Here is a 49,738-nt window from a genome sequence, read left to right as displayed (position 1 = left end):
GTCAGCGGATCGTCGTAGCCGTACGCACGACGCTCTCACCGACCCGGCCACCCTCCCCAGCCGACCGCGCCGAGCCGGGCAGGGACCGGCTCGCCACAGACACCGCGAACCGGCGATCAGCGTGTCAGCGGATCGTCGTAGCCGTACGCACGACGCTCTCACCGACCCGGCCACCCTCCCCAGCCGACCGCGCCGAGCCGGGCAGGGACCGGCTCGCCACAGACACCGCGAACCGGCGATCCGCGTGCGAGCGGATCGCCGTAGCCGTACGCAGGACGCTCTTGAGAACCCGGCCACCCTCCCCAGCCGACCGCGCCGAGCCGGGCAGGGACCGGCTCGCCACAGACACCGCGAACCGGCGATCAGCGTGTCAGCGGATCGTCGTAGCCGTACGCACGACGCTCTCACCGACCCGGCCACCCTCCCCAGCCGACCGCGCCGAGCCGGGCAGGGACCGGCTCGCCACAGGCACGGCGAACCGGCGATCCGCGTGCCAGCGGATCGTCGTAGCCGGACGCATGACGCGCTCACGAACCCGGCCACCCTCCCCAGCCGACCGCGCCGAGCCGGTCGGGGACCGGCTCGGAATTCAATACAGACAGTTCGGCCCCAGCAGGCTCTTCAGCTCGCCGAAGAGGTCCGGGGTGATGCGCACGGGGAACGGCACCTCGAACACGCGGGCCGTGTCGCCCTTGATGAGCTTCAGCCGCACCTCGGTCTGGCCGGAGTGGCGGATGAGCACGTCGCTGAGCTGCGAGACCGTGTCGGTGGTCGCGCGCGACTCGGGCATCGAGACGGTGAGCGGTCCCGAGTCGCCGTCCTGGCTCATCTCGGGGGCGAACAGGCTGAACGCGTGCAGGTTCATCCCGTCGTCGCGCATGCTGACGCGGCCTCTGACGACGACGATGGAGTCGTTCGTGAGCGCCGGGGCGAACTCCTGGTACGCCTTCCCCATGAACATGCAGGTGATCTCGCCGCCGAAGTCCTCGACCTGGATCATCCCGTACTGGTTGCCGGAGGCCTTGGCCATGCGGTGCTGGACGCTCGTGACGAGGCCCGCGACGACCACGGTCTCGCCGTCGGCGATCGTCTCCGAGATCAGCAGGTCGGCGATCGTGGTGCTGTAGTGCTTGGCGAGCTCGGTCTCGAGTCCGGCGAGCGGATGGTCGGACACGTAGAGCCCGAGCATGTCGCGCTCGAAGGCGAGCTTGTCGCGCTTGGCCCATTCGGGCCGCTCGGGCACCTGGATCGCGGCCTGCGGCTCGTCCCAGAGGCTGTCGAAGTCGAAGCCGACCTGGCCGTTCGCCTCGTTGCGCTTCTCCCCCACCGCCGCCTCGACGGCGTCCTCGTGCACCTCGACCAGGGCGCGGCGGGTCGAGCCGAGCGAGTCGAAGGCGCCGGCCTTGATCAGCGACTCGATGGTGCGCTTGTTGGTCACCTGCAGCGGCACTTTGCGGAGGAAGTCGTGGAACGTCTCGAAGCGCCCCTTCTCCTCGCGGGCGGCCCGGATGCCCTCGACGACGTTCATGCCGACGTTGCGGACGGCGCCGAGGCCGAAGCGGATGTCGGTGCCGACTGCGGTGAAGAAGCCGATCGACTCGTTGACGTCCGGCGGGAGCACCTTGATCCCCATCCGCCGGCACTCGTTGAGGTAGGCGGCCATCTTGTCCTTGGAGTCGCCGACGCTGGTGAGCAGCGCGGCCATGTACTCCGCGGGGTAGTGCGCCTTGAGGTACGCCGTCCAGTAGGAGACGACGCCGTACGCCGCCGAGTGCGCCTTGTTGAAGGCGTAGTCGGAGAAGGGCAGCAGGATGTCCCAGAGGGTCTTGACGGCCTCCATCGAGTAGCCGTTGGCGATCATGCCGCCCGAGAAGCCCTCGAACTGCTTGTCCAGCTCGGATTTCTTCTTCTTGCCCATCGCGCGCCGCAGCAGGTCGGCCTGTGCGAGCGTGAAGCCCGCGAGCTTCTGCGCGATCGACATGACCTGCTCCTGGTACACGATCAGGCCGTAGGTCCCTCCGAGCACCTCCGAGAGCGGCTCCTCGAGCTCCGGGTGGATCGGGGTGATCTCCTGCACGCCGTTCTTCCGCAGCGCGTAGTTGGTGTGGGAGTCGGCGCCCATCGGGCCCGGCCGGTAGAGCGCGAGGACCGCGGAGATGTCCTCGAAGTTGTCGGGCTTCATCAGTCGGAGAAGGCCGCGCATCGGGCCGCCGTCGAGCTGGAACACGCCGAGCGTGTCGCCGCGGGCGAGGAGGTCGTAGGCGGCCTGGTCGTCGAGCTCGAGGTCCTCGAGCACGAGGTCCTGTCCGCGGTTGGCGCGGATGTTGTCGAGGGCGTCGTCGATGATCGTGAGGTTCCGCAGCCCCAGGAAGTCCATCTTGATCAGCCCGAGCGACTCGCACGCGGGGTAGTCGAACTGCGTGACGATCTGGCCGTCCTGCTCCCGCTTCATGATCGGGATGATGTCCAGCAGCGGATCGCTGGACATGATGACGCCGGCCGCGTGCACGCCCCACTGGCGCTTGAGGTTCTCGAGTCCGAGCGCGGTGTCGAAGACCAGCTTGGCCTGCGGGTCCTCGGCGATGACGTTGCGCACGTCGAGCGCTTCCTTGTAGCGCGCGTGGGCGGGGTCGTTGATGCCGCTGAGCGGGATGTCCTTGCCCATGATCGCGGGCGGCATGGCCTTCGTCAGCTTCTCGCCCATCCCGAACGGGAAGCCGAGGACGCGCGAGGCGTCCTTGAGAGCCTGCTTCGCCTTGATGGTGCCGTAGGTGACGATCTGCGCGACGCGCTCGTCGCCGTACTTCTCGGTGACGTAGCGGATGACCTCGCCGCGGCGACGGTCGTCGAAGTCGACGTCGAAGTCGGGCATGGAGACGCGGTCGGGGTTGAGGAAGCGCTCGAAGATCAGGCCGTGGCGCAGCGGATCGAGGTCGGTGATCTTCATGGCGTAGGCCGCCATCGAGCCGGCACCGGAGCCGCGGCCGGGACCGACGCGGATCCCGTTGCGCTTGGACCAGTTGATGAAGTCGGCGACGACGAGGAAGTAGCCGGGGAAGCCCATCTGCAGGATGACGCGGGTCTCGTAGTCCGCCCGGTCGCGCACCTCCTGGGAGATGCCGTCCGGGTAGCGCTCGCGCAGTCCGGCCTCGACCTCCTTCACGAACCAGGTGTCCTCCGTCTCGCCCTCCGGCACCGGGAAGCGGGGCATGTAGTTCGCCGAGGTGTCGAACTGGACGTCGCAGCGCTCCGCGATGAGGAGCGTGTTGTCGCAGGCCTCGGGGTGGTCGCGGAAGACCTGGCGCATCTCGCGCGGCGACTTGAGGTAGAACTCGTCCGCGTCGAACTTGAAGCGCTTGGGGTCGTCGAGGGTGGTCCCGGACTGCACGCAGAGCAGCGCCGCGTGCGAGGTCGCGTCGTGCGCGTGCGTGTAGTGCAGGTCGTTGGTGGCGACCAGCGGGAGGTCGAGGTCCTTCGCGAGCCGGATGACGTCGCCGATCACCCGCCGCTCGATGTCGAGGCCGTGATCCATGATCTCGGCGAAGAAGTTCTCCTTGCCGAAGATGTCGCGATAGTCGGCGGCCGCCTGGCGGGCCTCCTTGTACTGGCCGAGGCGCAGGCGCGTCTGGACCTCGCCGCTCGGGCAGCCCGTGGTGCCGATCAGGCCCTCGGAGTACTGCGAGAGGATCTCGCGGTCCATGCGCGGCTTGAAGTAGTAGCCCTCGATCGACGCGCGCGAGGAGAGGCGGAAGAGGTTGTGCATGCCCGTCGTGGTCGAGCTGAGCAGCGTCATGTGGGTGTACGCGCCGGAGCCGGACACGTCGTCCCCTCCGCCGTCGCCCCAGCGGATGCGGGTCTTGTCGGAGCGGTGCGTCCCCGGGGTGAGGTAGGCCTCGGTGCCGATGATCGGCTTGATCCCCGCCGCCGTCGCGGTGCGCCAGAAGTCGAAGGCGCCGAACACGTTCCCGTGGTCGGTCACGGCGATGGCCGGCATGCCCTCCTCGACCGCCGCGTCGATCAGCGGCTTCACTCGCGCTGCACCGTCGAGCATCGAGTACTCGCTGTGCACGTGGAGGTGGACGAAGGAATCGTTACTCGGCAAGGATGCGCCTCCGGCGGACTGCGGGCAGGGGAGGGATGGCCGGCGACCCGGGAGGGCCCGTGGACACGGCGGGAAGAAGTCTAACCGCGCTGGACGCGGGTCCGGCCGGGAGAGCGCGGATCACTCCCCGCGCAGCACCTCGAGGGCGTGCACCAGGTCGTCGGGGTAGGACGCCTCGAACTGCACCCACTCCCCCGAGCCCGGGTGGGTGAAGCCGAGCCGGACCGCGTCGAGCCACTGGCGGGTGAGGCCGAGCCGCTTCGAGAGGGTCGGATCGGCGCCGTACATGGCGTCGCCGACACACGGGTGGCGCTGGGCGGCCATGTGCACGCGGATCTGGTGGGTGCGGCCGGTCTCGAGGTGGATCTCGAGGAGGGAGGCGAACGGGAAGGCCTCGATCGTCTCGTAGTGGGTCACCGAGGGCTTGCCGTCGGCGCGGACCGCGAACTTCCAGTCCGAGGACGGGTGGCGGCCGAGCGGGGCGTCGATCGTCCCGGCGAGCGGGTCGGGGTGGCCCTGCACGACCGCGTGGTAGACCTTCTCGACCGTGCGGTCGTGGAACGCGCGCTTGAGGTGCGTGTAGGCGCGCTCGGACTTCGCGACGACCATGAGGCCGCTCGTGCCGGCGTCGAGCCGGTGCACGATGCCCGCGCGCTCGGCCGCACCGGAGGTCGACACGGTGAAGCCCGCGGCGGCGAGGGCGCCGAGCACCGTCGGTCCCTCCCAGCCCACGGCGGGGTGCGCGGCCACTCCGACGGGCTTGTCGATCACCACGATGTCGTCGTCGTCGTGCACGATGCCGAGGCCGGGGACCGCCATCGGCACGATCCGCGGCTCCTCGCGCGGGCTCCACTCGACGCTCAGCCAGGTGCCTGCGTGCACGCGGTCGCTCTTGTCGAGGACCCGTCCGTCGGCGCTCACTCCGCCCGCCTCGGCGACCTCGGCCGCGAAGGTGCGCGAGAAGCCGAGCAGCTTCGCGACGGCCGCGTCCACGCGGAGGCCGTCGAGCCCGTCCGGGACCGGCAGCTCTCGGGACTGCGCCATCAGCGTCCGCCGGGGCGGTCGGCGTCGCGGGCCGCCTCCTCGACGGAGGAGGCCGCTGCGGGGGCGCCCGCTCCGGGGGCGGCGGGAGCGCCGTTCTCGGACACGACCTGGTCCTGCTCGTCGCGGCCCGCGCGCTCACGGGTGCCGTCGAGGCCTACGCCCCGCACGCTCAGGAGGACGAACAGCGCCATCGCCGTGCAGATCGCGATGTCGGCGACGTTGTAGATCGCCGGGAGCAGCCACGGCGTGAAGAGGAAGTCGACGACGTGTCCGAGCCCGAAGGAGGGCTCTCGGAACAGCCGGTCGAAGAGGTTGCCGAGGGTGCCGCCGAGCAGCAGGCCGAAGAAGACGCCCCACGCGGTGGAGCGGATCCGGCGCGAGAACCAGATCACGGCGACGACGACGCACGCCGCGATGATCGAGAAGATCCAGGTCGACCCGCTCGCGAGGGAGAAGGCGGCACCCGGGTTCTTCACGTAGTGCAGGATCAGGACGTCGCCGAGGACATGGACGTCCTCGCCCAGGGTCAGGTTCGTCGTGACCAGGAGCTTCGCGGTCTGATCGATCGCGAAGACCGCGAGCGCGACGAGGCCGAGGGTGACGAGCACCCTCGGCCTGACGTCCGCTGCGGCGGGACTACGCCCCAAAGCCCGACAGCGAGGACTCCGTCGACGCCGGCTGGGTGTCGAGGTCGCGGAGCTGGCCCTCGATGTAGCTCTTCAGCTTCTGGCGGTACTCGCGCTCGAAGGTGCGGAGCTCGTCGATGCGGTGCTCGACCGTCGCGCGCTCCTCCTCGAGCTTCGCGACCTGCTGGCGCTGCTTGGCCTCGGCCTCGGCGACGATGCGGGCGGCCGTGGCACGGCCCTCGGCGACGAGAGCGTCGCGCTTCTCGGCACCCTCGCGCACGTGCTCCTCGTGGAGGCGGCGGGCGAGCTGCAGGAGTCCGCTGGAGCTCTCGGCCTCGTCGACCGGAGCCGACTGCGAGGAGCTGACGGGAGCGACGACCGGTGCGGGAGCCGGGGTGGGCTCGGGCTCGGGCTCGGGCTGCGGCTCCGGCTCGGGTGCCTCGTCGACCACCGGGGCGGGAGCAGGAGTGCTCTCGCGCGGGGCGTCGGGGACTCGGGCGTCCGACGGGCGGCTGTCGCCGGAGGAGAGGCGCTGACGAAGCTCCTCGTTCTCCTGGTTCAGGCGGCGGAGCTCCACGACGACCTCGTCGAGGAAGTCGTCGACCTCGTCCTGGTCGTATCCCTCACGGAACTTGGTCGGCTGGAACCGCTTGTTGACAACGTCTTCGGGAGTGAGCGCCATGGCTTTCCACCTTCGATTTCAAGTAGGTACACGTTTAACAACGCGCGACTAAAGCTAGCAACTTCAGGCGCACGGCGCAGTGCTGACACCGCGGGGAACGTCCGGACGTGCCAACGATACAGGGACGGTCAGGCGCGCTGGAGCCACGTGGCGATGTACATGCCCACGATGACGCAGAGCATGGTGAGGCTCCAGCCGAAATCGAGCGCGATCGGACCGATCGAGACCGGCTTGATCAGGCGTCGGAAGAAGCCGATCGGCGGGTCCGTGACGGTGTAGACGCCCTCCGCGGCGACGAGGCCGGCACCGCGGGGGCGCCAGTCGCGTCGGATCACGCGGACGAGGTCGAGCACGAACCGCGCCCACATCGCGAAGAAGTAGAGCAGCAGCACGAAGTACAGGACGCTCCCGAGGAGCGAGACGACGGAGGTCACCGGGGGCCAGGGCTCCCCGGGATCAGGACTTCGCGAAGAACGACGCGTCGGCGTCGCTCTCGGCGGAGGCGGAGTCGCCGGCGACGGTGATGTGCGACGGCGAGAGCAGGAAGACCTTGCTCGTCACGCGCTCGATGCGGCCGTAGAGGCCCTGCGAGAGTCCGCTCGCGAAGTCGATGAGGCGGCGGGCGTCCGCATCGCTCATCTGCGAGAGGTTGATGATCACGGGGATGCCGTCGCGGAAGTTCTCCGCGATGACCTGCGCGTCGCGGTACTGCTTCGGGTGGACGGTGAGGATCTCGTTCATCTCGGCGGGTGCCGTCGCCTTCGGGGTCTGGGGGGTGGGCTTGCGGAGCGGGGTGACCGTCGCGCGGGGCTGCTGCACCGGCTCGACGGGAGGGACGGGCTGCACCGGGGAGACCGGTGCGCGGTGGACCGTCGCCGGGGCCGCCTCGACGGGCTCTGCGCGCTCGTACTCGACCTCTTCGTCGGCGAGTCCGAGGTAGACCATCGTCTTCTTCAGCGGGTTGGCCATGGGGTGTCCTCCGTGTCGTGTGTGCTCCCACAGGTGGGTCACCACGAGGTTAGGTGCGGGCGGGGCGTTCTCCGGTGATTGCCGATCCGATTCGCAGGTGTGTCGCACCCTCCGCGATCGCCTCGGCGAAGTCGTTCGACATGCCCGCCGAGATCGCCGTGGCGGAGGGCTCGACGGCGCGCACGCGGTCGGAGATCGACCGGAGCCGGGCGAAAGCCGGACGGGGCTCCTCGTCCAGCGGAGCGACCGCCATCACGCCGCGCAGCGTGAGGCCGGGCGCCCCGGCGAGAGCCTCGGCGAGGGGCTCGACGTCGGCGGGCGACGCTCCCCCGCGGTCGGGATCCTCGGTGAGGTTGACCTGCAGGAACACGTCGAGCGGCTCCTCCCCCGCCTCCAGCAGCGGGACGAGCGCGAGCCGGTCGACGGAGTGGACCGCGTCGGCGTAGCGGCGCACCTGGCGCGCCTTCTTGCTCTGGAGCTGCCCGATGAAGTGCCAGCGCGCAGCGGTCCCCGCCAGCTCGGCCGACTTCTCCTGCGCCTCCTGGTGCCGGTTCTCGCCGAAGTCGACGACGCCCAGCTCGAGGAGGTCGCGGAGCAGCGACACGGGGTGGAACTTGGTCACCACGATGGTCGTGACCGAGGACGCCTCGCGACCGGCCGAGCGGGTCGCGTCGGCGACCCGCTCGGAGACCTCGGCCCAGCGCGCGGCCAGCTCCGGATCCGGCACGACTACTTGAGGAAGTCGGGGATGTCCAGGTCGCTGTCGTCGTCGTCGAAGGACGGGTCGGCGACAGGGGCCGGGGCGGCGACGGGGGTGCTCGACCAGATCGAGCCGGCCGCAGGCGCCGCGGCGGGAGCCGGGACGGGCTCAACGGCCGACTCGCTCGCCGAGCTCTGCTGCTGGCGCGGCTGGGCGATCGCGGCCTGAGCGGTCCCGCCCGGCTCTCCGCCGTCGAAGCCCGCGGCGATGACGGTGACGCGCACCTCGTCGCCGAGCGTGTCGTCGATCACGGCACCGAAGATGATGTTCGCCTCGGCGTGCACCGCCTCCTGGACGAGGCGCGCCGCGTCGTTGATCTCGAAGATGCCGAGGTTCGAGCCGCCCTGGATCGAGAGGAGCACGCCGTGCGCGCCGTCGATGCTGGCCTCGAGCAGCGGTGAGGCGACGGCCAGCTCGGCCGCCTTGATCGCGCGATCGGCGCCGCGCGACGAGCCGATGCCCATCAGCGCCGAGCCCGCGCCCTGCATGACCGACTTCACGTCGGCGAAGTCGAGGTTGATCAGGCCGGGCGTGGTGATCAGGTCGGTGATGCCCTGGACGCCGGCGAGGAGCACCTGGTCGGCGGTCGCGAAGGCCTCGAGCATCGAGATGCCGCGGTCGCTGATCTCGAGCAGGCGGTCGTTCGGAACGACGATGAGCGTGTCGACCTCGTTCTTCAGCGTCGCGACGCCGGCCTCGGCCTGCGTCTGCCGACGGCGTCCCTCGAACCCGAAGGGCTTGGTCACGACGCCGATGGTGAGGGCGCCGATCGACTTGGCGATCCGCGCCACGACGGGCGCGCCGCCGGTGCCGGTGCCGCCGCCCTCGCCCGCGGTGACGAAGACCATGTCGGCCCCCGCGAGGACCTCCTCGATCTCCTCGGCGTGGTCCTCGGCGGCGCGGCGGCCGACCTCGGGGTCGGCGCCGGCGCCGAGTCCGCGGGTCAGCTCGCGGCCCACGTCGAGCTTGACATCGGCGTCGCTGAGCAGGAGCGCCTGGGCGTCCGTGTTGATCGCGATGAATTCGACACCGCGCAGGCCGAGCTCGATCATGCGGTTGACGGCGTTGACGCCGCCTCCGCCGATGCCGACGACCTTGATCACGGCGAGGTAGTTCTGGTTTGAAGTCACGTCTCCGGCCTCCGGGCTGAACCTTAAACCTGTAGTTGAGGCTTAAAGTTATGCTGAGTATGCATTTGGGGTTCGGCTCCGACGGTAGGCGGAGTCCGGTCGCGCTCCCAGCAGACACGCCCGCAACGCTCGAAAGAACGCGCGGATCCGCCGCCGGTCAAGGCCGGGGCGCCACGACGGCGGCCTGGGGCGAGGACACGTCGTAGGTGCCGACGACGGCGGGGTCGGTCGCGGCCATCAGCTTCTCGAGCACGACGGCCTTGAGCGCCGACTCGTCCGACCCGCCCCAGACGACTTCCGTGCCGTTCTGCAGGGTGAGCGAGACGTCGTCGCCGGTCGTGGCCGTGGCGGCCGTCACCTGCGGAGCGAGCGACGCGGGCAGGGAGCGCAGCACCCGCGCGGTCGCGCGGAAGCCGGCTCCCGAGGCGTCGCCGGACGCGGTGGTGAGGACCGGGTAGCCGGGCTGCGCCGAGTCCGCCGTCTCGATGACGACTCCGGCCGCGTCCACGAGCTCGAAGCGGCCCCCCGCCGCGATCACGCCGAGGGGCGTGCGCTCGACGATCGACACCACGAGGGTGCTCGGCGGCCGGGTCTGCACCGAGTAGCTCTGGATGAGCGGGGACGCGCCCAGCACGCGGCCGACCTCGTCCCGGTCCACCAGGGTGAGCGGGACGCCGAGCTGGTCGTCGAGCTCGCTCTGCAGGGCGGCGGCGTCGACGCGCTGGGTGCCCGAGATCTCGATCGTGCGCACGGCCATGAGCGGCGAGAAGGCCGCGACTCCGACGATGAGGGCGAGGGCGACGAGCGACCCGGCCACGACCAGGGCGATCAGGCGGCGCCGACGCGCGCGCTTCGTGAAGCGGCGGACCTCCCCCCGCTCGTAGCGCCTCCGCTCGCGGGCGGCCCGGGAGACGGCCCGGTTCTCGGCTCCGGGCAGGCGCAGGCCCGAGAGGGTGCGGCGGACCGCGCCCGCGCGCGACGGAGTGCGCTCGGCCGGCTCCGGGTCCACGCGGATCGCGGAGACGATCCGGATCGGCTCGGTGTCCGGCTCCGGCTCGCCGCCGCGCGTGGGGACGCTCCGACCGGGCGCCGGAGGGCGTCCGCCGTCGGGCCGCTTCACGGCCGCTCCCCCGCTTCGGGCGCGAGGACCGCGGTCATCGTGCGACCGGCGCGGCCTCGCTCGCGCCGAGCGACTCGAGCACCTGCGGGATGATCCGGTAGACGTCGCCGCAGCCGAGGGTGATGACGAAGTCGCCCTCGCGCGCGATGCCGGCCGTGAGGCGGGCCGCCTCCGCCCAGTCCGGGACGAACGAGACGTGCGACGGGTCGGCGAACTTCTCGCTGACCAGCGCTCCGGTCACTCCGGGCTCCGGATCCTCGCGCGCCCCGTAGACGTCGAGGACGATCGTCTCGTCGGCGTAGCGCTCGAGCGTCTCGGCGAACTCGCGGGCGAAGAGGCGGGTGCGGCTGTAGAGGTGCGGCTGGTGCACGGCGATGATGCGGCCCTCGCCGACCACGGTGCGCGCGGCGGAAAGGGCGGCGGCCACCTCGGTGGGGTGGTGGGCGTAGTCGTCGTAGACGCTGACTCCGCGGACCGCTCCGTGCAGCTCGAAACGGCGCTCCGTGCCTCCGAACGCCGACACGGCCTCGAGCGAGGCGGCCGGATCGAAGCCCAGGCCCACCAGCACTGCGAACGCGCCGGCCGCGTTGATCGCGTTGTGACGGCCGGGGATGCGGAGGCGGGCCGAGTAGCGCCTGCCCTCGTACTCGACCGAGAAGCCGACGGGGCCGACGAGGTCGAGGTCGACGACGCGGACGTCCGCCCCCTCGGCCTCGCCGAAGGTCAGCACCCGTCCGCCGACCAGCCACTCGGTGACGCGGACGGCGCCGGGGTCGTCGGAGGAGATGACGACGAGCTCGCTCGCGGAGGAGGCGAAGGTGACGAAGGCCTCCTCGAACGCCTCCAGCGATCCGTAGTGGTCGAGGTGGTCCGGGTCGACGTTCGTGATGAGGGCGACCGCGGTGTCGTAGAGGAGGAAGCTGCCGTCCGACTCGTCGGCCTCGACGACGAAGACCTCGCCGGAGCCGGCGGCGGAGGAGGTGCCGAGGCTCTCGATGATGCCGCCGTTGACGAAGCTGGGGTCGGCGTCGACGCCGAGCAGGCCGGTGACGATCATGCCGGTCGACGTGGTCTTGCCGTGCGCTCCGGCCACCGCGACCAGGCGCCTGCCGCGCACCAGCCAGGCGAGGGCCTGCGAGCGGTGCAGCACGGGCAGGCCGCGCTCCTTCGCGAGCAGGTACTCGGGATTGTCGGGCCACAGGGCGGAGGTGACGACGACCGCCTCGGCGTCCCCGAGGTTCGCCGCGTCGTGGCCGATGGCGACCGGGACGCCGAGCTCCCGCAGCTGCTCGATGGGGTGGGACTCGCGGACGTCGGACCCGGTGACCCGGTGCCCGGCGTGGTGGAACAGCCGGGCGATCCCGCTCATCCCGGAGCCGCCGATGCCGATGAAGTGGACCGAGCCGAGCTCGTCGGGGACGGTGATGCCGAGGTCGGGCTTGATCACGGGGCTCTCGCTTTCGGGTGGGTCGCGGCGGGCGGGAGGGGCCTCCCGCGGTGCGCCGGATCAGTGTAGACGGTGGGCGGGAGTGCTCTCCCGAGCCGCGCGGAGCGGGCTCAGCGCGGCTCGGAGAGGGTCGACTCGATCAGGTCGACGAGCCGCCCGGAGCCGTCGCGGACTCCCACGCGGGCGGCCCGGCGCGCCATCTCGTCGCGACGGGCGGTGTCGCCCAGGAGCGGTACGAGCTCCCGCTGGACCCAGCCGGGGAGGAAGGCGGCGTCCTCGACGAGGACCGCTCCCCCGGCGTCGACGACGCCGCGCGCGTTGTAGCGCTGCTCGCCGTTGCCGACCGGGTACGGGACGTAGACCGCAGGCAGACCGAGGGCTGTCAGCTCGCTGACCGTCGCTGCCCCCGCGCGGGAGACGGCCACGTCCGCGGCGGACAGCGCGAGGTCCATCCGGTCGCAGTAGGCGAGGAGGTGGTAGCCGGCCACCCCCGGGTCCGTGATCTCGGCGCGGTCGCCCGTGATGTGGAGGACCTGGAAGCCGGTGGCGACGAGATCCCGGGCGGTGGCGTGCACCGTCGCGTTGATCCGTCGAGCGCCGAGGGAGCCGCCGGTGACCAGGAGGGTCTGCCGGGACGGGTCGAGGCCCAGCGCCGCCATCGCCTCGTCGCGGCGCGCGGCCCGGTCGAGCTCGGCGATCTCGCGGCGCAGCGGCATGCCGACGACCCGCGCGTGCGGCAGGGGCGTGCCCTCGAAGGCCACGCCGACCGAGCGGGTCGCGCGCGCGCCGAGACGGTTGGCGAGCCCGGGGCGCGCGTTGGCCTCGTGGACGGTGAAGGGGACGCCGGCGCGGCGCGCCGCCAGGTAGGCGGGTGCTGCCGCGTACCCGCCGAAGCCGACCACCGCGTCGATCCGCCGGTCGCGGATCGTCCGGACGATGCCGGCGATGGTCGCACGGAAGGCTCCGGGGAACCGCAGCGCCGCCGCGTTCGGGCGGCGCGGGAACGGCAGCCGCGGGATCACCGAGAGCTCGTAGCCGCGGAGGGGGACGAGGCGGGCCTCGAGCCCCTCGGCGGTGCCGAGCACGAGCACCTCGTCGTCCGGGTTCCGCCTGCGGATCTCGTCGGCCGTCGCGAGCAGCGGATTGACGTGGCCGGCGGTGCCGCCGCCGGCGAGGAGGTAGCGGGTCACTCCGCCGCCGCCTTCCTGCGGCGCAGCACGCCCGCGCCGGGCAGGGGCGCGGTCTGAGTGCGGGCGAAGGAGAGGACGACGCCGATGGCGAGGAGCGAGCTGAGCAGGGCGGTGCCTCCGGAGGAGATCAGCGGCAGCGGGACCCCCAGCACCGGGAGCACCCCCAGGACGACGCCGATGTTGACGAACGCCTGGCCGATCAGCCAGACCATGATCGCGCCGGTGCTGATCCGCACGAACGGATCGGAGGACGCGTGGATGACGCGGAAGAAGGCGACCGCGAGGACCACGAACAGCGCCAGGACGACGATCGCTCCGATCAGCCCGAGCTCCTCGCCGATGATGGCGAAGATGTAGTCGTTGTCCGCGGCGGGCAGCCAGGACCACTTGGCCTTCGAGTTGCCGAGGCCCACGCCGAAGATCCCGCCGGAGGCCATCGCCCAGGTGCCGTGCACCGGCTGCCAGCACGAGTTCTGGTACTCCTCGACGTTGGAGCAGTCGCCGAGGAAGGACATGATCCGGGTGAGGCGGTTGTCGCTGGAGACGGCGAACAGCACCGCTCCGATCGCACCGACCACCACGATCGGCACGAGGACCTTCATCTGGACGTTCGCGTAGAAGAGCGCGGCGAGGACGATGCCCGCCATGATCACGACCGTGCCCAGGTCGCCTCCGATGAGGACCAGTCCGATCGCTGCGCCGCCGACGATCAGGACGGGGATGAGCGCGTCCTTCCAGTCCTTCGGCGACCGGTAGCGGCGGGCGAGCAGGAGCCCCAGCCAGAGGGCGAGCGCGAGCTTGATGATCTCGGAGGGCTGCATGCTGAAGGCGCCGAGTCGGATCCAGTTGCGGTTCCCGCCGACGGAGTCGCCGAGCGGCGTGAAGAGCACGAGGCACTGGAGGACGCAGCCGGCGATGAGCAGGATCGGCGTCACGCGCTTCCACACGCCGAGGGGCAGCCGCGAGACCACCAGCATCATCGGGATCCCGAGGAGGGCGAATCCGCCCTGGCGCAGGAAGCCGCCGAAGGAGTCGTCGCTCGACACGTAGGAGGTGACCGACGAGGAGGAGAGCACCATCGTCAGTCCGAACAGCACAAGGAAGAGCGTGGTGCCGAAGAGGAGGTAGAAGTTCGGCGAGTGGGAGGCGAAGACTTTCGACAGGACGATCCGCGCGGAGCGGGCCCCGGTCCGGTCCTTCCCGCGCGGCTCAGTGCGCGAGCGGCCCGCGGGGCGGCTCGTCGTCGGAGCGGTCATCGGCTCCCCCTCCCAGGTGTGTCGCCACGGCGGCCGCGAAGGAGCGGCCCCGAGCCGCGTAGTCGAGGAACTGGTCCATCGAGGCCGCGGCGGGTGCGAGCAGGACGACGTCCCCCGAGCGGGCGAGCGTCGCGGCGGCCTCGACGGCCGCCTGCATCACCGCACCAGTGTCGTCCGGCACCGCCTCGCTCACGGGGAGGGCGGGCGCGTGTCGCCGGAATGCCGCGAGCAGCGCCGAGCGGTCGACGCCGATCACCACGGCGCCCCGCAGGCGGCCGACGTGCGCGGCCACGAGGGCGTCCACGTCGACGCCCTTGAGCAGCCCGCCGACGACCCAGACGACCGACGGGTACGCCCGCAGCGAGGCGTCGGCGGCGTGCGGGTTCGTGGCCTTGGAGTCGTTCACCCAGGTCACCCCGTCGCGCTCGGCGACGACCTGGATGCGGTGGGCGTCGAGCTCGAAGGACGCCAGCGCGGTGCGGACGGCCGCGACCTCGATCCCGCACGCTCGGGAGAGCGCTGCCGCGGCGAGCACGTTCTGGACGATGTGCGGAGCGGCGAGGTTCCGTGCGGCGAGCTCGTCCACGGTGGTGATCTCGAGGGCACTGGTGCGGCGGTCCTCGAGGAAGGCGCGGTCGCAGAGGATGCCGTCGACGATCCCGAAGTCGCTCGGGCCGGGCACGCCGAGGCCGAATCCGATCGCCCGGGCGCCCTCCACCACCTCGGCGTCGAGGACCATCTGCTCGGTCGCCGCGTCGGCGCGGTTGTACACGCAGGCGACGCGGGTGCCGGCGTAGACCTTGCCCTTGGCCGCGCGGTAGGCGTCGAACGAGCCGTGCCAGTCGAGGTGGTCGTCGGCGATGTTGAGGCACGCGCTCGCGATCGGCTCGATCGCGCCCAGGTAGTGCAGCTGGTAGCTCGAGAGCTCCACGACGAGGACGTCGAAGCCCTGCGGGTCGCGGACCGCGTCGAGCACGGGCACGCCGATGTTGCCGCAGGGGGCGGCGCGGAGGCCGCCGGCCACGAGCATCGTCGCCGTGAGCTGGACGGTCGTGGTCTTCCCGTTGGTGCCGGTGACGGCCACCCAGTCGGCCGGAGTGCCGTCGGCGCGCACGACCTTGTCGCGGACACGCCAGGCGAGCTCGACGTCGCCCCACACGGGGATCCCGGACTCCGCCGCCCACACGAGGATCGGGTGCGTCGGCCGGAAGCCGGGCGACACCACGACCAGCTCCGGTGAGAACGCGTGCAGCTCCTCCGGAGCGGAGTCGAGGCGGTCGGCCCGGTGCAAGCGGGCGCCGATCACCTCGAGCAGGCGCTCGCGCTCCTCATCGGCGCGGTCGGCGAGGACCAGCACCTCGGAGCCGAGCTCGGTCAGGGTGTCGGCCACCGAGAACCCGGTGACGCCCAGGCCCAGCACGGCGACGCGCAGGCCGCGCCAGTCCGAGTGCCAGCTGCGGAGGGAGTCGGGACGGGCGGGATCGGTCATGCCAGCGACAGCCATTCCAGGTAGAAGAGCCCGACTCCGGCGGCGACGAAGATGCCGGCGATGATCCAGAACCGGACCACGACCGTGATCTCGGCCCAGCCCTTGAGCTCGAAGTGGTGGTGGAGCGGGCTCATCAGGAAGATGCGCTTGCCCCGGGTCAGCTTGAAGTAGATCCGCTGGAGGATGACCGAGCCGGTCACGATGACGAACAGGCCGCCGATGAGGATGACCAGCAGCTCGGTGCGAGTGAGGATCGCCAGGGCCGCGAGCGCGCCGCCGAGGCCGAGCGAGCCGGTGTCGCCCATGAAGATCTGCGCCGGCGAGGTGTTCCACCAGAGGAAGCCCACCAGGGCACCGGAGACGGCCGCCGCGATGATGGCCAGGTCGAACGGGTCGCTCACCTGGTAGCACTTGTCGACGACCTCGGGGTTGAGGTGCTGGTCGAAGCACCACTGGTTCGACTGCCAGAACCCGATGATGACGTAGGAGCCGATCGCGAGGATCGAGGACCCGGTGGCGAGTCCGTCGAGCCCGTCGGCGACGTTCACGCCGTTCGACGTGCTGGTGACGATGATGCAGATCCACAGCACGAACAGGCCGATGCCGATCCAGCCGAGGGAGGCGAAGTCGAACGGCAGGTCGCGGATGAACGAGATCGAGGTGGACGCGGGGGTGAGCCCGTTGGAGTCGCGGACCATGATCGCGATCACCGCGAAGGCCGCGGCGACGATGACCTGGCCGGCGATCTTCGCCCAGCCGCCGAGGCCGAGGCTGCGCTGGTTGCGGGTCTTCAGGAAGTCGTCGACGAAGCCGACGAGTCCGAGCCCGACCATCATGAAGAGCACCAGCAGGGCCGACGGCGCGATCGCCCGGTTGCCGAACAGCATCCCGAGGAAGTAGCCGACCACGGTGCCGATGATGATGACGATGCCGCCCATCGTCGCCGTGCCGTGCTTGACGTGGTGCGACTTCGGTCCGTCCTCGCGGATGAACTGGCCCCACTGCAGGCGGTGGAAGAGGCGGATGAACAGGGGCGTCATCAGGAGCGTGAAGGCTCCCGAGAACGCGCCGGACAGGAGGAGTGCCCTCATCGGTGACGCTCCCCGAGACGGTCGGCGAGGAAGCGCAGCCCCGCGGAGTTGGACGACTTGACCAGCACGGTGTCGCCGGGTCGCAGGTAGTCCTCGAGGAGGTCGAACGCCTCGTCGGAGGTCTCCGCGAAGACGGACTCGCCGCTCCACGACCCCTCGCGCTCGGCCGCGACGTGGATCCGGCGGGCGCCTCGGCCCACCACCACGATCTGGGAGATGTTGAGGCGGACGGCCAGCAGGCCCACGCGCTCGTGCTCCTCGTCGGCCCACTCGCCGAGCTCGCTCATCTCTCCCAGGACGGCGACGGTGCGCCCCCCGGGCTTCGCGATCTGGGCGAGGGTGCGCAGGGCGGCCGCGGTGGAGTCGGGACTCGCGTTGTACGCGTCGTTGATGACGCGGACGTCCTCGCCGCCCAGGACCTCCATGCGGCCGCGCTCGGCGAGGGTGACGGTCGCGAGCGCCTCGACGATCGCGGGCAGCGCCACTCCGACCGAGAGCGCGGCGGCGGTCGCCGCGAGGGCGTTCATCACGTGGTGCTCGCCGAGGACGCGCAGCAGGAGCTCGGCGCGGGCGGCCTCGCGGCCCTCCCCGGCCGAGACCTCGATGGCGAAGCGGGTGCCGTCGGCGGTCGCGTCGATGTCGACGGCGCGCACGTCCGCGCTCTCGCCGCGGCCGAACCAGAGGACCCGGGCGGCGGTGCGGCCCGCCATCGAGGCGACCCGGCCGTCGTCGGCGTTCAGCACGGCGACGTCGTCGGCGGTGAGGTCGGCGACCATCTCTGTCTTGGCCTCGAGCGTGCGCTCGATTCCGCCGAACTCGCCGGCGTGCGCGAGGCCCACGGCGAGGACGACGCCGACGTCGGGCCTGGCCATCCGGACGAGGCGGCGGATCTCGCCGACCGCGCTCGCGCCCATCTCGGCGACGAGGAAGCGCGTCGACTCGGACACCTGGAGCATCGTGATCGGCGCGCCGACCTCGTTGTTGAAGGATCCGCGCGGAGCGACCGTCTCGCCGACCCGCTCGAGGACGGTGCGGAGGAGGTTCTTGGTCGTCGTCTTGCCGTTCGAGCCGGTGACGCCGATGACGGTGAGCCCGCCCTTCGCGCGGACGCGCCGGACGACCTCGGTCGCCAGCGCGCCGAGCGCCTCGACGGAGTCGTCGACGAGGACCTGCGGCACGTCGAGGTCGAGGGGGCGCTCCACGATGAGGAGCGCGGCACCGCGCTCGAGAGCGGCGGGAGCGAAGAGGTGGCCGTCGGTGTGCTCGCCGCGCTTGGCGACGAAGATGCCGCCGGGCGCGATCTCGCGGGAGTCGGTCTCGGTCGCTCCATCGATCACGGTGGCGGCCGTTGCGGACGAGCCGGCCAGGTGGAGGCGTCCGGAGACGGCCTCGGCGATCTCGGTGAGGGTGAGGGCGATCATCTACAGCCAGCCCGCCTCGCGCAGCGCGTGACGGACGTCGTCTCTGGCCGAATACGGCATGTGCACTCCTGCGATCTCCTGGTGGTCCTCGTGGCCGGGCCCGGCGTAGAGGATCGAGTCCCCTTCGCGCGCGAGGGCGACGGCGGCGCGCACGGCGGCGCGCGGGTCGGCGATCTCGTGGATCTCCCGGTCGGGCACGGCGGCCCGGGCGCCCTGGAGGAGCGCGGCGCGGATGGCGGCCGGATCCTCCCAGCGCGGGTGGAAGTCGGTGACGACCACGACGTCGGCGAGGCGGGCGGCGATGGCGCCCATGTCGCTCCGCTTGGTCGTGTCGCGGTCCCCGTCCGCCCCGAACACCATGAACAGGCGGCCGGGCGTGATGGACCGCAGCGCCTCGAGCGCGTTCTGGAACGCGTCGGGGGTGTGGCCGTAGTCGACGTAGACGCGCGGTCCGCGCTCCCCCGAGACGAGCTCGGCGCGGCCCGGGATGTAGACGTCGAGACGGCTGTCCTCGAGCGCGTGCGCGACGGCGTCCAGGTCGAAGCCCGACTCCACCAGCATCACGATCGCCAGCGCGGCGTTGGACGCCATGTACCAGCCGATCAGCGAGACGGTGACGACGACGGAGCGGTTCTCGGGCCCCTCCAGGCGGAAGGTGGTGCTGTCGGGCGTCGCGTCCAGCACCGTCATCGACCAGTCGGCGGGCGTCGTCGGGGCGACTCCGACGACCGGCGAGCCGGCGAGCGTCGCGACGGGGATGCGGCTGCGCTCGGCGAGCTCGCGCCCCCAGGCGCTGTCGACCGTGACGACGCCGCGGCGTGCGCGCTCCGGCTCGAAGAGGTCGGCCTTGGCCTCGAAGTACTCGCGCAGATCGGAGTAGTCGTCGAGGTGGTCGTGGCTGAGGTTCGTGAAGCCGACGACGTCGAAGACGAGGCCGTCGATCCGGTGCCGCGTGAGCGCCTGCGCCGAGACCTCGATGGAGACCGCGCGGACGGCGGACTCGCGCATCCGCGCGAGCAGGCCGTGCAGCTCGCTCGCCTCGGGAGTGGTCAGCGAGCTGACCACGGCGACGTCGCCGATCCGGCGCTCGGCGGTGGAGCTGAGGCCGGAGACGACTCCGAGCCGGCGCAGCAGCGCGTCGAGGATGTAGACGACGCTCGTCTTGCCGTTGGTCCCCGTCACGCCGAAGAGCGTCGGGACGTCCTCGCGGGTGCGGTGGATCCACGCGGCGACGTCGCCGAGGGCGGCCCGCGGGTCGGGGGTCACCAGCACGGGCAGGCCGCTGTCGGCGGCGAGCTCCGCTCCGGCCGGGTCGGTCAGCACGGCGACGGCTCCGGACGCCGCGGCGGCCGACGCGAAGGCCGCGCCATGGGCACGGCGTCCTGCGACACCGACGTAGAGGTCTCCGGACTCGACCTGGTTCGAGTCCAGCGTGACTCCGCTCACCTCGACGCCCTCGAGGCCGCGGACCGGGCCGAGGGAGAACTCGGCCACGAGCTGCGAGAGGCTCCGCGGCACGGGGTGCTCGGGGCGGAGGGAGGACTGCGGGCGAGGGTCGTGCACTGCCCGCTCTTTCTCTCGTTCTGGTGCTTGGATCGTGGTCCCGGCGGGGCTCACCACGTCGTCGGGTACTCGACGGGCGGCACCGTGGACGGCTCCACCCGGTTGGTCTTGAGCACCTGGGTCATGACCTGCTGGAAGACGGGAGCCGTCGCCTGGGACGTGTTCATCTTAACCGGATCGGCGATGGTGACCGTCACGACGTACTCCGGGTCCTCCGCCGGCGCGAGCCCGGCGAGCGAGACGGTGTAGCTCTTCGAGTAGCCGCCCTTCCCGTCGGGCTGCTGCGCGGTACCGGTCTTGGTGGCGATGTTGTAGCCGTCGACATGGATGTCGTTCGCCAGCCAGCCCTCGTTGTAGTGGGTCTGCAGCATGTCGACGACCTGCTTCGCGGCCGAGCTCGACACCACCTGGGTGCCCGTCGCATCGGGGACGTCCACGACGGAGCCGTCGGCCGTGGTGCAGCCGTCGATCAGCTGCGACGGGAGCCGCACTCCGCCGTTGCCGAGCGTCTGGTAGATGCTCGCGACCTGCACCGCGGTCGCCGAGACGCCCTGGCCGAACATCGTCGTGTAGTTCGTCTGGTTGTCCCAGTCCTGGTAGTCGGCGAGCAGGCCGCCCTCCTCGCCGGGGAAGCCGCTCGTGGTGGGCGTGCCGAGACCGAACTTCTGCAGGTAGTCGTAGCGGGTCTGGGCCGACAGGCGGGAGCCGAGCATCGAGATGCCGACGTTCGACGAGTCCTTGAGGATGCCGGTCAGCGTGTAGTTCGTCGGGGTGTGCGCGAAGTCGTCGCTGAACGAGGCGCCGTCCTTCTCGAAGGAGTCCGGGACGACGACCTGGGTCGTCGGGCCCGCCTGGCCCTGGTCGATCAGCATCGCGGCCGTCATCGGCTTGAAGGTCGAGCCCGGCTCGAACGGCGCGCGGAAGGCGCGCGAGCTGCGGTCTGCGGAGGCGCTCGCCTCGACGTTGTTGGGGTCGACGGTCGGCGTCTCGGCCACGGCGAGCAGCTTGCCGGTCTTGACCTCCTGCACGACGACGATCCCGTAGCTGCCGCCGACCTCGGCGACGCGCTGCGAGAGGACCTGCTGGGAGTAGTACTGGAGGTCGGAGTCGATGGTGAGCTTCAGCGTCCCGCCGTCGACGGCCGGGGTCTCCGAGACGGTGCTGCCCGGGATCCGGACGTAGTCGGCGCTGCGCTCGTAGCTCTCGGACCCGTTCTGCCCCGCGAGGCAGGTGTTCTCCGCGTACTCCATGCCCTCCTGGGCCGCTCCGTCCGCCCCGACGTAGCCGACGAGGTTGCCGGCCACCGCGCCGTTGGGGTAGCTGCGTCCCTGCTGGGTCTCGAAGTAGGTCCACGGGATGTCGAGCGCGACGAGCTTCTGGTAGGCCTCGAGGTCGAGCCCCTCCGAGAGGATCAGGTAGTTGGCCTTCGCGTCCTTCGCGAGCGCGGCGTCCACCGCTCCGGTGATCTGCTCGACCGACTGCCCGGTGATCGCGCCGATCTCGGAGGCGGCCTGCTGCACGCTGACCATGACCTTCTGGTCCTCGCCCAGCTCGCGCGGGAACTCGGCCACGTTCTTCGGCGAGGTCGTCAGCCGGTAGCGCGTGGTGGTGTCCGCGAGCACCGTCCCGGAGCGGTCCACGATGGGGCCGCGCTGACCGTAGGTGACGACGCTGTTCGACTGGTTCTGGGCGGCCGCATCGGTGAGCTCGTTCGCCCGCACGATCTGGATGTCCACCAGCTTGCCGATGAAGAGTCCGACGACGGCGACGATGATGACGAACGTGACGGCCGTGCGGCGTCTGCTAGAGCGGTGGTGTCTCACTGCGGCGGTGTCCTTCTTGCTCCGGGCGGGCGGGCCGCCGTTCGTCGGGTCCGGATGGTCGTCGTGCGCCCCGCGGGGCGGGTGCCCGCGCGGAGGCGGACCGCGACGCCGCGCGTCAGTGCGTGATGGGCGCGGGCAGCTCGCCCTGCAACGGTACGGCCGCACCGTCGACAGCCGGGGAGGACGCGCTCGCGCCGGGCTGGAGAGCCGGGACGAGGGCGTTGGGCACGAGCGGCGCGGAGGCGGTGCCCGCGACTTCGCTCGACGCGGCGGAGGAGGGGTCGCCCAGCACGGCGCCGTCCGAGAGGCGGAGGTAGACCGGCGCGGTGTTGGCGACCATGCCCAGGCCCTGAGCGGCGGTGGCGAGGTTCTGCGGCGAGCTCAGCGTGTCGACGGCGTCCTGCTTCTCCGCGTTGCTGCGGGTGAGCGACTTCTGCTCGGTCTGCAGCGCCGAGATCTGGTAGGCCCCCTGCGAGAGGCCGACGCTCACCAGGAGCTGGACGACGATGATCGCGAAGAGGCCGGCGACGGCGACGATCCCGTAGACGAGCTTCGGGCGCGACTGCGCCTGACCGGCCGGGACGGCCTCGATTCGGGGGCGGGGCGCCTCCTCCTCGGGGCGTGCTCGGCGGGCGGGGTCGATGACGGCGGTAGCGCTCATGCGGTGCTCCTGATCCTCTCGGCCGCGCGCAGACGCACGGGTGTCGCTCGGGGGTTGCGGGCCTTCTCGTCGTCGGAGGCGAGCTCGGCTCCGCGGATGACGAGTCGGAACTCGGGTCGATGCTCCGGCAGCTCCATCGGGAGGCCGGCCGGGGCGGTGGAGGAGGACGCGGCCTGGAGCGCGCGCTTGACGATCCGGTCCTCGAGCGACTGGTACGCCTCGACGACGATCCGCCCGCCCTCGTTGATCCGGCCCAGGGCGGCGGGGATCGCCCGCTCGAGGACGGACAGCTCCTGGTTGACCTCGATCCGCAGCGCCTGGAAGACGCGCTTGGCGGGGTGGCCGTTCCGCTGGATCGCGACCGGGGTCGCCGCCTGGATGATCTCGACGAGACGGCCGGAGCGCTCCAGCGGAGCCTCGCGACGGGCCTCCACGATCTTCTTGGCGTAGCGCGCGGCGAGGCGCTCCTCGCCGTACTCGTGGAAGATGCGGCGCAGGGCGGTCTCGTCGTAGTCGGCGAGGATGCTCGCCGCCGTGAGCGGGGCGGTCGAGTCCATCCGCATGTCGAGCGGCGCGTCCTTGGAGTAGGAGAACCCGCGCTCGGTCTCGTCGAGCTGGAGCGAGGAGACGCCGAGGTCGAAGAGCGCACCGTCGATCGTGTCGATGCCCAGCTCGTCGAGCACGTCTGGCAGCTCGTCGTAGACGGCGTGCACGAGGTCGATCCTGGAGGCGTGGGCGGAGAGCCGCTCCCCCGCGAGCTGCAGCGCCTCGGGGTCGCGGTCCAGGCCCACGAGGTGCAGGCCGGGGAAGCGCTCGAGCAGCGCGAGCGAGTGCCCGCCCATGCCGAGCGTCGCGTCGACGACGACCGCCCCGTCGCGCTCCAGCGCCGGAGCCAGGAGCTCGACGCAGCGCTCGAGCAGCACCGGGAGGTGCCGCTCCTCGGTCGGGCGCGGAGCGCCCTTCGGAGTGTTCTCTGCCATGGCGGTCCCGCCGTTCCCGTTCCTGTCGTCCGATCCCCATCCACCTCGCGTCCGGACACCGGGGAAGGTGCGTCCGGGCGCCGAGTGGCTGGGAGTCGCGCGACAGGACCTAGAACAGGCCGGGGATCACCTCCTCCTGGGTGTCGGAGAACACGGACTCCTGCTCCTGCAGGTAGGTCTCCCAGGCGCCCTGCGCCCAGATCTCGGCGCGGTTGCCCGCTCCGATGACGGTGAGGTCGCGGTCGAGGCCGGCGTAGGCGCGCAACGGAGCCGGGAGGGTCACGCGGTTCTGCTTGTCCGGCGTCTCGGCGCTCGCGCCCGAGAGGAACACCCGGAGGAAGTCCCGCGCCTGCTTGCTGGTCACCGGCGCCTGCCGGATCTTCTCGTGCATCACCTCGAACTCGGCCTGGCTGAACACGTACAGGCACCGCTCCTGGCCGCGCGTGACGACGACTCCGGAGGAGAACTCGTCGCGGAACTTGGCGGGGAGGATCACGCGGCCCTTCTCGTCGAGCTTGGGGGAATAGGTGCCGAGGAACACGGACTGCCCCCCACTTCTTCCGGCCAAGGATGGTGTGTCCTCCACAGTACTCCACTTCCCCCCACTCACAACCCCGGCGCGGCGCGGGGCGCGCCGGAGAGGCCCCGGTCATCCGCGTGTTTCCGCGGAATCGCGACAGTGGGGCGAAGTGGAGGGGGAATGCCGCGGGAGGGAGGCCGCGGGCACGAAAAAAGGGCCGATCCGTGAGGATCGACCCTGTGGTGGAGCGGAGGGGAGGCTAGCCGCGCCCGTCTCCGCGGTTGTCCCACCTGTCGTTCAGACGGTCCATGAAGCCGGACCCCTGGCGGTTGCCCGAGCGGGGCTTCGACGGACGGCCGACGTCGGGCAGGCCGGGCTCGGAGGAGCCGCCGGCGGCCGGGCGCATGGCCACGATCACGCCGCCGAGCATGAAGGCGAACCCGAGGATGCCGACGAGGGGCTGGCGCACGACCACTCCCGCGACGAGCACGGCGAGACCGAGGATGCCGAGGAGGATGCCGAGCACGAGGGCCCGGTAGTTGGTGCCGCCGCGTCCCTTGCCGACCGCCGCCACGAAATCGGCGTCGTTCTGGTAGAGGTTCCGCTCCATCTCATCGAGGAGCCGTTGCTCGTGTTCCGAAAGCGGCATCGTGACCCCTTCAGGGTGCGGCGTCGACCCTTTCGGGGATCGGCACCGGAATAGGCGGCGTCTGGGCTCGACCGGTCGGGCGGCGCTTCAGTGTAGACCGAGCCCGACGCAGGCACCAGGCACCTTCGGTGCATAGGCTGGTCGGGTGAACCACAGCTCTCGACTGGTCGATCGCGTCCAGCTCCGAATCGATGAATTCCTCACCGGGCGCACGCCAATTCTGCGCTCCATAGGAGAGGACGTCTCCGCCCTCGGCGACCTTTCGCGGGACTTTCTCAGCGGGGGCAAGCGGTTCCGCGCGCGCTTCTGCGAGGCGGGCTGGAACGCGGTGTCGAGCACCTCGAGCGAGGCCCATCCGAGCGGCTCCGATCCGATCGCGAGGGTGGGCGCCGGGCTGGAGCTGTTCCACGCCGCCGCCCTCGTCCACGACGACGTGATCGACAACTCCGACACCCGCCGCGGCGCTCCCGCGGCCCACCGGCGCTTCTCCTCCTTCCACGCCGACGGCGGTTGGACCGGCGACCGCGACGAGTTCGGCCGCTCCTCCGCGATCCTCCTCGGCGACCTCCTCCTGGTCTGGTCGGACGAGATCTTCGCCGCGGCGGAGTGGTCGCTCGGGGATCGAGTCGCAGCCGAGCGCGCGCGCGCGGAGTTCAACCTGATGCGCACCGAGGTCACGCTGGGCCAGTACCTCGACATCCTCGAGGAGAGCGCATGGGTGCAGCACCCCGAGCACGAGCACCTGCAGCGGGCGGAGCGGGTGGTGGTCTACAAGAGCGCGAAGTACAGCATCGAGGCGCCGCTGGTGATCGGCGGCTCCCTCGCCGGCGGCGACGACGCGCAGCTGGACGCCCTGCGCCGCTTCGGGCTCCCGGTCGGGATCGCCTTCCAGCTGCGCGACGACGTCCTCGGGGTCTTCGGCGACCCGGCGGTGACGGGCAAGCCGGCCGGCGACGATCTGCGGGAGGGCAAGCGCACCGTGCTGCTCGGCCTCGCCCGAAGCGCGTGCTCGCCGGACGAGCGGGCCGAGCTCGACGCGGTCGTGGGCCGGAGCGACGCCGGCGCGGCGTCCATCGCGCGGGCGCAGGACATCATCGCGGGCAGCGGCGCCCTCGAGCGGCTCGAGGAGCGCATCGACCAGGAGGTGGCCGCGGCGATCGCGGTCCTCCCCGACGCGCCGCTCCGCGCGGAGGGCGTGGCGGAGCTGCGCGAGCTGGCCGCCCAGGTCACGGTCCGCACCTCCTAGGAGCGGACCGGCGAGATCAGGCCAGGGCCTGGGCGACCCGCCGGACCTCGGCCTTGCGGCCGGCGCGGAGGGCGACGATCGGGCTCGTGCCCAGGCTCTCCTCGACCGTCAGCATCCAGTCGACCGCCTCGTCGTCGGTGAAGCCGGAGTCGGCGAGCAGGATCGCGGTGCCGCGGATCTCGCTCATCGGCTCCCCGTCGCGGAGGAAGAGGGCGGGGACCTTCAGCACGCCGTCGCGGCGGGTGCCGAGCAGGTGGCGCTCCTCGAGGAGGCGGCGGACCCGGCCGGCGCCGAGCCCGGTCAGCTCCACGAGGTCGGGGATGGTCAGCCACTCGGGCTCGGAATCGGTCGAGGTGGCGGGGGAAGCGGACGAGTCGGTCACGCGTCAAGACTGCCACGAGCCCGGAGGGCCGCCAACTGCGGGCGTCCGGAGAAGGAGTCGGGCCCGTCCTGCGCCGCCCGGGCGTCGCTCACCGGTTCCCCCGGGGGTCTTGCCTAGACTCGTCGCGTGACCACCAGCCAGCTCGACCCTCTCCTCGGCCGTCTTGTCGACGGCCGGTACGAGGTGCGCTCGAGGATCGCCCGCGGCGGCATGGCGACGGTCTACCTCGCGCACGACCAGCGCCTCGAGCGCCGCGTGGCGATGAAGGTCATGCACGGCCACCTCTCCGACGACGCGACGTTCAAGAACCGCTTCGTCCAGGAGGCGCGCTCCGCCGCCCGTCTCGCCCACCCGAACGTGGTCAGCGTCTTCGACCAGGGCCAGGACTCGGACATGGCCTACCTGGTGATGGAGTACCTCCCCGGGATCACTCTGCGCGACCTGCTCAAGGAGCGCGGCCGGCTGACCGCCCAGCAGGTCGTCGACATCATGCACTCCGTGCTCTCGGGTCTCGCCGCCGCGCACCGCGCCGGGATCCTCCACCGCGACCTCAAGCCCGAGAACGTGCTCCTCGCCGACGACGGCCGGATCAAGATCGGCGACTTCGGCCTCGCGCGCGCCGCCTCCGCCAACACCGCCTCCGGTCAGGCCCTCCTCGGCACGATCGCCTACCTCTCCCCCGAGCTGGTCACGCGGGGCACCGCCGACACCCGCAGCGACATCTACGCCATCGGGATCATGATCTACGAGATGCTCACCGGAGAGCAGCCCTTCACGGGCGAGCAGCCGATGCAGATCGCGTACCAGCACGCGAACGACTCCGTCCCGTACCCCAGCGCGACGGTCGCCTCCGTCCCCACCTCGCTCGACGAGCTCGTCCTCTGGGCGACCGAGCGCGACCCGGACATGCGGCCCCGCGACGCCGGTGTCATGCTCGCGCAGCTGCTCGAGGCCGAGCGGCTCATGGGCATCACGCCGAGCGACCGCCGCGGCGACACGCAGGCGGTCACCCCGCTCCCGGCGCCCGTCGCCGATCCGGCGCCCGCGACGGCCGTCTTCGATACGGCGGAGCCCGGGCAGACCTCGGTCTTCGACCCGGCGCCGGCCCCCGGAGCGGTGCTCGTGATCGACGAGGACGACGACACCGTCGCCCGGCTCGCGAGCAGACGCCGCGTCCGACGGCGCCGCGGCGTCCTGCTCACGGTGGTCGTCCTCCTCCTGGCGCTCATCGGCGGCGGGACGGCCTGGTGGTTCGGCGAGGGACCCGGCGCGATCGTGTCGATCCCGGACGTCGTCAGCCAGTCGCAGCAGGACGCGACGGCCCAGCTGCAGTCGCAGGGCTTCGAGGTGCAGCCGCAGGAGACGCCCGACCTCACCGTGCCCGCGGGGACGGTGGTGAGCTCCGATCCGCCCGGCGGGCAGGGGGTGCACAAGGGCTCCGTCATCACCCTGACCGTCTCGAGCGGGCCGCGCCAGCTGCCGGTCCCGTCGCTCGCCGGCCTCTCGGAGGCCGACGCCGCCGCCGCGGTGACGGGCGGCTCCTTCACCGTCGGCGACGTCTCGAAGATCTTCGACGCCGACGTCGACGCGGGTGTGGTCGTCTCCGCCTCGCTGCCTGACGGATCGGCGCTGCCCGAGACGATGTCCGAGACCAGCACCATCGCGATGGTGGTGAGTCTCGGACCGATCCCGAACGTCGTCGGCCTCTCGATCGACGACGCGACGGCGAAGGCGGAGGCGGCCGGTCTCGCCCTCGACCGCAGCGGCGAGGACTGGAGCGACACCGTGGCCGCGGGCGTCGTTCTCACGCAGGCGAACCCGGAGGCGCCCGCCGTGACCGGCGACACCGTCTCGGTCGTCGTGTCGAAGGGGCCCGAGCCCGTCGCCGTGCCGAACGTCGTGGGGATGAACCGCGACGAGGCGAAGGCGGCCCTCGAGGCGGCGGACCTGTCGTGGAGCTACTCCCTGACGACGCTCGGCCCGCTGATCGACGCGGCGCCGAACGAGCTGACCAAGGTCACGAACCAGTCCAACAAGGCCGGCGATCTCGTGCAGCGCGGCACGACGATCCAGCTGTCGATCACCATCACGACCTGACGCCGCCGGTCGAGCCCCTCGACGGGACTCGACCGGCGGTCGGGGCCGGATCAGATCGCGCGGCCCCGGAGCTCCTCCGCCACGAGGAACGCGAGCTCGAGCGACTGCATGTGGTTGAGGCGCGGGTCGCAGACCGACTCGTACCGGGTGGCGAGCGTCGCCTCGTCGATGTGCTCCGAGCCGCCGAGGCACTCGGTGACGTCGTCGCCTGTGAGCTCGACGTGGATGCCGCCCGGGTGCGTCCCCGCGGCGCGGTGCGCCTCGAAGAAGCCCTTGACCTCGTCGACCACGTCGTCGAAGCGACGGGTCTTGTAGCCGGTCGGCGTCGTCAGCCCGTTGCCGTGCATCGGATCGGTCACCCAGAGCGGCAGGGCGTCGCTCCGCTTGACGGCCTCGAGCAGCGGCGGGAGGGCGTCGCGGATCCTCCCGGCACCCATGCGGGTGATGAAGGTGAGGCGCCCGGGCTCCCGCTCGGGGTCGAGCTTGTCGATCAGCTCGAGCATCGTCTCGGGCGTGGTCGACGGGCCGAGCTTCACGCCGATCGGGTTGCGCACCCGCGACAGGAAGTCGACGTGCGCGCCGTCGAGCTCGCGGGTGCGCTCGCCGATCCAGATGAAGTGGCTGGAGGTGTTGTACGGCGTGCCGGTCCGCGAGTCGATGCGCGTCATGGGGCGCTCGTAGTCCATCAGCAGGCCCTCGTGGCCGGTGTAGAACTCGGTGCGCTTCATGCCCTCGAAGTCGGCCCCGCACGCCACCATGAACTTGACCGCGCGGTCGATCTCGCGGGCCAGCTGCTCGTAGCGCTGGTTCTGCGGGTTCTCGGTGAAGCCCTTGTTCCAGTAGTGGACGAGGCGCAGGTCGGCGAATCCGCCCTGCGTGAAGGCGCGGATGAGGTTCAGCGTCGAGGCGGCGGTGTGGTAGCCCTGCACGATGCGGCGCGGGTCCGCGGCGCGGGACTCCGGGGTGAAGTCGTAGCCGTTGACGATGTCGCCGCGGTAGGCGGGCAGGGTCACGTCGCCGCGGGTCTCGAGATCGCTCGAGCGCGGCTTCGCGAACTGGCCGGCCATCCGGCCCATCTTGATGACGGGCATGCTCGCGCCGTAGGTCAGGACGACGGCCATCTGCAGCACGGTCTTGACGCGGTTCCGGATCTGCTCGGCGGTCGCTCCCGCGAAGGTCTCGGCGCAGTCGCCGCCCTGCAGGAGGAACGCCTCGCCGCGGGCCGCGGCTCCGAGACGCTCGCGCAGCTGGTCCACCTCGCCGGCGAACACCAGCGGAGGGAGCGCGGCCACCTCGGCGGACGCCGCTCGCACGGCCTCCGCATCGGGCCACTGCGGCTGCTGCTTGATCTCGAGCTCGCGCCAATAGTCCAGGCCGGCGACCACGGAGGGGGCGGCGAGGACGTACGGTTCGTTCGGATCGATGACCACGAGGGTGTTCCCGGTTCTGACGGGCGCCAGCGGCGCGCGGAGGGCCGCCGTCCGGACGGACGGCAGCGGTTGACGAGCTTATCGCCTGGCAGGGCGCTCGGCCGGGAGGGGGCCCCGGCATCGAGCGGGCGCTCAGCGGGTGAGGGCCGCGCGCTTCTCCTTGACCGAGGTCGCGTAGACGTCGAGGTACTCCTGGCCGCTCAGGGCGAGGAGCTCGTACATGATCTCGTCGGTGATCGAGCGGAGGATGAACCGGTCGCCCTCCATGCCCTCGAAGCGGCTGAAGTCGAGCGGCTCCCCGAAGACGATGCCGATGCGGCCCAGCTTCGGCAGGCGCTTGCCGATGGGCATGATGCGCGCGGTGTCGATCATGGCGACCGGGATGACGGGCACGCGGGCCTCGAGGACCATGCGCGCGACACCGGTGCGGCCGCGGTACATGCGGCCGTCGGGGCTGCGCGTGCCCTCGGGATAGATGCCCAGGGCGTGGCCGCCCGCGAGGACGCGGAGGCCCGTGTTGAGCGAGGCCTCCGACGCCTTGCCACCGGAGCGGTCGATGGGCAGCATCCCCGTGGCGGTGAAGAACGTCCGCGTCGCCCAGCCCTTGAGGCCCTTGCCGGTGAAGTAGTCGCTCTTGGCGAGGAAGACCATGTTCCGCTCGATCACCAGCGGGAGGATCACGGAGTCGATGAAGGAGAGGTGGTTGCTCGCGAGGATCACGCCGCCGTTCTGCGGCACCTTGTCGGCGCCGACCACCCACGGCCGGAAGATCGTCTTCAGGAGCGGGCCCGCGACGATGTGCTTCATGAACCAGTAGAACATCGGGCTCCTCGGCGGTGCGGCGGATCGGGTGCGGCGGGTGCCGCTAGAGGGAGCTCGCGTGCAGGCGCGCCAGGTCGGCGGCCCCCACGACTCCGGCGTCGTTGACGAGCTCCGCGATGCGGAACTCGGGCTCGGGGTGGTAGCCCCGGGCGGGGAGGTTGTCGAGGTAGGCCTGGCGGATGGGGTCCAGCAGGAGGTCGCCCGCCTGCGCCACTCCGCCGCCGATGACGAACATCTGCGGGTCGAGGACGGCGCTCAGGCTGGCCGCCGCCTCGCCCAGCCAGTGGCCGAGCTGTCGCAGCGCCGCGAGGGCGCCGAGGTCGCCGGCGGTGATCAGCTCGGAGATGAGGTGGCCGTTCAGCTCGCCGCCGTTGCGGGCGCGGGCGTCGGCGATGCCCTGGCCGATCCCGCCCGCGTCGGCCAGCTCGCCGGCGAAGCGCTGGAGCGCGCGGCCCGAGCCGTACTGCTCGATGCAGCCGCGGGCGCCGCAGCCGCAGGGCAGGCCTCCGGGGACGACGCGCATGTGCCCGATCTCGGCCGCGGCGCCGAAGCCGCCGCGCAGGAGCCGGTCGTTGATGACGATCGCGCCACCCACTCCGGTGCCGATGGTGAGCATCAGCATGTCGCTGACGAGGCGGCCCGAGCCGTAGCGGAACTCGGCCCAGCCGGCGGCGTTCGCATCGTTCTCGATGATGATCGGCAGGTCGATGCGGGCCGAGAGCTTCTCGCGGAAGGGCTCGTTGCGCCAGTTGATGTTCGGGGCGTAGTAGACGATCGACTGCGAGGCGTCGATGAAGCCGGCGGCGGCGACTCCGACCGCGGAGACGTCTCCCGGGAGCAGGCCGGAGCGCAGATGCTCGACCATCTCGACCACGACGTCGACGATCAGCTCGGGGTGCCCGGCGGGAGTGGGCCGACGGTCCTCGCGGAGGATCCCCCCGAACTCGTCGACCAGGGCTCCGGCGATCTTCGTGCCGCCGATGTCGATCCCGATCGCGTGCACGCGAACCGCCTTCCCGTCGCCACCGGCGCGGCAGCGTCGGCGGGCCGCCCTGAGCGGCGGCCAGGACGAGTGTAGTGACCGCGAGCGCTCCGATGCGGCTCAGCGGCGAGACCCGGCGACGCGTGTCGGCCCTCCTCGCGGAGCCACCGCTGGATCGTTACCCTGAACGGATCCACAGCTTGCGCCGCGCCGGTAGGGTGGAGACGACGTTCATTCAGGTACCGAAGGAGTTGCCGTGGACCAGTTCGATTCCCCCCTGGTGGTTCCGGCCGATCCCCAGGCCAACACGACCGCCCTCCTGCTGGACCGTGTCCGCGAGACGCCCGATCGCCCGCTCTTCGCGCTGCCCGACGGCGAGGGCTGGCGCGATGTGACGGCGCAGGAGTTCCTCGACCAGGTCACGGCCCTCGCGAAGGGCTTCGTCGCCGCCGGCCTCGAGCCGGGCGAGAAGGTCGGACTGATCTGCAAGACGCGCTACGAGTGGACGCTGATCGATTTCGCCGTCTGGTTCGCCGGCGGGGTCCTCGTCCCGGTGTACGAGACCTCCTCCCCCGCGCAGGTGCAGTGGAACCTCGCCGACTCCGGCGCGCACGCCGTGATCGTCGAGACTCCCGAGCACTTCGCCCGCTTCGACGAGATCCGCGCCGACCTTCCCGAGGTCCGACTCGCCTGGCAGATCGGGCTGGGCGATCTGGACAAGCTCGTCACGCGCGGCGTCGACGTGCCGGACGCCGAGATCGAGCGCCGCCGCTCGCTGGCGACCGGCACCGACATCGCGACCATCATCTACACCTCCGGCTCCACCGGCCGCCCCAAGGGCTGCATCATCCGGCACTCGAACTTCGTCGAGCTCAGCCGCAACTCGGCGGTCGCCCTGACGGAGCTGATCCACCAGCCCGGCGCGTCGACGCTGCTGTTCATCACCACGGCGCACGTGTTCGCCCGCTTCATCGCGATCCTCTGCGTGCACGGCGGGGTGAAGGTGGGGCACCAGGCCGACACCAGGCAGCTGCTCCCCTCGCTCGCGTCCTTCAAGCCGACGTTCCTCCTGGCCGTGCCGCGCGTGTTCGAGAAGGTCTACAACTCCGCCGAGCAGAAGGCCGAAGCCGGGGGGAAGGGGAAGATCTTCCGCCGCGCGGCCGACGTCGCCGTCGCCCACTCGATGGCGCTCGAGGCGGGCTCGGTGCCGCTCGCTCTGAAGCTGCAGTTCCTCCTCTTCGACCGGCTCGTCTACTCGAAGCTGCGCACCGCGATGGGCGGGAACGTCCGCTTCGCCGTGTCCGGCTCGGCGCCGCTGGGAGACCGGCTCGGGCACTTCTTCCACAGCCTCGGCATCAAGATCCTCGAGGGCTACGGCCTCACGGAGACGACGGCGCCCGCCACCGTCAACCGCACCGAGCGGTTCAAGATCGGCTCGGTGGGCCCGGCGATGCCCGGGGTCTCGATCCGGATCGCGGGCGACGGCGAGATCCAGGTGCGCGGCATCGACGTCTTCGGCGGCTACTGGAACAACGAGGCGGCGACGGCCGAGTCGTTCGACGGCGAGTGGTTCCGCACGGGCGACCTCGGAACCCTGGACGAGGACGGGTACCTGCGCGTCACCGGGCGGAAGAAGGAGATCATCGTCACCGCCGGCGGCAAGAACGTCGCTCCGGCGGCGCTGGAGGATCCGATCCGCGCGAACCCGCTGGTCGGCCAGGTCGTCGTCGTCGGCGACCAGCGCCCGTTCATCGCCGCTCTTGTCACGCTCGACTCCGAGATGCTGCCGACGTGGCTCGCGAACAACGGGCAGGACAAGGGCCTCTCACTCGAGGACGCGGCCGTGAACCCGGTCGTTCTGGCCGAGGTGCAGCGGGCCGTCGATGCGGCGAACGAGCGCGTGTCCCGCGCCGAGTCGATCCGGAAGTTCGTGATCCTCCCGACCGAGTTCACGGAGGCGAGCGGTCACCTGACTCCGAAGATGAGCATCAAGCGCAACGTCATCCTCGCCGACTACGCCGACACCATCGCCGCCGTCTACTCCGCCGCCCCCGCCACCGAGGGCATCTCCCTCCGCTGACCCCGCGCTCTCCCGCCGTTACCAGCAGGCCGTCCCGATCGCAGCCGCCTCCGGGACAGCGCGCCCAGCTCTATCCCGTCGGCGGAACGCCCGACGCTCTCCTCGACGCGCCCCTGTCGCGGTGCCGACCGCGCCGAGCCGGGCAGGGACCGGCTCCCCCTCAACACAGCCGTATCCGGGAAAGCGCGTACCAGCGCTTTCCCGTCGGCGGAACGCACGACGCTCCACGGAACGCGCCCACCTCGAAAGGCCGACCGCGCGGAGCCGGGCAAGGACCGGCTCCCCCTCGACACAGCCGTATCCGGTGAAGCGCGTGCCAGCGCTTCACCGTCGGCGGAACGCACGACGCTCCATGGAACGCGCCCACCTCGAGCGGCCGACTGCGTGGAGCCGGGCAAGGACCGGCTCCCCACCAACACAGCCGTATCCGGGAAAGCGCGTCCCAGCGCTTTCCCGTCGGCGGAACGCACGACGCTCCCCAGAACGCGCCCACCTCGAAAAGCCGACCGCGCCGAGCCGGGCAGGGACCGGCTCGGAATCCAACTCAGAACCAGTCGGATTCCCGGACAGCCTTCATGGCGGCGCGGCGGTCGTCCTGGGAGAGGCGGTCGAGGTAGAGGCGTCCGTCGAGGTGGTCGCATTCGTGCTGGAGGGCCTGGGCCATGAGGCCGTCGCCTTCGAGGACGATCTCGTTGCCGTCGAGGTCGGTGCCGCGGACCTTCGCGTGCGGGTAGCGGATCGCGGGGTACCAGAGGTTCGGGACGGAGAGGCAGCCCTCGTCGACCGGTCGCGGGTCTCCGCTGAGCTCGATGATCTCGGGGTTGAGGATGTACCCGATGACGCCGTCGACGTTGTAGCTGAAGGCGCGGAGGTTGACGCCGATCTGGGGGGCTGCGACGCCGGCGCGTCCGGGCGGTCGGACGCTGTCGACGAGGTCCTCGACGAGGCCGCGGACGCCGGCGTCGACCGTCTCGATGGTCGTGGACGGGGTCTTCAGCACCGGGTCCCCGAAGATGCGGATCTGGCGTTCGGTCATGTGGTGCGCTCCCTCAGGGCCTCCTCCGCGCTCAGGAGGGCGTTCTCGACGACTTCGCTCGCTGCGGGGTGCGGCCAGTACTGGCTGCGGGCGAGTCCGCGGATGCCGGTGCCGGCGCTGGCGGCCTGGACGAGCGGCTGAATGAGGATACTGGCCTGCGGCCCGATGATGTGCGCGCCGAGGAGGGCGCCGTCGATGCCGACGACCAGGAGGCAGGCGCTGGAGTCGTCCTCGAGCGCCCAGCCGAAGGCGGTGGAGCCGTACTCCTGGGTGACGGTGACGACGTCCAGGCCCTGGTCCCGCGCTTCGGCCGCGGTGAGCCCGAAGTGGGCGATCTGCGGGTGGGCGAAGATCGCGCCGGGCACCGGCGAGAGGGTGTTGGAGAGCAGCTCGCCCGGGTGCAGGAGGTTGTGCGCCACGAGGCGCGCCTCGTGGTTGGCGACGTGCTTGAGCTGCCAGCGCGACGACACGTCGCCGAGGGCGAAGAGGCCGGGCACGGGGCGTCCGCCGGAGAGGACGCGCTGCTCGGTGTCGACGCTGATCCGGCCGTCCTCGTGCAGATCGATCCCGACGGAGGCGGCGGCGACCGTGTCGCTGTTGGGGTCGCGGCCGAGCGCGACGAGCAGCAGGTCGGTCTCGACCGTCGTGCCGTCGCTGAGGGCGACGCGGAGCCCGTCAGGGCGGGCGTCGACGCTCTCGGCGCTCACTCCGGTGAGCACCGTGTACCGCTCGGCGGCGATCCCGGTGAACCGGCGCGAGACGTCCTCGTCGAGGGCGCGGAGGAGGCGGTCGCCGCGGACGGCGACGGTCACGGCCGTGCCGAAGGAGGAGAAGACGTGGGCGAACTCGACGGCCACGGCGCCGCCGCCGAGGATCAGCATCCGCTCGGGGAGCTCGTCGAGCCGCATGACCGAGGACGAGTCCTGGATGCGGGGGTCCGGCTCGTACGCGGCGAGGAGCGGCCTGGGCCGCGAGCCGGCGGCCACGACCACCTGCGGAGCACTGATGCGGGCACCGCTGGCGCTGACGAGGACGTGCGGGCGGTCGCCGTCTCCGAGCGACTCGAAGCCGAAGCTCTCGCGGAGGACGGTCACGTTCGGGGAGCGCTGATCGCGGTACTCGAAACCGCCCTCGCTGATCGCGTCGATCCGGCCGAAGACCCGGTCGCGCACCTCGGCCCACTCGGGGCGGCGCAGGCGGGAGTGGACGCCGATCGGGCCGCCCTGGTCGACGTCGGTGATCACGTCGGCGACGTGGACGAACATCTTGGTCGGGATGCAGCCGGCGTTGAGGCAGGTGCCGCCGAACCACTCGCCGTCGTCGAGGATCGCGACCCGCAGGCCGTCGAACTCCGGACCGACGATCGAGTTGCCGGAGCCGGCCCCGACGACGATCAGGTCGAAGGCGTCGGTGGACGCGTCGGGTCCGTCGGTGCGGTCCTGGTGCGCGGCGGACGCCGCCCCGGAAGCCCGGGGCTCAGACACGTCGGACCGGCATGCCCTCGACCACGAGCGCGGCGAGCAGGCGTGCGGCGTCCTTCGTGCCCTCGCGCAGCTGCTCCCACTTCACCACGGAGCCGGCGGCGAGCACCGGGTCGTAGGGGATGCGGACGATGTCGCGGACGCGGGAGCGGAAGTGCGACTCGATCTCCTCCAGCTTCACCAGGCTCGTGCCCTGCGTCGCCGTGTTGAGCGCGACGACCGCGTTGCGCACCAGGGCGCCGTAGCCGTTCGCGTCCAGCCAGGTGAGGGTCTCGGAGGCCAGGCGGGCCTCGTCGACGCTGCCGCCCGAGACGATCACCACTGTGTCGGCGCGCTGCAGCGTGGGCCGCATCACCGAGTGCACGATGCCCGTGCCGCAGTCGGTGAGCATGATCGAGTAGAAGCGCTCGACCAGATCGGCGACCACGTTGTAGTCGTCCTCGTCGAAGGCCTCGGAGAGCTGCGGGTCGGTGTCGGAGGCGAGGACGTCGAGGCGGGTCTCGTCGCGGGAGACCATCGTCGAGAACTCGGTGAATCCGGTCACGCCGGCCGCGCGGTTCACGACATCGCGGACGGTCGCCCGCGTCTGCTTGGGGACGCGCTCGGCCAGGGTGCCGCGGTCGGGGTTCGCGTCGACCGCGATGATGCGGTCCTCGCGCGCGTCGGCGAGGGCCATGCCCAGGAGCGTCGTGACCGTGGTCTTGCCGACGCCGCCCTTGCGGGTCATGACCGGGACGAAGCGGGTGCCGCCCTCGAACTGCCGGCCGATCCGCTCGTCCATCGCCTTCCACGCCTTCACCTTCGCGGAGTCGCCGAGGTTGACCGTGTGGAAGGTCAGGCCGTAGAGGAAGCGGTGCCAGCCGCCCGTGGGAGCGGGACGGGTCTTGCGGTTGACCTCCAGCAGCCTGTCCGGGGTGAGCATCGACGCCGACTCGGGGACGGCGGCGCTCGGCGCGGACGGGGCGGGAGCGACGCTCGAGGACTCGGCGCGGAGGCGGTCGCGGCGCGTGGGGACGGCGGCGGGCTCCCCCGCGGACTCGGACGCCGCGGGCTTCTCGGCGGACTCCGCTCGGGCGGGGATCCCCGCCGAGACCGGTCCGTTCGCGCCTGACGGGTGAGCGGGAGCCGGTGAGGGGGTCGGAGCAGGACTCGGCTCCGGGGGCACGAGAGCGTGCGAGCGCGAGGGCGGCAGGCCGAGGCGGCCGACGTCGATCGCGTCCTCGTCCTCGACCGGAGCGGGGGCGGTGGAGCGGCGCCGCGGGCCGGGCGGGGTGATCCGCACGCCGTCGGGCAGGAGGGTCGGAGCGGTGTCGCTCGCTCGCGGGGAGTACTGACCCGATTCCCGAGCCGCGTCCATGGCGGTCCGCGGTGTGGGACCGGTGCCGGTGTCGGGCTGTTCGTCGTTGCGCTCATCCATGCGAACGAGCCTCCTTCCGCTCAGGACGAGTGTACCGGCGGGCCCGGATCGCGCCGGGCGGCTTGGTCGGAGCGCGCTCCGACTGCTAGTGCGGCCCGTTTCCGGAGACGGCGCGGACGGCGCGTGCAGCGAACGGTTAGGTTCTGCCGCCCGGAGGAACGTAAAGTAGTCAGCCATGCATGTACTCAGCGTGAGCTCCCTCAAGGGCGGCGTCGGCAAGACCACGGTGACGCTCGGCCTTGCATCCGCGGCGTTCTCGAAGGGCCTGCGAACGCTGGTCGTCGACCTCGATCCCCAGTCCGACGTGTCGACCGGAATGGACATCAACGTCGCCGGCCACCTCAACATCGCCGACGTCCTGACGTCGCCGAAGGAGAAGATCGTCCGCTCGGCGATCGCCCCCTCCGGCTGGACCAAGGAGCACCACGGCACGATCGACGTGCTGATCGGCAGCCCCTCCGCGATCAACTTCGACGGGCCGCACCCCAGCATCCGCGACATCTGGAAGCTCGAGGAGGCCCTCGCGAGCGTCGAGGCCGACTACGACCTCGTGCTGATCGACTGCGCCCCTTCGCTCAACGCCCTGACCCGCACGGCCTGGGCCGCGAGCGACCGCGTCGCCGTCGTCACGGAACCGGGCCTGTTCTCGGTGGCCGCCGCCGACCGGGCGCTCCGGGCGATCGAGGAGATCCGCCGCGGACTCAGCCCGCGCCTCCAGCCGCTGGGCATCATCGTCAACCGCGCCCGCGTCCAGTCGCTGGAGCACCAGTTCCGGATCAAGGAGCTGCGCGACATGTTCGGACCGCTCGTGCTCAGCCCGCAGCTCCCGGAGCGCACCTCCCTCCAGCAGGCGCAGGGCGCGGCGAAGCCCGTGCACGTCTGGCCCGGGGAGAGCGCTCAGGAGATGGCGCACAACTTCGACCTGCTGCTCGACCGCGTGATCCGCACCGGTCGCATCGGCGAGCAGGTCCCCGCCGCGACCTAGGGCCGGCGGGTCCGCCGGACTTCTCCGGCTCGAGGTCTCGGGACGCGGGCGATGCTCGGTGCCCGAGGAGTGCCAGGGACGGCGCCGGCGGACGCTCGGCGTCGGAGTTCAGCGCGGACTCTCGATGCGTGGGAGGAGCGCGCTACTCGATCAGCATGACCGCACACGAGCGGAGCCCGTTGAGAGGTCAGCATGGCGGGACGCGAGCGGAGCCCGTCGTCGGATCCGCAGGGCGGGACACGGACGGAGCCCGTCATCGGACCAGCAGGGTGAGCGGGCGTGATCGGCGGGGAACTCGCGTCCGGCGGACGGTTCACGTGGGAGGAGCCCGCCACTCGATCAGCACGGTCAGACTCGGATGGCGCCCGTTGCTCGCACAGCGCGGCTGCAGGCGGGTCCGCTCCTGATCGGCTGAGCGTGCGAAGGGGACCCGGGAGTCCCCGGGGCCGCGGTCGACCTGCGAGGGGTGGGCGGTCAGCCGACGCGGCGGGAGGCGCGGCGCTGGGCGAGCTCGTCGCCAGGGTCGACCGACTGGTGGTCGAGCTCGACGAGGCTCGACTCGACCTCGCGGAGGACCTTGCCGACGGCGATGCCGAAGACGCCCTGGCCGCGGCTGAGCAGGTCGATGACCTCGTCGTTCGAGGTGCAGAGGTAGACGCTCGCGCCGTCGCTCATCAGGGTCGTCTGCGCGAGGTCGTCGACCCCGGACTCGCGGAGCTGGTTGACCGCCGTGCGGATCTGCTGGAGCGAGATCCCGGTGTCGAGCAGGCGCTTGACCAGCTTCAGCACGAGGATGTCGCGGAAGCCGTAGAGGCGCTGCGTTCCGGAGCCGGACGCGCCGCGCACGGTGGGCTCGACGAGCTCGGTCCGCGCCCAGTAGTCGAGCTGCCGGTAGGTGATCCCCGCGGCGCGTGCCGCGACGGCCCCGCGGTAGCCCGCGTCGGCGTCGAGCTCGGGCAGTCCGTCGGTGAACAGGACGAGGTCGCGCTGGCCGCTGACGTCGCGGCTGACTTCTCTCATCCCTGTGCCTCTCGGATCCGGACGCCGGATCCTCCGAACGCGCTCCCTACCGTACCGACCGGCGCAGGCCGAGTAAACGACATCGGCCTCGGCGCCGCGGCGTGTCGCACGGGCCGCCCGACGGCCGGCGGCGCGGCCCTCACGAGCGGGCGATCCGCGAGAGGGCGCTGCGCACCATCGCCCCGCGGATCGTGCCCAGCTGGGTCGCGAGCCCCACCGCGTTCTCGGCAGCGCCGGCGGAGCCGGACGCCTCTCCGCGGCGGGCGCTGGAGGCGACGACGCTCTCGATGAGCGACATCTCGCGCTCGACGGCGACGCGGAGCGGTCGGAGATGGCGGGGCTCGATACCGGATCGGCCGAGGTCGACGAGCGCCTTGAGCGTCGTCACAGCCTCGTCCCCGAACACGTCCCCGCCCCGCACGAGCCCGGCGGCGATGGCCTCCTGGACGAGAGCGGGCGTGGCACCGGACTCGGCCGCGAGGCCCTCGCGGGTCAACCGCGTGGCGGGGCCGAGGAGCGAGGCGCTCGGACCCCCGACACCGGCCGGCAGGGCGGGCTCGCGTCCGGCGTCGATGTCGTCGAGGTATCCGCGGATGACCTTGAGGGGGAGGTAGTGGTCGCGCTGCAGAGCGAGGATCATCCGGAGCCGCTCGACGTCGGAGCCCGAGAACTTGCGGTAGCCGGAGTCGGTGCGGGCCGGCGAGACGAGCCCCTGCTCCTCGAGGAAGCGCAGCTTGGACGGGGTGACGTCCGGGAACTCACTGGTCAGCCTGGCCAGCACCTGCCCGATGCTCAGCAGAGCGGCGGAGCCGGTGGGGAGGGCGCGCGCGGAGGAGCGGCCCACGGCTCACGCGTCCGGAGCGGCGACGAGGTCGGCGCGGGACGCGTAGAAGGTGAGTCGGAACTTGCCGACCTGCACCTCGGAGCCGTCGGTGAGGATCGCGGACTCGATCCGGACCCCGTCGAAGTAGGTGCCGTTCAGGGAGCCGAGGTCGTGGACCTCGAACGCCGTGCCGCGGCGGACGAACTCGGCGTGCCGGCGCGAGACCGTGACGTCGTCGAGGAAGATGCCCGCGTCGGGGTGACGGCCGACCGTCGTGGAGTCGGTGTCGAGGAGGAAGCGGGCGCCGGTGTTCGGTCCGCGGCGCACGACCAGCAGCGCGGATCCCGAGGGCAGAGCCCCGACGGCCTCGGCCTCCTCGCGGGACGCGCGGTTGTCGAGAGCGGCGAGCTGGGCACCGATGTCGTCGGTGAACGTCAGAGTCGTCTCCGTCGACGGCTCACCGGGAACGGAATTGTGCTGGGCGGATGATGCTCCACCGACGGGCTCGACCAAGACGTACCTCCTATCAGGTCAGCGTATCCGAATCGTGACCCTCGTCGGACCCCTGAGCACCTGTGCGGACCCCCAGGACGAGGTCCCGCGTCTGGACGGCGTAGACGATCCCGGCCCACCAGTAGAGGAACGCGCCCCACAGCGCGAAGGCCCAGGCGATGGGGAGCGAGGCGGGCGCGAGGGCCGGGAACGCCTGCCCCAGCATGATCAGCGGGAGCGCGTAGAAGAGGCAGAAGGTCGCGAATTTCCCCAGGTGGTGCACGGGAAGCGGTCCGTAGCCGTTGTTCGCCAGGACGACCGCCAGGACCACGAGCATCAGGTCGCGGGCGAGCAGCACGGCGACCAGCCACCAGGGCACCAGTCCGCGGGCCGCGAGGCCCAGGACGGTGGCGAAGATGTAGAGCCGGTCGGCGGCCGGATCGAGGACGCGTCCGAGGCGCGTCATCTGGTCGAAGCGGCGCGCGATCCAGCCGTCGAGGTAGTCGGTGAGGCTCGAGACGACGAGGGTCAGGAGCGCGAGCGCGTCCTCGCCGAGGACCACGAGCACGAGGAACACCGGCACCAGCGCGAGACGCACCATGCTGAGGACGTTCGGGACCGTCCAGATCCGGTCCTCACCGGTGCGCGCCATGCGCCCAGCCTAGGCGGGGCGCACGGCGGCGTGGTCAGCGCTTGTCGCGCCAGACCCGCTCGAACGGCAGGCGCCAGGCGTGCGGCGCGATCAGCTGGTGGATGGCGTTCGGCCCCCAGGAGCCGGGCGCGTAGAGACGGACGGGCGGCGGATCCTGCAGGAGGGGCGCGGAGACCTCCCAGAGCCGCTCGATGCCCTCCGCGGTGGTGAACAGCGTGTGGTCTCCGCGCATCGCGTCGAGGATCAGGCGCTCGTAGGCCTCGAGCGCGTCGCCCGCGCGGTCGGTCTCCTGGAGCGCGAACTGCATGCTCAGCTTGTCGAGCCGCATGCCGGGACCGGGGCGCTTCCCGTAGAACGAGAGCGAGACCTTCGAGGCGTCCGCCAGGTCGAAGGTGAGGTGGTCCGGGCCGTGGGCACCGACTCCGGAGCCCTGCGGGAACATGCTCTTCGGGGGCTCGCGGAACGCGATCGAGATGATGCGCTGGCCCTCGGCCATCCGCTTGCCGGTGCGGAGGTAGAACGGCACTCCCGCCCAGCGCCAGTTGTCGATCTCGCACTTCAGCGCGACGAAGGTGTCGGTCTCGGAGTCGGCGGCGACGCCCGGCTCGTCGCGGTAGCCGATGTACTGGCCGCGCACCACGTTCTCGGGGTTCAGCGGACGCATCGAGCGGAAGACCTTGTTCTTCTCCTCGCTGATGGCCTGGGGCTCCAGCGCGGTCGGCGGCTCCATCGCCATGAACGCCAGCACCTGGAAGAGGTGGGTGACGACCATGTCCTTGTACGCGCCGGTGGACTCGTAGAACTCGGCGCGACGGTCGAGCGTGAGGCGCTCGGGGATGTCGATCTGGACGTGATCGATGAAGTTGCGGTTCCAGATGGGCTCGAAGAGGCCGTTGGCGAAGCGGAAGGCGAGGATGTTCTGCGCCGGCTCCTTGCCGAGGAAGTGGTCGATCCGGAAGATCTGCTCCTCGCTGAAGGTCTCGTGGAGCTCCGCGTTGAGGACGACCGCGCTCTCGAGGTCGACGCCGAACGGCTTCTCCATGATGATCCGCGAGCGCTCGACCAGCCCGGCCTCGGCGAGCATCCGCACGACGGAGAGAGCTGCCCTGGGCGGGACGCTGAGGTAGTGCAGCCGGCTCACGTCCGGGCCGAGGACCGCCTCGGCGTCGGTCACGGCGGCGGCCAGCGCGGCCGGACCGGCGGACTGCGGGACGTAGCGGAGCTTGGACGCGAACTCGTCCCACTGCGCCGGCGTCAGGGAGCGGCTCCCGAACTCGTCGTAGGCCAGCTTCGCGAAGGCGCGGAACGAGGCGTCGTCGTGCTCCTCGAGCGAGGTGCCGACGATCTGCAGGTCCGGTGCGAGGGAGGAGAGCGCGAGGTGGGCCATCCCCGGGATGAGCTTGCGCCGGGCCAGGTCGCCGACGGCGCCGAACAGCACGACGACATGGGGTGCCGCCTGCTCGGTCTGGACGGCGGGAGCGGGGGGTGCGGTTGTCACGGTCACCCCTCGATCATTCCAGTTCGGATCGTGACGCAGGCGTCATGTGCTCGATACGCACCGCCGCTAAGGTCTCTCCCGTGCATCCGTTCTCCGACGCGTCCGCCGCGACCGCAGCACCCGCCTCCGCCACCGCCCCCTCCTCCGCCGACGGGACGACCGCGCCTCCGCTCGACGAGAGGATCCGCGCCGACGTCCACCTGCTGGGCGAGCTGCTCGGCCAGGTGCTCCGCGAGTCGGGCGAGCCCTCCCTCTACGAGGACGTGGAGCGCCTGCGCGCGCTCACGATCAGCGCCTACGACAGCGGCGACGCCGCCGGGACCGCGGAGGCGGAGGAGTTCGTCGCCTCGCTCACGCTCGAGCGCGCCGAGGAGGTCGCCCGGGCGTTCACCTGCTACTTCCACCTCGTCAACGTGGCGGAGGAGTTCCACCGCGTCCGCGTGCTGCGCCGGCGCGAGGCCGACGCCGGCGCGCAGTCGCCCGAGGACTCGATCCTCGCCTCGATGCGCCGGCTGACCGGGGAGCTCGGGGAGGACGAGGCGTTCGCGCGCCTGTCCCGACTGGAGTTCCGCCCGGTCCTCACGGCGCACCCGACCGAGGCGCGCCGCCGCGCAGTGGCCTCGACCATCCGCCGCATCAGCGACCTGCTCGAGCAGCGCGACGACCCGCGCATGGGCGGCGTCGTGCTGGTGGAGATCCGCCGCAAGCTGCTGGCCGAGGTCGACACGCTGTGGCGCACCGCTCCGCTGCGCGAGTCCAAGCCCACTCCCCTCGACGAGGTGCGCACCGCGATGAGCGTCTTCGACGAGTCGCTGTTCTCGGTGCTCCCCCGCGTCTACCGCCGCCTCGACGACGCTCTGCTCGGCGAGGGCTCGGGCACCCGGGCTCCGGTCGCACCGGCCTTCGTCCGCCTGGGCACCTGGATCGGCGGCGACCGCGACGGCAATCCCTTCGTCACCGCCGAGACGACCCTCGCTGCGGTGGACATCGCCTCCGAGCACGTCCTCATGGGCCTCGAGCGGGTCGCCCGCCGCGTGGGCCGCGCGCTGACCCTCGACGCGTCGACCACTCCCCCGTCGGCCGCCGTCGAGGCGCTCTGGGCCTCCTGCGTCGAGCGGGCTCCCGAGCTCGCCGCCGACATCGCCGAGCGCTCGCCCAACGAGGCGCACCGCCGCGTCCTGCTCTTCGCGGCCGAGCGCCTGGCCGCGACCCGGTCCGAGGGGCCGCTGGCCTACTCCGCCGCCGCCGAGCTGCTGGCCGAGCTGCGCACCATCCAGGAGTCCCTGGTCGAGGCCGAGGACGTCCGCGCCGCCTACGGCGACCTCCAGGACTTCGTCTGGCAGCTCGAGACCTTCGGCTTCCACCTCGCCGAGATCGAGGTGCGCCAGCACTCGAAGGTGCACCGCGAGACGATCGCCGCGATCCGCGCCGGCGAGGAGCTCGACGAGCGCGGCCTCGAGGTCCTGTCGGTGTTCCGGGCGATCGCGAAGGTCCAGGAGCGCTTCGGCACCGACGCGGCGAGGCGGTACATCGTCTCCTTCACGCAGTCGGCCGACGACCTGCGGACGGTCTTCGAACTGGCCGAGGCGGCGACCGACGGCAAGCCGCCGATCATCGACGCGGTCCCGCTCTTCGAGACCTTCGCCGACCTCGACGCCTCGACCGACATCCTCGCCGAGATGATCCGCCTCCCCCAGGTTCAGGCGCGCCTCGCGGCCACCGGCAACCGGCTCGAGGTGATGCTCGGCTACTCCGACTCGTCGAAGGACGTCGGACCGGTCTCGGCGACGCTCGCGCTCTACGACGCGCAGGCGCGCATCGCGCAGTGGGCGGCCGACGAGGGCATCGTGCTCACGCTGTTCCACGGTCGCGGCGGAGCGCTCGGCCGCGGCGGCGGGCCGGCCAACCGGGCCGTCCTCGCGCAGCCGCCCGGATCGGTGGACGGCCGCTTCAAGCTGACGGAGCAGGGCGAGGTCATCTTCGCCCGCTACGGCAACCCGGACATCGCCACCCGGCACATCGAGCAGGTGGCGGGAGCGACGCTGCTCGCCTCCTCCCCCGCTGTCGGCGAGCGCAACGCGGGCGCCGCGGAGCGCTTCGCCGAGGTGGCGGCGACGATGGACCGCGAGTCGCGCCGCCGCTTCTTCGAGCTCGTGAAGGCCGACGGCTTCGCGCCGTGGTTCGCCCGGGTCACCCCGCAGGAGGAGGTGGGCCTGCTCGCCCTCGGCTCGCGTCCGGCCCGCCGCGGCCTCTCCGTCGAGTCGCTCGAGGACCTGCGAGCGATCCCGTGGGTCTTCGCCTGGACCCAGGCCCGCGTCAACCTGACCGGCTGGTTCGGGCTGGGCAGCGCGCTCGAGGCCGTCGGCGACCTCGACCTGCTCCGCGAGGCCTACGCCTCCTGGCCGCTGTTCACGACGATGGTCGACAACGTCGAGATGTCGCTCGCGAAGACCGACGAGGGCATCGCCCGCCGCTACCTCGCCCTCGACTCCCGCGACGACCTCGCCGGACTCGTGCTCGACGAGATGGCGCTCACCCGCCGGTGGGTGCTCTCGATCACCGGCGAGGAGAGCCTGCTCACGGGCCACCGCGTGCTCGGCCGTGCCGTGCGCCTGCGCACCCCGTACGTCAACGCGCTCTCGCTCCTGCAGCTGCGCGCACTGAAGGCGCTCCGCACCGACCCGGGCGGATCCGGGACGGAGCAGAACCAGCGGCTGCTCCTGCTCGCGGTCAACGGAGTCGCGGCGGGTCTGCAGAACACCGGCTGATCCCGGCTCGGAACGACGGAACCCCCGGCGGCCTCACGGCTGCCGGGGGTTCTCGTGCGTCTGCGGGCGCCTCCCGCCTGCGGAGCGGGTCGAGGCGCCGGGTGGATCAGGCCTGCGGGGCGGCGCCGGCCTCCTGAGCGGCCTTCGCCTCCTCGTACTGGCGGCGCACCTCGACCATGTCGAGGCCGCGGACCTGCTCGATCAGGTTGTCGAGCGCGGGGGCGGGCAGGGCGCCGGGCTGAGCCATCAGCGGGATGCCGTCGCGGTACACCACGAGGGTGGGGATGGAGGAGATGCCGTAGCTCGCGGCGAGCTGCTGCTGGTCCTCCGTGTCGACCTTCGCGAACGTGATGTCGGCGTTCTTCTCGCTCGTGGCCTCGAAGACCGGAGCGAACTGCTTGCACGGGCCGCACCAGTCGGCCCAGAAGTCGATGAGGACGATGCCGTCGGCGATCGTCTGGTCGTGGGAGTCGAGGGTCATCGCAGTCGTAGCCATGGGGGATGCAACCGGGTGCCCCCGCGGCCTATTCCCGGGCGGGATCGAGGAGGTCGAGCAGCGAGCGCGGACCGACCACGGCGGCCCCGAGCGCCTCGACGCGGGCGGCCAGTCCCCGGTCGGCCGTCACGACGACCGCGGTCTCGAGCGCGCCGACCAGCTCGACGATCGCGTCGTCGCCCGAGCCGTCGGCCGAGTGGACCGTGAGCCGCTCCGTGAGAGCGCCCGGCTCAGGACGGGCGGCGCGCGCCGCTCCCTCGAGCACCACGGCGATGCGCGGCCAGACCGTGTCGGCGTCGATCCCCAGGAGACGGCCGGGGACGCCGGCCTCCGCGAGGCGGGCCAGGGAGGCGAGGAGGCGCTCCGCGGCGCCGGCGCGGTCGCGCCACCAGCCGTCGGGGCGTGAGCCGACTACGTTGGCGGCGTCCACGACGAGCACCGGGATCGAGGAGCCGAGCGCGCGCAGGCCCGGCCAGGCCGCTCCGAAGCCCGGGTGCAGCGGCAGGGAGTCGACCTCGTCGGGGGCGACCCAGCGCAGCTCGGTGCTCTCGGCGTCGCTGATGCGGGGAGTGAAGTGCTCGCGGGACTCGGCCAGGACTGTGGAGTAGCTCCACGGTCCGATCACGACGACGCTGGAGAGCACGGGCCGGATCAGGTCGGCGGGGACGCCCGCCTCCTCCTCCGACTCCCGGAGGGCCGCCTCGAAGGCCGTCTCCTCGGGGTGACGGGCGCCGCCGGGCAGCCCCCAGGTGTCCCCGAAGTGGCTCCAGCTGACGCGGTGCTGGAGCAGGACGCGTCCCGACGGATCGCGCAGGAGGAGGCCGGCGGCGCCGAAGCGCCCCCAGAAGCGGCGTCCGTCGCCTATCTCGACCCAGCCGTCGCCGAGCGACGCGTCGAAGGGATGGCGCGGGAGCACGGCGTCCGCGCCGGGGTCCTCGCTGGTCATGCCCTCCAGCCTCCCACACCGCGCCCGCCGCGCCCGACCCCGACGGGCTGGCAGAATCGGACGATGCGCCGCTCGAGACCCCTCCGCCTCGCGACGCTCGCCTGGCTCGCGCTGATCGCCCTGATCACGCTGACGCCCGCGCCCTACCCGGCCGGGGAGCCCAACGCGCTGATCCGCGGGATCATCGCCTTCCTCGCCTCCACGCCGCTCACCGGCTGGTTCGACTTCGACGTGGCGGAGTTCACCGCGAACGTGCTGCTCTTCGTGCCGCTCGGTGCGCTGATCGCCGCGCAGCTGCCGGCGGGGCGCCGCCTGTGGGCCGCCGCCATCGGGCTCGGGGTGTCGGCGGCCGTCGAGACCGCGCAGCTGCTGTGGCTGCCGACCCGCGTCTCCGACGTGCAGGACCTGGTCTCGAACGGCAGCGGCTCTCTGATCGGCGCCCTGCTGACGATCGCGCTGCTCCGCTTCTCCCCCCGCCGCCGCTTTCGGAAGGACCGCACCGCCCATGCCCGCTGAGACCCTCGTCGTCCTCGACCGACCCTCCCTCGACGCCGAGGCGCACTCGCCGGGAGGACCCGCGCACCGCATCGTTCCGAGCGGGCGCGGCGATCTGGACGTCACCGATCTCGGCTTCACCCGCGGCGACGGCGTGTTCGAGACGATCAACCTGGTCGACGGACGGCTGCAGGCGCTCGACGCGCACCTGGACCGCTTCGAGCGCTCGGCCCGGATGCTCGACCTGCCCCGGCCGGACCGGCCCGCCTGGCTCGAGGCGATCGGAGCGGCGGTGGCCGCGCACCCGCCCGTCGCCGAGGCGATGGTGAAGACGATCCTGACCCGCGGCGTCGAGGGCGGCGGGCGGCCCACCGGCGTCGTCTTCGTCCAGACCAGCCCGGACTTCGGCCCGGCCCGCCGCGACGGCGTGCGCGTGGTGCTCCTGGACCGCGGGCTGCGCTCGGACGTGCAGTCGACGTCCCCCTGGCTGCTCGCCGGCGCGAAGACGCTCTCGTACGCGGTGAACCGTGCGGCCGCGCGGGAGGCCGCCCGGCGCGGTGCCGACGACGCCCTGTTCGTGTCGAGCGACGGCTACCTGCTCGAGGGGCCGACCTCGAACCTCGTGCTGCTGACGGGCGGGGAGCTCGTGACTCCTCCGCCGAGCCTCGGGCTGCTGCCCGGCACCACGCAGGCCGACCTGTTCGCGCTCGCGCCGGGCCTCGGCCTCGAGACGGCGGTGCGTCCGCTGCGCTCGGGCGATCTGGAGGCGGCGGACGCGGCGTGGCTGGTCTCGAGCGCGCGCAACGCCGCTCCCGTCCGCGCCGTCGACGGGACCGACCGCCGCGTCGACGCCGACCTCTCGGCCCGGATCAACGCCGCGCTGCTCGCCCGCTGAGACTCCGATCCTCCCCGTGGGACGCCCCGCGCCGAGCGCGGACGGCGTCCCGGAGGAGAGAGGGCTCAGGAGAGGCCGTCGACGTCCGCGGGGCCGCGGCTGATCAGTCCGCCGCGGACGTGCTCGACGGTGGGGTCGAGCTGCACCGGATCGCGCTCGTCCGCCGCCTCGTCGTTGATCACGGCCGAGACGATGCCGCGCCAGTCGGTGCCCTCGGCCACGGCGTCCTCGGAGCCGACGCGGCGCGTGACGAACACGGCCTCCGACTCCTCGCCCGCGTGCGAGATGACGGCGAGGACGCCGACGGTGCGACCGCCCGGGTGCTCGATCCGCCACTCCTCGTGCCCGGACGGGACGAGCGAGAACTCCAGGCCCGCGTGCGGGAAGCCGGTGGGGCGCAGCTCGGACGGGGATCCGCTCTGCGGAGGCGCGCCGCGGGTGGGGACCCCGGTGCCCTCGCCGCTCGTCGTGCTCATGCCGACGTCGCCGCGGGTTCCGCCGGCTCCGGAGCTGTCGTTCGCCGCGATCATGCGGTCGTCGCCGCTCCGCAGCGCGTCGTCCGCTCCGGTGTAGATGCTGTCGTCTCGGTTCATGGGAACCTCCTTGTCGGCGGCCAGTGTAGGACCGCGGGGTGGGTGGCGAGCGGGCGCCGTTCGTAGACTGGGGGGATGCAGATCCCGGTGACCGGTGCCGTGCGGGTGGACGCGTGGCTCTGGGCGGTGCGCATCTACAAGACGCGCTCCGCCGCGACGACCGCGGCTCGGGCCGGCCACATCCGCGTCAACGGCGAGCGGGCCAAGGCGGCGCAGACCGTGCGGGTGGGCGATGAGGTCCGCGCCCGGATCGGCGGCTTCGACCGGGAGCTGATCGTCCGCGGACTCGTGGTCAAGCGGGTCGGTGCGCCGGTGGCCGCCGAGTGCATGGAGGACCGGACACCCCCGCCGCCACCCCGGGAGTCCGCGCCGGGCGTGATCGTCCGTGACCGCGGAGCGGGCCGCCCGACGAAGCGCGACCGGCGCGACATCGAGCGCCTCCGCGGATTCTGACCGCGCGACCCGGCAGCGGCCTCAGGGGGCGAGCGCGCGCAGGCGCTCCAGGAGCCCCTCCGCCGCCTCGTCGAGGAACCGCTGCTGCAGCTCGTCGCCGACCTGGACGAGGGCGATGTCGGTGAA

General features: G+C 71.8%; 45 protein-coding genes (1 of these 45 cut by a window edge). 8 read left to right on the top strand and 37 right to left on the bottom strand.

Translation table 11 applies throughout. The features are described from left to right. Positions 1 to 589: 589 nt before the first annotated feature. From dnaE to C5B93_RS10845, 21 genes are all read right to left on the bottom strand, one after another. Complete coding sequence (gene dnaE, locus C5B93_RS10945) at positions 590 to 4,051, bottom strand: DNA polymerase III subunit alpha (protein ID WP_244229655.1); 3,462 nt, start codon at positions 4,049 to 4,051, stop codon at positions 590 to 592. 171 nt (positions 4,052 to 4,222) lie between these two features. Further along, positions 4,223 to 5,146 carry an RluA family pseudouridine synthase gene (locus C5B93_RS10940; RefSeq protein WP_104233341.1) on the bottom strand — a complete coding sequence of 308 codons (924 nt, stop codon included), beginning with the start codon at positions 5,144 to 5,146 and terminating at the stop codon, positions 4,223 to 4,225. After that, positions 5,146 to 5,754 carry a signal peptidase II gene (gene lspA / locus C5B93_RS10935; RefSeq protein ID WP_104267390.1) on the bottom strand — a complete coding sequence of 203 codons (609 nt, stop codon included), beginning with the start codon at positions 5,752 to 5,754 and terminating at the stop codon, positions 5,146 to 5,148. Before lspA ends, C5B93_RS10940 begins: the two co-directional genes overlap by 1 nt. 28 nt (positions 5,755 to 5,782) lie before the next feature. Then, positions 5,783 to 6,454, bottom strand: a complete 672-nt coding sequence (locus C5B93_RS10930; RefSeq protein WP_104292476.1) for a DivIVA domain-containing protein — start codon at positions 6,452 to 6,454, stop codon at positions 5,783 to 5,785. A gap of 128 nt (positions 6,455 to 6,582) precedes the next feature. Continuing rightward, positions 6,583 to 6,888: a YggT family protein gene (locus tag C5B93_RS10925; protein ID WP_258059242.1), complete on the bottom strand. Its 306-nt coding sequence runs from the start codon at positions 6,886 to 6,888 to the stop codon at positions 6,583 to 6,585. 22 nt (positions 6,889 to 6,910) lie between these two features. Continuing rightward, positions 6,911 to 7,423, bottom strand: a complete 513-nt coding sequence (locus C5B93_RS10920; RefSeq protein WP_104292475.1) for a cell division protein SepF — start codon at positions 7,421 to 7,423, stop codon at positions 6,911 to 6,913. A 49-nt stretch (positions 7,424 to 7,472) separates the two neighbouring features. After that, positions 7,473 to 8,150, bottom strand: coding sequence for a YggS family pyridoxal phosphate-dependent enzyme (locus C5B93_RS10915; RefSeq protein ID WP_104222598.1), 678 nt, complete (start codon positions 8,148 to 8,150; stop codon positions 7,473 to 7,475). Between the two features lie 2 nt (positions 8,151 to 8,152). Beyond that, entirely contained in the window at positions 8,153 to 9,313 is a 1,161-nt protein-coding gene (gene ftsZ, locus C5B93_RS10910; protein WP_104292474.1) for a cell division protein FtsZ, read from the bottom strand. A 157-nt stretch (positions 9,314 to 9,470) separates the two neighbouring features. Further along, a complete protein-coding gene (locus C5B93_RS10905; RefSeq protein WP_104292473.1) occupies positions 9,471 to 10,433 on the bottom strand; it encodes a cell division protein FtsQ/DivIB in 963 nt (320 codons plus the stop codon). A gap of 34 nt (positions 10,434 to 10,467) precedes the next feature. Continuing rightward, positions 10,468 to 11,880: a UDP-N-acetylmuramate--L-alanine ligase gene (gene murC, locus C5B93_RS10900; protein WP_104292472.1), complete on the bottom strand. Its 1,413-nt coding sequence runs from the start codon at positions 11,878 to 11,880 to the stop codon at positions 10,468 to 10,470. Between the two features lie 110 nt (positions 11,881 to 11,990). Continuing rightward, entirely contained in the window at positions 11,991 to 13,070 is a 1,080-nt protein-coding gene (gene murG / locus C5B93_RS10895; protein ID WP_104292471.1) for an undecaprenyldiphospho-muramoylpentapeptide beta-N-acetylglucosaminyltransferase, read from the bottom strand. Then, positions 13,067 to 14,326: a putative lipid II flippase FtsW gene (gene ftsW / locus C5B93_RS10890; protein ID WP_104292470.1), complete on the bottom strand. Its 1,260-nt coding sequence runs from the start codon at positions 14,324 to 14,326 to the stop codon at positions 13,067 to 13,069. The genes murG and ftsW overlap by 4 nt, the downstream gene beginning before the upstream one ends. Then, positions 14,280 to 15,815 (bottom strand): UDP-N-acetylmuramoyl-L-alanine--D-glutamate ligase, encoded by a 1,536-nt coding sequence (gene murD / locus C5B93_RS10885; RefSeq protein WP_104292469.1) that lies wholly within the window; start codon positions 15,813 to 15,815, stop codon positions 14,280 to 14,282. Before murD ends, ftsW begins: the two co-directional genes overlap by 47 nt. Further along, positions 15,812 to 16,906: a phospho-N-acetylmuramoyl-pentapeptide-transferase gene (gene mraY / locus C5B93_RS10880; protein WP_104222591.1), complete on the bottom strand. Its 1,095-nt coding sequence runs from the start codon at positions 16,904 to 16,906 to the stop codon at positions 15,812 to 15,814. The genes murD and mraY overlap by 4 nt, the downstream gene beginning before the upstream one ends. After that, entirely contained in the window at positions 16,903 to 18,327 is a 1,425-nt protein-coding gene (murF, locus tag C5B93_RS10875) for a UDP-N-acetylmuramoyl-tripeptide--D-alanyl-D-alanine ligase (protein WP_104222590.1), read from the bottom strand. Before murF ends, mraY begins: the two co-directional genes overlap by 4 nt. Next, a complete protein-coding gene (locus C5B93_RS10870) occupies positions 18,328 to 19,890 on the bottom strand; it encodes a Mur ligase family protein (RefSeq protein ID WP_104222589.1) in 1,563 nt (520 codons plus the stop codon). 50 nt (positions 19,891 to 19,940) lie between these two features. Then, complete coding sequence (locus C5B93_RS10865) at positions 19,941 to 21,713, bottom strand: penicillin-binding protein 2 (protein ID WP_244229623.1); 1,773 nt, start codon at positions 21,711 to 21,713, stop codon at positions 19,941 to 19,943. A gap of 115 nt (positions 21,714 to 21,828) precedes the next feature. After that, positions 21,829 to 22,374 carry a hypothetical protein gene (locus tag C5B93_RS10860; protein WP_104292468.1) on the bottom strand — a complete coding sequence of 182 codons (546 nt, stop codon included), beginning with the start codon at positions 22,372 to 22,374 and terminating at the stop codon, positions 21,829 to 21,831. Beyond that, the gene (rsmH, locus tag C5B93_RS10855) at positions 22,371 to 23,354 is read right to left on the bottom strand and encodes a 16S rRNA (cytosine(1402)-N(4))-methyltransferase RsmH (RefSeq protein WP_104225374.1); all 984 of its coding nucleotides are present in this window, start codon (positions 23,352 to 23,354) and stop codon (positions 22,371 to 22,373) included. Before rsmH ends, C5B93_RS10860 begins: the two co-directional genes overlap by 4 nt. 109 nt (positions 23,355 to 23,463) lie before the next feature. Beyond that, positions 23,464 to 23,895 carry a division/cell wall cluster transcriptional repressor MraZ gene (mraZ, locus tag C5B93_RS10850; protein WP_104292467.1) on the bottom strand — a complete coding sequence of 144 codons (432 nt, stop codon included), beginning with the start codon at positions 23,893 to 23,895 and terminating at the stop codon, positions 23,464 to 23,466. A gap of 238 nt (positions 23,896 to 24,133) precedes the next feature. Then, positions 24,134 to 24,523 carry a DUF3040 domain-containing protein gene (locus C5B93_RS10845; RefSeq protein ID WP_104233350.1) on the bottom strand — a complete coding sequence of 130 codons (390 nt, stop codon included), beginning with the start codon at positions 24,521 to 24,523 and terminating at the stop codon, positions 24,134 to 24,136. 145 nt (positions 24,524 to 24,668) lie between these two features. Between C5B93_RS10845 and C5B93_RS10840 the strand changes: the two genes are divergently transcribed. After that, positions 24,669 to 25,769, top strand: coding sequence for a polyprenyl synthetase family protein (locus C5B93_RS10840; RefSeq protein ID WP_104292466.1), 1,101 nt, complete (start codon positions 24,669 to 24,671; stop codon positions 25,767 to 25,769). Between the two features lie 16 nt (positions 25,770 to 25,785). Here C5B93_RS10840 and C5B93_RS10835 read toward each other — a convergent pair whose 3' ends face one another. Then, positions 25,786 to 26,151: an Rv2175c family DNA-binding protein gene (locus tag C5B93_RS10835; RefSeq protein ID WP_104292465.1), complete on the bottom strand. Its 366-nt coding sequence runs from the start codon at positions 26,149 to 26,151 to the stop codon at positions 25,786 to 25,788. A gap of 126 nt (positions 26,152 to 26,277) precedes the next feature. Between C5B93_RS10835 and pknB the strand changes: the two genes are divergently transcribed. Further along, positions 26,278 to 28,248 carry a Stk1 family PASTA domain-containing Ser/Thr kinase gene (gene pknB / locus C5B93_RS10830; RefSeq protein ID WP_104292464.1) on the top strand — a complete coding sequence of 657 codons (1,971 nt, stop codon included), beginning with the start codon at positions 26,278 to 26,280 and terminating at the stop codon, positions 28,246 to 28,248. Positions 28,249 to 28,298: 50 nt separating this feature from the next. Here pknB and C5B93_RS10825 read toward each other — a convergent pair whose 3' ends face one another. The 3 genes from C5B93_RS10825 to C5B93_RS10815 all read right to left on the bottom strand — a co-directional run bounded on the left by C5B93_RS10825 (position 28,299) and on the right by C5B93_RS10815 (position 31,503). After that, complete coding sequence (locus C5B93_RS10825) at positions 28,299 to 29,633, bottom strand: class II 3-deoxy-7-phosphoheptulonate synthase (protein WP_104222617.1); 1,335 nt, start codon at positions 29,631 to 29,633, stop codon at positions 28,299 to 28,301. A gap of 177 nt (positions 29,634 to 29,810) precedes the next feature. Continuing rightward, complete coding sequence (locus tag C5B93_RS10820; protein WP_104222581.1) at positions 29,811 to 30,500, bottom strand: 1-acyl-sn-glycerol-3-phosphate acyltransferase; 690 nt, start codon at positions 30,498 to 30,500, stop codon at positions 29,811 to 29,813. A 43-nt stretch (positions 30,501 to 30,543) separates the two neighbouring features. Continuing rightward, the gene (locus tag C5B93_RS10815; protein WP_104222580.1) at positions 30,544 to 31,503 is read right to left on the bottom strand and encodes an ROK family glucokinase; all 960 of its coding nucleotides are present in this window, start codon (positions 31,501 to 31,503) and stop codon (positions 30,544 to 30,546) included. Between the two features lie 235 nt (positions 31,504 to 31,738). Between C5B93_RS10815 and C5B93_RS10810 the strand changes: the two genes are divergently transcribed. Further along, the gene (locus tag C5B93_RS10810; protein ID WP_104292463.1) at positions 31,739 to 33,562 is read left to right on the top strand and encodes a long-chain fatty acid--CoA ligase; all 1,824 of its coding nucleotides are present in this window, start codon (positions 31,739 to 31,741) and stop codon (positions 33,560 to 33,562) included. A gap of 544 nt (positions 33,563 to 34,106) precedes the next feature. On the opposite strand, the gene def is transcribed toward C5B93_RS10810, so the two are convergent. Genes def through C5B93_RS10795 form a run of 3 tightly spaced genes read right to left on the bottom strand, consistent with a single transcriptional unit; the run spans position 34,107 to position 37,496 of the window. Next, positions 34,107 to 34,598, bottom strand: a complete 492-nt coding sequence (def, locus tag C5B93_RS10805; RefSeq protein WP_104225378.1) for a peptide deformylase — start codon at positions 34,596 to 34,598, stop codon at positions 34,107 to 34,109. Further along, positions 34,595 to 36,082 carry a mycothione reductase gene (locus C5B93_RS10800; protein WP_104292462.1) on the bottom strand — a complete coding sequence of 496 codons (1,488 nt, stop codon included), beginning with the start codon at positions 36,080 to 36,082 and terminating at the stop codon, positions 34,595 to 34,597. Before C5B93_RS10800 ends, def begins: the two co-directional genes overlap by 4 nt. Continuing rightward, positions 36,075 to 37,496: a MinD/ParA family protein gene (locus C5B93_RS10795; RefSeq protein WP_258062898.1), complete on the bottom strand. Its 1,422-nt coding sequence runs from the start codon at positions 37,494 to 37,496 to the stop codon at positions 36,075 to 36,077. Before C5B93_RS10795 ends, C5B93_RS10800 begins: the two co-directional genes overlap by 8 nt. A 175-nt stretch (positions 37,497 to 37,671) precedes the next feature. Here C5B93_RS10795 and C5B93_RS10790 point away from each other — a divergent pair, with 175 nt between their 5' ends. Continuing rightward, entirely contained in the window at positions 37,672 to 38,481 is an 810-nt protein-coding gene (locus C5B93_RS10790) for a ParA family protein (protein WP_104222576.1), read from the top strand. A gap of 474 nt (positions 38,482 to 38,955) precedes the next feature. Here the strand turns inward: C5B93_RS10790 and C5B93_RS10785 are convergent, their stop codons facing one another. The 5 genes from C5B93_RS10785 to zwf form a co-directional block, all read right to left on the bottom strand. Beyond that, positions 38,956 to 39,501, bottom strand: coding sequence for a MerR family transcriptional regulator (locus C5B93_RS10785; RefSeq protein ID WP_104222575.1), 546 nt, complete (start codon positions 39,499 to 39,501; stop codon positions 38,956 to 38,958). 139 nt (positions 39,502 to 39,640) lie between these two features. Beyond that, positions 39,641 to 40,345: a MerR family transcriptional regulator gene (locus tag C5B93_RS10780; RefSeq protein WP_104222574.1), complete on the bottom strand. Its 705-nt coding sequence runs from the start codon at positions 40,343 to 40,345 to the stop codon at positions 39,641 to 39,643. A gap of 3 nt (positions 40,346 to 40,348) precedes the next feature. After that, a complete protein-coding gene (locus C5B93_RS10775; protein WP_104222573.1) occupies positions 40,349 to 40,837 on the bottom strand; it encodes an FHA domain-containing protein in 489 nt (162 codons plus the stop codon). Between the two features lie 13 nt (positions 40,838 to 40,850). Next, complete coding sequence (locus C5B93_RS10770; protein ID WP_104222572.1) at positions 40,851 to 41,468, bottom strand: CDP-alcohol phosphatidyltransferase family protein; 618 nt, start codon at positions 41,466 to 41,468, stop codon at positions 40,851 to 40,853. 34 nt (positions 41,469 to 41,502) lie between these two features. Further along, positions 41,503 to 42,966, bottom strand: coding sequence for a glucose-6-phosphate dehydrogenase (gene zwf / locus C5B93_RS10765; RefSeq protein WP_104225448.1), 1,464 nt, complete (start codon positions 42,964 to 42,966; stop codon positions 41,503 to 41,505). 44 nt (positions 42,967 to 43,010) lie between these two features. On the opposite strand from zwf, the gene C5B93_RS10760 reads away from it, so the two are divergent. Continuing rightward, positions 43,011 to 45,734, top strand: a complete 2,724-nt coding sequence (locus C5B93_RS10760) for a phosphoenolpyruvate carboxylase (protein ID WP_104292461.1) — start codon at positions 43,011 to 43,013, stop codon at positions 45,732 to 45,734. Between the two features lie 106 nt (positions 45,735 to 45,840). On the opposite strand, the gene trxA is transcribed toward C5B93_RS10760, so the two are convergent. Both trxA and C5B93_RS10750 read right to left on the bottom strand, forming a co-directional pair. After that, positions 45,841 to 46,230 carry a thioredoxin gene (trxA, locus tag C5B93_RS10755; RefSeq protein ID WP_104225382.1) on the bottom strand — a complete coding sequence of 130 codons (390 nt, stop codon included), beginning with the start codon at positions 46,228 to 46,230 and terminating at the stop codon, positions 45,841 to 45,843. Positions 46,231 to 46,258: 28 nt separating this feature from the next. Beyond that, entirely contained in the window at positions 46,259 to 47,176 is a 918-nt protein-coding gene (locus tag C5B93_RS10750) for an NUDIX domain-containing protein (protein ID WP_104292460.1), read from the bottom strand. A gap of 63 nt (positions 47,177 to 47,239) precedes the next feature. On the opposite strand from C5B93_RS10750, the gene C5B93_RS10745 reads away from it, so the two are divergent. After that, entirely contained in the window at positions 47,240 to 47,692 is a 453-nt protein-coding gene (locus tag C5B93_RS10745) for a VanZ family protein (protein ID WP_104295635.1), read from the top strand. After that, positions 47,682 to 48,566: an aminotransferase class IV gene (locus C5B93_RS10740; protein WP_104292458.1), complete on the top strand. Its 885-nt coding sequence runs from the start codon at positions 47,682 to 47,684 to the stop codon at positions 48,564 to 48,566. Before C5B93_RS10745 ends, C5B93_RS10740 begins: the two co-directional genes overlap by 11 nt. A 65-nt stretch (positions 48,567 to 48,631) precedes the next feature. Here the strand turns inward: C5B93_RS10740 and C5B93_RS10735 are convergent, their stop codons facing one another. Then, on the bottom strand, positions 48,632 to 49,159 hold the full coding sequence (locus tag C5B93_RS10735) for a hypothetical protein (RefSeq protein ID WP_104292457.1): 528 nt from the start codon (positions 49,157 to 49,159) through the stop codon (positions 48,632 to 48,634). A gap of 75 nt (positions 49,160 to 49,234) precedes the next feature. On the opposite strand from C5B93_RS10735, the gene C5B93_RS10730 reads away from it, so the two are divergent. Beyond that, positions 49,235 to 49,612: an RNA-binding S4 domain-containing protein gene (locus tag C5B93_RS10730; RefSeq protein WP_181027140.1), complete on the top strand. Its 378-nt coding sequence runs from the start codon at positions 49,235 to 49,237 to the stop codon at positions 49,610 to 49,612. 21 nt (positions 49,613 to 49,633) lie between these two features. Here the strand turns inward: C5B93_RS10730 and C5B93_RS10725 are convergent, their stop codons facing one another. Continuing rightward, a protein-coding gene (locus C5B93_RS10725; protein WP_104292456.1) for a TIGR03557 family F420-dependent LLM class oxidoreductase crosses the window boundary here: on the bottom strand, positions 49,634 to 49,738 show its 3' end. The gene runs 876 nt beyond the window's last position; only the last 105 of its 981 coding nucleotides appear in the window; its start codon lies beyond the right edge, outside the window — the gene reads right to left on this strand; the stop codon is at positions 49,634 to 49,636.

It is taken from the genome of Rathayibacter sp. AY1A2 (assembly GCF_002930935.1).
GTDB lineage: Bacteria > Actinomycetota > Actinomycetes > Actinomycetales > Microbacteriaceae > Rathayibacter.
Note: the sequence above shows the minus strand (reverse complement) of the source record. Positions and strands in the feature narration are given on the sequence as shown.

Excerpts from the sequence above, each read along its gene's own strand:
- C5B93_RS10845 (WP_104233350.1), bottom strand. The coding sequence starts at position 24,523 with ATGCCGCTTTCGGAACACGAGCAACGGCTCCTCGATGAGATGGAGCGG.
- mraY (WP_104222591.1), bottom strand. The coding sequence starts at position 16,906 with ATGAGGGCACTCCTCCTGTCCGGCGCGTTCTCGGGAGCCTTCACGCTC.
- ftsW (WP_104292470.1), bottom strand. The coding sequence starts at position 14,326 with ATGACCGCTCCGACGACGAGCCGCCCCGCGGGCCGCTCGCGCACTGAG.
- murD (WP_104292469.1), bottom strand. The coding sequence starts at position 15,815 with ATGACCGATCCCGCCCGTCCCGACTCCCTCCGCAGCTGGCACTCGGAC.
- C5B93_RS10860 (WP_104292468.1), bottom strand. The coding sequence starts at position 22,374 with ATGAGCGCTACCGCCGTCATCGACCCCGCCCGCCGAGCACGCCCCGAG.
- murF (WP_104222590.1), bottom strand. The coding sequence starts at position 18,327 with ATGATCGCCCTCACCCTCACCGAGATCGCCGAGGCCGTCTCCGGACGC.
- C5B93_RS10785 (WP_104222575.1), bottom strand. The coding sequence starts at position 39,501 with ATGAGAGAAGTCAGCCGCGACGTCAGCGGCCAGCGCGACCTCGTCCTG.
- C5B93_RS10795 (WP_258062898.1), bottom strand. The coding sequence starts at position 37,496 with ATGGATGAGCGCAACGACGAACAGCCCGACACCGGCACCGGTCCCACA.
- rsmH (WP_104225374.1), bottom strand. The coding sequence starts at position 23,354 with ATGGCAGAGAACACTCCGAAGGGCGCTCCGCGCCCGACCGAGGAGCGG.
- C5B93_RS10760 (WP_104292461.1), top strand. The coding sequence starts at position 43,011 with ATGTGCTCGATACGCACCGCCGCTAAGGTCTCTCCCGTGCATCCGTTC.
- C5B93_RS10750 (WP_104292460.1), bottom strand. The coding sequence starts at position 47,176 with ATGACCAGCGAGGACCCCGGCGCGGACGCCGTGCTCCCGCGCCATCCC.
- C5B93_RS10940 (WP_104233341.1), bottom strand. The coding sequence starts at position 5,146 with ATGGCGCAGTCCCGAGAGCTGCCGGTCCCGGACGGGCTCGACGGCCTC.
- C5B93_RS10770 (WP_104222572.1), bottom strand. The coding sequence starts at position 41,468 with ATGGCGCGCACCGGTGAGGACCGGATCTGGACGGTCCCGAACGTCCTC.
- dnaE (WP_244229655.1), bottom strand. The coding sequence starts at position 4,051 with ATGCTCGACGGTGCAGCGCGAGTGAAGCCGCTGATCGACGCGGCGGTC.
- C5B93_RS10820 (WP_104222581.1), bottom strand. The coding sequence starts at position 30,500 with ATGTTCTACTGGTTCATGAAGCACATCGTCGCGGGCCCGCTCCTGAAG.
- C5B93_RS10730 (WP_181027140.1), top strand. The coding sequence starts at position 49,235 with ATGCAGATCCCGGTGACCGGTGCCGTGCGGGTGGACGCGTGGCTCTGG.
- C5B93_RS10930 (WP_104292476.1), bottom strand. The coding sequence starts at position 6,454 with ATGGCGCTCACTCCCGAAGACGTTGTCAACAAGCGGTTCCAGCCGACC.
- trxA (WP_104225382.1), bottom strand. The coding sequence starts at position 46,230 with ATGGCTACGACTGCGATGACCCTCGACTCCCACGACCAGACGATCGCC.
- C5B93_RS10745 (WP_104295635.1), top strand. The coding sequence starts at position 47,240 with ATGCGCCGCTCGAGACCCCTCCGCCTCGCGACGCTCGCCTGGCTCGCG.
- C5B93_RS10735 (WP_104292457.1), bottom strand. The coding sequence starts at position 49,159 with ATGAACCGAGACGACAGCATCTACACCGGAGCGGACGACGCGCTGCGG.
- C5B93_RS10790 (WP_104222576.1), top strand. The coding sequence starts at position 37,672 with ATGCATGTACTCAGCGTGAGCTCCCTCAAGGGCGGCGTCGGCAAGACC.
- def (WP_104225378.1), bottom strand. The coding sequence starts at position 34,598 with ATGACCGAACGCCAGATCCGCATCTTCGGGGACCCGGTGCTGAAGACC.
- C5B93_RS10740 (WP_104292458.1), top strand. The coding sequence starts at position 47,682 with ATGCCCGCTGAGACCCTCGTCGTCCTCGACCGACCCTCCCTCGACGCC.
- C5B93_RS10920 (WP_104292475.1), bottom strand. The coding sequence starts at position 7,423 with ATGGCCAACCCGCTGAAGAAGACGATGGTCTACCTCGGACTCGCCGAC.